The organism is Sphingomonas sp. ATCC 31555 (assembly GCF_000282895.1).
Lineage (GTDB): Bacteria > Pseudomonadota > Alphaproteobacteria > Sphingomonadales > Sphingomonadaceae > Sphingomonas.
Genome location: NZ_ALBQ01000007.1, coordinates 1 through 53,767, shown reverse-complemented (window position 1 = coordinate 53,767; position 53,767 = coordinate 1). Strand labels below are relative to the sequence as shown.

The window sequence follows — 53,767 nt, the reverse complement described above, 5'->3', positions numbered from 1 at the left end:
GCCGACGACCATGCCCCCCGCCCCAGCGGGCGACGTACAGCGCCGCCCATTCAAAGAACCCGGCTTCATCCAGCAACAGGCTGATGACGATGATCGCAACGAACGCGGCCGTCGCGTTCCAGACGATGCCCCATACTACCGGCACGTCGGACAAGGTGACGACGCCTGCGAGCAGCGCCACGACGGCCCCGCCTATCGCGCTCCACCCGATGCCGAGGCCTTTGGGTTGCCAGATGACGAGCGCGATCGTCGCGACGAAGATCAGGACGGCAAGAAGCATCAGGCGACGCGCTGGCCCGAAGCATCAACCACCTGTTCGCCGTCTTCCTTGGCAAACGCGGCAAGCTGGCCACTCGGCAACAGATCGAGGACGGCTTCGGAAGGGCGGCACAGCTTCACGCCGAGCGGCGAGACGACCAGCGGCCGGTTGATGAGGATCGGATGCGCCATCATCGCGTCCACCAGCGCGTCGTCGGACAGGAACGTGTCGCCTAGGCCCAGCTCCGCATAGGGGGTTCCCTTCTCGCGCAGCAGCTCGCGAGGCGTCATGCCGGCGCGGTCGATCAGCTCGACCAGCAGCGCGCGTGCGGGCGGGGTTTTCAGATACTCGACCACATGCGGTTCGATGCCGGCATTGCGGATCATGGCGAGGGCGTTGCGTGACGTGCCGCACGCAGGGTTGTGATAGATGACGATATCAATGGCCAAGGGGCGTCCTTTCAGCAGCAAGGGGCGAGTTCGGCGAGGAGCGGCACACATAGTTCGGGCGAGCCGGCGCAGCAGTCCTTGACGAGAAACAGGGTCAGCGCGCGCAGGCCGCCCAGATCGGCGCGGTAGATGATCGACCGGCTATGCCGTTCGGATCGGACCAAGCCGGCGCGGGCGAGGATACCGAGGTGCGCCGACATAGTGTTTTGCGGCACGTCAAGCTGACGGGCGATTTCACCGGCCGCCAGTCCGGTCGGTTCATGGCGAACCAGCAAGCGAAACACATCGAGCCGTGTTCCCTGTGCGAGCGCACCAAGAGCAGCGATTGCCGAATCGATTTCCATATATCCAGCATAGCAGATATATCGGTTAACGCTATTGTCTCGCGCCTGTTGGTAGATCACGTGTCTCGCCACTCACCCGCAACGGGTTTCGGGAGGACTAAGGGCGTCCCAAAACTCGATCCCAGTTGGGAAGGGCTGCATGACCTTGCCGGCCCTTCGGCTGAAAGGTTGCGCGGAAGAATGCGAGAAGATGGTCGCGTAAGTGGCGTCGGGCGACCTTGATCGGTCGCCCTACTCTTCACATCGCCGACATGGGTGGTTCGAGCGTTCCCAGCCATGCGACGAGCGCGAGGATCGTAATGGCACTGACCGCCTCGATCCCGAGGCTGCGCCGTAAAGCGCTGAGTGCGCCGCGTTGATCGCTACCCGGCAGCGCTTGCTCCAATGCGGGCGTCAGCCGGAAGCGATTGAGCGATGCCAGCACCAGCATCGCGCCGAACAAGACGAGCTTGGCGAGCAGGAGCTGGCCGTAAAGGGATGTGGCGAGCTTTGGAAGGTTGCCTACACCGACTAGCAGCCATGTATTGACGAGGCCGGTAACGATAATGGTGCCGACCACGATCGTACCGACCAGGCCGAACCCGTGCAGTACACGATGCGTAAGCGTCAGATGAGCCGCGTCGGCCCGGCGGGTAGGGCGAGCCACAAGCAGGACAAGGCCAAACAGCGCCCCGACCCAAGCACCGGCTGCGAGCAGGTGGAGAATATCGGCAAGGAGGTGAGCCCAGCCTTTTGCGCCCTCATCCATCGCACCGTGCCCGGTCCAGGCGAGTGTCGCCAGCGCCACAGCGCTGGCGATCACCACGACGCCGAGGAGAGGCGCACGTCCGGCCGCCGCCAAGGCGGCGACCGACGCCACGACCAGCGCGGTCATGCGTGCTTCCCATGCCGTGCCTATGGTCGACCCGGAAAGCAGCATTCCGATCGCCTCGCGATCGATTGGCCAGGGCGGTGTGCCCGCCATCGCCGCAGCGAGTAGCGCGAGTGCGATGGCGGAGAGCAGAAGGCCCAGCAAACCGAGACCGACGAGCCAGAGGCGCAACGCGAGCGCGCTGGCGCGCTCGCGTCCCTTGAGGCCGTAGAGGCCGAATGCCGACAGGCCGAACAGCCCGCCCAGCGCCAGAAAGAGCGCGAAGCGTACAGCGATCAGCGGCCAGTCGGTTTCCACGTCACTTGACCGCGAAGGTGTAGTTGCCGGCGACGCGGTGGGTGTCGCTCGACACGACATGCCATGCAACGGTGTAGCGGCCCGGAGCGAGCGGCGCCTTGGGCGTAAGGACAAGCGTGCTGCCGTCACCGGCGACGGCTGCCGTCGTCGTGATCTTCATCGGCGCGTGCGTTGCCCCGCCATGTCCGGTCATCATGAGATCGGCGCCGGAGAACTTCGGCATCAGCTTTTCGCTGAAACGCAGCTCGATACGGGCAGGCTTGTCGACGGTCGCATTCGCGGTCGGCGAGGCTGTCACGAGTTTCGGATGAGCCTGCGCTGCGCTGGCGATGCCGAGAAGGGCGAGGGCGGTAGGGAGGAAGATGCTACGCATGAGATTACTCCGTGGGTTCGTGCCCTATCTACGCGCCCCGGTCGCGCACCCCTTAGCCGCCCGATGAGGGATGTCGGGCAATCCTGCGTATGAAATGCTAGTGGGGTGGAGTGGAAAGCATGGACGAACTGGACAGAGCATTGGCGAGGCTGGCGGGCGCACCCGCCCCTGCCGCGCTGGACGGCATCGAGACGCGGGTACTTGCACGGATCGGCTCGCGGCCCGTCGTGCGGCAGGCCGGCATCGGTCTTGGCGTAGTGACGGCAGCGGCGCTTGCGATCGGCATCGTCGGAGCCGAGCTGCCCGTCGCTGCCCGCCCGACCGTTTCCCTGGCCCCGCTTGGCGGAGCGTCGCCGCTTGCGCCTTCCTCCTTGCTCCTGGGTGAGCAATGACCTCGACGACGCGCATCGTTCTCGGTGTCGTGCTCGCCTTTCTGGCCGCGATCGGAGGCGTGTTCGTCGGGCGGGCGCTGTTGCCGCAGCCCAAGCAGCCAGGTGCCGCGCTGCATGACGTATTGCACCACAAGCTGACGCTCGACGACGGCCAGCAGGCACGGTTGAAGGTGCTGGAAGATCGCTTCGCGATGCAGCGGCGTGCGCTCGAGCTCGAAATGCGCGCTGCCAACACCCGGCTCGCCGAGGCGATCCAAACCGAACATGGCAATGGCCTCAAGGTCGCAGCCGCGGTGGACCAGAGCCATGCGGCGATGGGCGAGCTGCAAAAGGCGACGCTCGCGCATATCTTCGCCATGCGGCAGTTGCTGCGACCCGATCAGACCTCCCAATTTGATGCCGCGGTGGTGAAGGCACTCACCGACGGTCAGGGGTGAGCATCGACTGGACCGCATTGTCTGACGGCGAACTGGCGACGCTCAGTATCGCCGGCCGTCAGGCGGCCTTTGCGGAAATCATGCGCCGTTACCGTCAGCCGGTTTTTCGGCTCGCGCGTGCCTCTGTAGGCGAAACCGATGAAGCGCTTGATCTGGTTCAGGAAACCTTTGTTGCCGCGCATCAGGCGTTGCCGCGCTACGACACGCAGCGCGCGATGAAGGCATGGCTGTCGACGATCGCGATCAACAAATGCCGGGATTGGGCGAGGAAGCGCGCCGTTCGCCGTTTTCTGTCCTTCGGCTTCGCGGCGGAGGATCAGGCTGACACCCTTCCCGACAACGCCGTGCCGATCGATGACAGTGCAGCCGATCGCCAGGAGCTTGATCGGGTGACGCGCGCTATCTCGACGTTGCCGGTCAATCTGAAGGAGCCGCTGGTGCTGCGGACGATCGAGGGCTTGAGCCAGGCGGAGACGGCCGAGGTGTTGGGTATCAGCCAGAAGGCGGTCGAAACCCGCCTTTATCGCGCGCGGGCGCAGCTCATGGAAAAGTTGAACGCGGCTAAGGGATGATCGGGCGAGACGCGTAGAAGGGGTGAGGGCCGATCGCGGCCCGACCCTTGAGGAGCTTCGATGTCGCGCGTTCTCGATCGCCGCCAAGTGCTGCGCGGTGCCACCATGGCGGGAGGCGGCCTTGCCCTGTCGGCCTATATGCCGGCGTGGGCGCAATCCGTTTCCGCTGGTATCGCCAAACCGTTGCCGACCGTCTCGGGCGAGGACATTACGCTGAGGGTCGCGCATCAGAAGATGATGATCGACGGGCGGGAAAGCCACGCGATTGGCATCAACGGCACCGTGCCGGCACCGCTGATCCGCCTGCGCGAAGGCCAGAATGTGCGCCTTCATGTCGTCAACGACCTGGACGAAGAAACCTCGATCCACTGGCACGGCCTGCTGGTGCCGTTTCAGATGGACGGTGTTCCTGGCATCAGCTTTCCCGGCATTCCAGCGCGCTCGACCTTCACCTACGAATTTCCGATCATCCAGAGCGGCACTTACTGGTATCACAGCCATTCGGGGCTTCAGGAACAGGACGGTCACTACGGGCCGATCCTGATCGATCCCAAGGACCCGGACCCGGTGCAGTTCGATCGCGAGCACGTCATCGTGCTATCCGATCACAGCTTCCAGCATTCGCATTACCTGTTCGACCGGCTCAAGAAGGAGTCGGGCTATTTCAACCGCCAGCGCCAGACCTTGGCCGGCTTGCTCGCGGGCAAGGATCAGCCGCTCAAAGAGCGGTTGATGTGGGGCAAGATGCGGATGGACCCAGCTGACGTCGCCGACGTGACCGGATCGACCTACACCTATCTGGTCAACGGTCATGGGCCGCGCGACAACTGGACCGCGCTGTTCAAGCCCGGCGAGCGGGTCCGGCTCCGCTTCATCAACGCATCGTCCATGACGACCTTCAACGTCCGCATTCCGGGCCTGCCGATGACGATCGTCGCAGCGGACGGCCTGAACGTGCGGCCGGTCCAGATCGATGAGTTCCAGTTCGGTCCCGCCGAAACCTATGATGCGATCGTTACGCCTCCCGACATGCGCGCGTACACGCTCGTCGGCGAAAGTGTTGACCGCTCTGGCCAAGCCCGGGCCACGCTCGCGCCGCGTGAGGGCATGGCTGCCGAGGTTCCTCCCCTCCGCAAGCGTCCGCTCGCGACCATGAAGGACATGGGCATGGGCGGCCACGACATGGGCACCATGGATCACGGCGCCATGCAAGGCATGGGGAACGGTGCGGCGGGCGCGCAGGCCGGTTCGATGGCGGGCATGGACCATAGCGCGATGAACCATGGTGCCGGTGCCGGCTCGATGCAGGGGATGAATCATTCCCAGATGAACCACGGCACGGCCGCTGCCGCTGCCGGAGGGATGGCCGGAATGGCGATGCCGCAGGGTCAAAGCGGCACGATGGCCGGGATGGATCATGGCTCGGGCGCAATGCCCGGCATGGCAGGCGATCAGTCGATGGCCGGCATGGACATGGGTGGCATGGACATGGGCAACATGAACATGCGCGACTTCTCGAAGGCACCGGAGGTGAAGAAGGGGCCGGGCGTTCAGACCATCTCGGCTATGCCGGTGGACCGCACCGGCGATCCGGGTCAGGGGCTGGAGAATGTCGGCCACCGCGTGCTGACCTATCGCGATCTGATGGCGCTCGACCGCAACCCCGATACGCGGGCACCAGAGCGCGAGATCAAGCTTCACCTCACCGGCAACATGGAACGCTACATGTGGGGCTTCGACGGCGAAAAGCTGTCAGAGAACCCCGATCCGATCACGCTGCTGCATGGCGAGCGGGTGCGCGTCACCCTCATCAACGACACGATGATGGGCCACCCGATCCACATTCACGGTCACTTCTTCGAGCTGGTGACGGGGAAAGGCGCCTATGCGCCCCGAAAGCATACTGTGCTGGTCCAACCGGGCGGAACTGTCAGTTGGGACGTGACGGGAGAGGAAGGCGACTGGGCGTTCCACTGCCACATGCTCTACCACATGCACGCGGGCATGATGCGTGTCGTCCAGGTCCGCAAGGCCGGGGAGGCCGCAGCATGAGCCGGTCGATCCTCCTTGCCGGTTTGGCATCAGCGATCATCGCTGTTCCTGCCTTCGCACAGAGCATGGACCATTCCATGCACGACATGCCGGGCATGACCATGCCGGCCAAGCCTGCCGCCAAGGCCGCCCCGAAACCCGCGCGGAAAGCCGCCGCGAAGCCGGCATCCAAGCGCAAGGCACCTGCCAGAAAGACGGCGTCCCGACGTGCGCAGGCCCAAGCTCCGGCGACTGACCCGCACGCCGGTCACGATATGAGCGGGATGCAGGGGATGGACATGGGCGGCCAGCAGTCGGCCCCCGCCTCGAACCCGCACGCGGGCCACGATATGTCGGCCATGCCCGGCATGGGTGCCCCGGCAGGAACGGCGCAGGACCAACACGCCGGCCACGACATGAACGCGATGCCGGGCATGGCGATGAACGGCGATCAGGGCGGCGCTAAAGTCGGGACCGACCTGCCCCCCGGCAATAAGCCCGCACCCGCTCCCTCCGGCGATCATCTTGCCGATCGTTTCTGGGGTGCGAAGGCGATGGCGACCTCCCGCGAGGACGATCTGCGTCGCGAGCATGGCGGGATGACCTACTATCAGGTGCTCTTCAATCTGGCCGAGTACCAGGCTCGCAAGGGTAGCGACGGGTATCGTTGGGATGGCGAGGCGTGGGTCGGAGGCGACATTGATCGCCTGTGGCTGAAGTCGGAGGGCGAAGGCAGTTTCGGCAAGTCGCTCGACAGCGCCGAGGTTCAGGCGCTCTACAGCCATGCACTCGACCCCTATTGGAACCTCCAGGCGGGCGTCCGCTACGACATCAAACCCAACCCTTCCCGGACCTATGCGACCGTGGGTATCGAGGGGCTGGCACCTTACTGGTTCGAGGTAGAAGGTGCGCTGTTCCTGTCGAACAAGGGCGAGGTGCTGGGTCGTGCTGAGGGCTATTACGATCAGCGCATCACCAATTATTTCACGCTTCAGCCAAGGGTCGAAGCCAACTTCTCTGCGCAGGACGTGCCGGAGACAGGCACCGGGTCGGGGCTTACCGATCTGGAGGCAGGCCTGAGGCTTCGGTATGAAGGCCGGCGCGAGCTGGCGCCGTATATCGGCGTGTCGTGGGAACGGCAGTTCGGCGACACCGCGCGCTTCACGCGGGCACGCGGCGGTGACACCGGCGGGTTCAGCTTCGTCGCTGGCGTGAGGACCTGGTTCTGAGCCCGCGGTTGCGCCTCCACATCGGGGCGAGCAAGGTCCATCGCTGGCTTGCTCTCCTGATCGGGGCGCAGGTGATCGTATGGTTCACCAGCGGACTCATTATGAGCCTGCTGCCGATCGACACGGTTCACGGCGATCACCGGATCGATCGCAATGCCGAGCCGGCGCTGTCGATCGACCAAACCTTTGCACCCGTTCCTGCCCTGCTCGCGAATGCCGGCGTGCCTGTCCGTCAGCTTCAACACCGGATGCTGCTCGGCCGACCCGTCGTTGAGGCGCAGCTTGCCGATGGCAAAATCCGGTTGCTCGACGCCCGGACGGCTGCGCCGCTCCCACCGATCGACATGAGGGCCGCGGCGGCCATCGCCGGCAGGGCCTATCGAGGCGGACCCGCAGTTCCGACGATGGAGCGGGTGGAGCGCCCGAGCACCGAATATCGCGGCAGCCTTCCCGCATGGCGCGCATCGTTCCCTGACAAAGATGCGACGCGCATCTACGTGTCGGCGGAAACCGGCCGGCTGACCTCGGTGCGTACCGGAACGTGGCGGCTCTACGACTTCTTCTGGGGCCTCCATATCATGGACTGGACCGAGCACGAACGCTTCAACACGCCGTGGCTGATGGCCTTTGCGGCGGGGGGCCTCGTGTTCGGCGTCGCGGGTGCGATCCTCCTGTTCATGCGCTGGCCGCGACGCAGGCGGAGAAAAGTGCAAGGGACAGCCCGAACCGCCGCGTAGTTTCTTTGGGGGGTGCCAAAGGAGAACGAGCGATGGACCACGACCAGCACCGATCCGGCCAGGGTGGCGGGATGGGCATGAGCTACGGGCGGTTCGCCGCCATGATAGCGACATCGACCGTCGTGATGTTCGGGTTGATGTACCTGAACACCTATGCCCTGAGCCACGTCGAGTACAGTCAGACCCGGACGTGGATGGCGATCGTCATGGGTGCCGTGATGGCGATCATCATGCTCGGTTTCATGTGGGGCATGTACCCGAACCGCCGCGCCAATCTCGGCATCGTGGCAGGCGCCGTCATCGTGTTCACCGGCGCGCTGTGGCTTGTCCGCAGCCAGGACACAGTCGGTGACGTTGCCTACATGAAGGCGATGATCCCGCACCACTCGATCGCGATCATGACGAGCGAACGGGCACACATCAAAGACCCGGAAGTGCGTAAGCTCGCTGACGGCATCATCGACGCCCAGGTTCGCGAAATTACGCAGATGAAGCGGATGATCGCCCGACTGGAAGCGAACCCCACGCCCCCGAACGCGCCGGACCTGCCTTCCTATCGCGACCGGCAGGTGCCGCCCCCGCCCCCCGAGACGGATCAGAGCACCGGCATCAACACCTTGCAGCCGGTCCGATAGATTTACCGTTGGTTGAGGGGTGGCGTGCTGGTGCACGTACCTTTTCGCATGGGCGGGGGTAACGTGGAGAAATCAGACATGAAGACAATCGCGATCATGACCGCCGCCCTGTTCGCCGCCGCCCCGGCATTGGCGCAGCAGACCGGGCATCAGGGGATGGATCATCAGGGAATGAACCATGCAGGCATGATGCAGCCGAGCGCGGCCAATCCCTACGGCCCCGACATGATGAAGATGCACGAGCGGATGATGGCGGCAAAGGGTGCCGACGCCGGCGAGACGTGGATTCGTCAGATGATCGAGCATCACCGCGGCGCGATCACGATGTCGCAGACGGCACTTCGCAGTACCCGGAATGCGGAAATCCGTCGTGAGGCGCAGAAGACGATCGACAGCCAGAACCGTGAGATCGCGACGTTGAACGCCATGCTTCGCAAAATGGGCAAGAACCCGCAGTAACCGACCCGCCCTCGCCTTTGGGCGACACAAGTCAGCTATTGGAGAGCCGATGATGAGCCGACCTTTTCGTGCTGCGATAGCCGCCTTGTTGATGGGGCTTCCCGCGACCGCGATGGCCGCAGCCGACATTGCCATGCACCGCGATCCGGGGTGTGGTTGCTGCGAGAAGTGGGCTGAGCAGGTCCGCCAGCAGTTCGGCCGCAAGGTGCGGATCATCGACGATGCCAATCGCGGCGCTTTGCAGCGTCGCGTCGGCGTCCCGGCGGATCAGCTATCCTGTCATACCGCCATCGTCGACGGCATGGCCTTCGAGGGCCATGTTCCGATCGCTGACATGAAGCGCGTTCTGGCGCAGCGTCCCAAAGGCGTCAGTGGGCTGGCAGTCGGCGGGATGCCGCTCGGGTCGCCCGGCATGGAGGTAGCGGGCATGAAGGCCCAGCCCTTCTCCGTCATCGCGTTCGGCCCGGGCGGTCGCCGCGTCTATGCCCGGCATGGTTAGGTAGCTGGCGGGAGCGATGAACCGCTCCCGCCCGCCGTCAGATCAGTGCTTCATGCCCGACATGTCGTGGCCAGCGTGATCGCCGCCCTTCTTCATGTCCGCGCAGCAATCCTTCTTGCAGCAGTCGCTGCCGTCCTTGCAGCAGGTCTTGTCCGCGCCGCAGCAGCCGGCATCGGCCGCGAATGCAACGCCGGGGATCGCCAGCGCCAGGGCAGCGCCGATCAACTTGAACTTGGTCATTGGTAACTCCGTCGATTGAATGTGTGGGTAGTTCGGATCGTCACACAGCTCGCGGAGGGGGTGTTGCAGGCGGAACGGGCATTCCCATCAATCCCGCAACAGGTAGTGGTTTGAGCGCGATGCGGATCGGAGCGTTAGGTCCGGTCTGCGCCAACGCTTCACTCTGAACTGCCATGCAGGGCGTCGAGCAGGCTGCTTGTTGCGGGGCCTTCGTGGGTTTGTGACTTCCCTCGCAATCGGCCATCTCGGATGCGACCGGCGCGGCGTTCGCCACGGCCTCGCAGATCGGGCCGAGGTGCAGGACAAGCATCACCGCCAGCATGGTCAGCACCGCCAGGCGAAGCGGGCGGGCAAGGCGGTTCAATCGACGCTCCACAGGCTTATCGATCCCGATCACCGTTCGATGTCAATGCGCCATCGAGAGCGCTGCTGGCGCGGCAATCATCCAGATCGCCATCGCGACCATCATCACGTTCTCGGTGAGCGACAGGAAGCCGAGCGGCACGTTGCTGTCTCCGCCGACACAGGCGCACTTCAGCTCGCGCTTGTCGATATAGACGGCCTTGATGACCGACACCGCACCGATCGTGCCGATGACGAGCGCGACCGGCACCGAGAGCCAGGTCAATGCACCCGCCGCCATCAGAACGCCCGCCAGACCCTCCGCGTAGGGGTAGATATAGGAATAGGGCACCCATCGCTTGGCAAGTAGGTCGTAGTTGAGGAACATGCTCGAAAAGCTCTCGACGTTCTGGAGCTTGAGCATCGCGAGCACGCACATCGAGAAGGCGATGAACCACTCTCCCGCGCGCACCGTGACGGGCGTACCGAACGCGGCGTAGCTAGCGGCCAGCGCCATCAGTGCCGTCATAGCGAACACCGCGATCACCGGGCGGTAGGTGACGGCCTTGGGATCGCGCACTGCCTTGCCGAAGAAACGGCGCAGGTCGTCATAGCCTCCTACCCGCTCGCCCCCGATGAAGGTTTGCGGCGTCGTCTTGACCCCGTGCTTCGCCTTGAAGGCGTCAGTTTCCTCCCGCGTGCGCAGCCAGTGGTCCTCGACCTCATAACCCTGTCGCCGAAGCAGATCCTTCGCCTTCAGACCATAGGGGCAGGTGTGCTCCGGCATCACCATCCGGTAGATTATCGCGCTTTTGGGGGCCGCGGTCGCCATCGTCTTCTCCGTGTTCTCGCGACCCCTATATGGGGTCTGTAGTATAGTACGGAGTCAAGCATGGTATCCCTCACGATTGCCGGTTTAGCGCGTGAGGGTGGCGTCGGCGTCGAGACGGTTCGCTATTATCAGCGACGCGGACTCCTCGACACGCCCCAACGTCCTCAGGGAGCCGGATCGAGCGGCGGGGTCAGGCGCTATGGGCCCGAAGATGTGCGCCGGCTTCGCTTCATCCGCTCGGCTCAGGCCGCGGGATTCAGACTTGAACAGATAGGTGACCTGCTCGTGCTGAACGCGACCGATGATCGTGCGCAGGCGCGCCAGCTTGCCCGCGAGCAGATTGCTGCCTTGGACATAAAAATCAAGGAACTCAATCGCGCGCGCGCGTCTCTTCAACATTTAGCCGACGAATGCGGTAATGGCTTCGACGGCCCGTGTCCGATCCTGACGACCTTCGATCGATCCTAAGCGTCGGTTAACCTTCGTTGTCCCATAAATGGGGAGGTTGCGCTTTCTGAGACGCGTCAAACCTTCCCAAATCTTGATCGAAAGCGGGAAAGGGGCGCGATCAGGATTGCGGCGCGGCGGCGATGCTCGCCAAGTCCGTGGCCGCATCGATCGACGTGCCGGCTTCCCCATCGCTCATGACGATCTCCGCTTCCGGATGATCCTTCGTGATCGCGACAATGCTTCGACTAGCGAGGCCAGTCTCATCGTTCACTTCATAGGCTTGCTGGGCGACGCGCCTGCCGCGCCATCCCGTTCCATTTCTTCCGCGCTTATCGCCTCTTGTTCGGGGGCAGGCAGATGGCGGTACAACGTCGCCACCGACACACCGATCGTTGGTGCGATCTCACGGGCGGACATGCCCGATGCCAAGAGCTTTCGCGCGGCCTCGATCCGCTTGGGCGTCATGACCTTCTTGCGCCCGCCTACCCGGCCCTCGCTACGCGCGACGATGAGCGCGGCCGTCGTTCGCTCGCGCACGAGGTCGCGTTCCATCTCGGCCATCGCAGCCATGATGTGAAAGACGAGCTTCCCCGCCGTCCCTGCTGTGTCGATGCCATCGGTGATGGATCGGAGGCCGATGCCGCGATCTGCCAGCTCGACCGCAAGATCGACCAGTCCCTTCATCGTCCTGCCAAGGCGATCGAGCTTCCATACGACCAGCACGTCCCCCTCGCGAGCGTGCGACAATGCTTCGGCCAGGCCAGTGCGGTTCGCCTTGGCGCCAGATGCCTTGTCCGAGAAAGTGCGATCGCAGCCAGCTTCCTTCAGCGCCACCAGCTGGGGCGTCAGATCCTGCTCCGCTGTCGATACGCGCGCATACCCGATTAGCATTGATCAGTCTCAAAACTCATCCGCGACCCCTATCATGCCGCGAGCATTTTGCGAAAGCGTTTTGAGACAAGGCCGATTGCTGCTATCGGTGTCTCACATGAAGTCGCTTCAAAAACGATCGTTTAAGAGACACGCCGGCAGCTTCGGTCGCCAAAAGCACGAAGGCACACGGCGCGCGCTGCAAACGGTCATCGAAAGCATGAACTTTGCGGCCTGTGGCGAGGCGATTGGAGGGATGCGGACGATTCCGCACCCCATCTTCGTGCTTTCACCGACCGATCGCCTTCGGACGGGGGCCGCCCTACCATGAATGACGCCGGTTCGATCCAGGGCGATCTTTTCGCGCTCGACAGTCCGTTGCTGACCGAGGTGCGCGGCGAGCGTTCGCTGATGGCTTTCCCGTTCTTCGCACTGAGCAAAGGGAAATGGACAAAACCGCTCGCCTATAAGACCGATACGGTTTCAATCGAAATCGTTGCCACTTCCAAAGGCGTCGCGACGATCTATGACAAGGAAGTGCTGCTCTATATCGCCAGCCTGATGGTGGCGAAACTGGAAGCCGGTGTCGGCGTGTCGCAAGACTTCTACTTCACGGCTCATGATCTATTCCGCGTCACTGGCGTCAATGGATCGGCGCGATCCTACGCTCGCCTGTCGGACGCATTGGAGCGGCTGCAGGGCACGCAGATCAAGACCAACATCGAGGCTGGTGGCGAGGGCCAGGCCGGCTTTTTCTCGTGGCTGTCCGAGGCCCAGCTTCATTACACCAAGACCAAAACTGGCGATAAGCGGCTGAAAGCCGTCAAGGTACGGCTGTGCGATTGGCTATACCGTGCCATTTTGCGAGACCGGCGTGTGCTCGACTATGCTCCCAGCTATTTCCAGCTCGGTCCCATCGAGCGGCGGCTTTACGAGGTTGCGCGCTCTGCCTGTGTGCATGGTGCTGTCGATGTCGATCTTGACGAGCTGCGCTTACAACTCGGCTATCAAAGCTCGCTCAAGCATTTCCGCTACGAGCTTAAACGAATAGCCGACGAAAACAGCATTCCCGGCTTCACCTTCGATTTGCTCGAACATGCCGCGACATCTGAAAAAGGGCGATCGCGACGCAACGCCGGAGCTGGACGGGTCAAGATTACTCCCCGCCCCCTCTTGGCAAGTGCCTGACCTCTTCATCAGTTCGACTTCGCGAATCAACTAAGCGGCGTTGCCGCCCTTCGGTCAGCGATAGCACGAAGTAGGGTCGGCCAAAGCACGAAGCGCGGTCGCCAATAGCACGAACGCGATCGGCAACGGTCAGCGAAAGCACGAACTTTTGTTGGAGTCGGTCGTCGAAAGCACGAACTTCAACTGTTTCGCCCCTCCGCGTAATTCGCCAAAAATATCGGAGTGCCGGGAGCATTCTGCGATCGGCCATCAGGGAGCGGCCGTGACCACATAAACGAATGCCCGGCACGAAGGCCGGGCACCCTGGAACGTGATGAGCGATGCCTGCAAGCATCGATCGGGACGTAAGACACCCCCCTCATACTCGTTCCCGAGCCTTGGTTCAAGGGAGCGCGCTTCGCGCCACGCTCTAGTTTTGCCTGGTCCCGGCCCCACGAAGGGGACGGAAGATGGGAGCTGTTTCACTCGCGAAGGCGAGCTTCATGGCGCTCGACCGCATCGAGCGGGCGCGCCCACGATCGCGATCGGGGTCTGCAAATCCGACACGGGCGCATGTCCACCCGAACAGCCGCAAGGCGGGCACGTTCGAGGACGACTTCTTCTATAGCTATGCCAAAGGCGAGACCGACCGGCTCTACAAGAAGGCCGTCGAGCTGCTGAAGCGCAAGAATGCCGTGCGCAGGCTGGCGCGCGCCGAGGGGCGACAACTCACCGAAGACGAGCGGCTTGTGACGCTGATAACGCCGGCAGCCGTGCGCGTGTTCGAGCAGCTTACCACCTTGGCCCGGACGTGCGCTGGCAAGGTGTTTCCGACCTGGGAGTGGATCGAGGCTGCAAGCGGCCTGTCTCGTGCGAGCGTCGGGCGGGGCCTTTCGATCCTCGCCACGATGGGCTTGATCGAGAAGCAGCGCCGCTGCGTGCCGATCGATCCGCCCGCTGATCGTCCCAAGGCCCGCAATGCGCAGACGTCGAACGTCTATCGCATGAGCTTTCCCAATCGGCTTGCTCGATTTCTTCCGCGCTTCCTGCGTCCCGTTCCGCTCCCCGACGATGTTGTGCAACGCGAGATCGACCGCATCGAAGAAATCGAGACGATGCGCCTTTGGCGGACGCCGCGACAGGTGGTGGCTGAGGAGATCGAGGACGACGGTCTGCGCCGGGTGTTGGACAGCCTTGCCATTGCGCTCGAGAAGCAAGAGTCTCAAAAAAATGGTCAACCGCTCCTAGATTCATATAATCTAAGGGCAGATGGAGTTGGCCTAGTCGGCCAACGCTCTAACGCCTGACGGCGCAGAACGGCCTAGACGAACCCACAGGACAAAATCCCACCCCGAGGCACTTAGCCGCTCCGTCGGACGCGGCGCTACGCGTCGCGATGCTCCCGAGAGGAGCAAGCGGTTTCCGTCGCGCTCAAATGGCCACGTTCGTGCTTGCTGATAGCGATTTTCATCGACGAACGCGGCCGTAGCGTCCAGCCCAAAGGGCCGCAGAGGCGTGATCGGCACCGTCATCTCATTTCCAAAGCTGCCTGCCATCTCAATTCGGCTCGGTGGTTGCGGCTTGAACGACCTTCCTCTTGTCGCGTCGGCATTCCTGTTGGGCGCGAAATCGATGCCGCGCGATTGTGATTGCCGTCCTTCGATTGGCTATTCCTGTATTGATGGGAAAATGGGCGCTGGCCGCCTTGCACGATCAAGCAAAAAACCGGCTGCGCCTACGGTTTCCGCCACGCGGACCCTCCGTTTTTTAGCTGGATCGCGGCGTCTGCACTCCCCTTCAATTCCCATCAGGAATGAGCCTGATCGATGGAAAGGACAGGACCATGCAGAATATCGCGGAGTTTCGGATCATCGGCCGGGTGGGCAAGATCTCTGAGCACGACAAGGTGACGAAGGTGAACGTCGCCGCCAACTACAACCGCCAGGAGAATGGCGAGTGGGTGACGGACACCCATTGGAACGAGGTGACGCTGTTCGGCAAGCTGATCGAGCGCGGCGGCAAAGCCCAGAAGGGCGACCTGGTGCATATCACGGGCCGCGTGCGCCAAAACTCCTACGACACGGCTGAGGGCCGGCGCTACACGGTGGAGCTGATCGCCGACGGCTTTGCGGTACTCGCCAAGGGATCGGAGGATCGCGACTAAGAGCGGTCGGGGCCGCCTACTGGCGGCCCTTCTCGCCGGCGAAGTTCCAGCTCGACCGCTTCGCGCATGAAGTCGGACTGGTTCTCACCATCCCGCAGCACGGCCTTGATCCGGCCGAGCGTCCCTTCCGGAAATCGCGCCATCGTCTTTTCCGCGTTAATCCGCGGGCGACCTGCCGTTCCTGATTTGCTAGTGGTCATCCCGAAGTACGCATATTGTTGATACCACCTATTGACGTGATTTCAGATACCACTTATTACAGGATGCGCCTTTCATCAAGGCGACGGAGGCACTGCCATGTGGGATAATCTGCTGACGATCGGACTATTCGTCCTGATTGGTTGGGCCGTCCTTCGGGGCGGTGGCGGCCGTAATCCGCGCATTTGGAGCGGCGACACGCCTGATGAGGAGGCGCGTCGCAACACGCGAACCGATTCCAACTATCGCGGCTATGACCATTGGAACAACAATTCGGATCGGGGTTGGTAGGGCGTGAAGACCATTGCCATTAATGTGGAGAAGGGCGGCGCCGGCAAGACGATGATCGCTTGTCACTTGGCGTGGGTGCTGGCTGATGCCGGGCATCGTGTGCTGTTCCTCGACCTTGACCGGCAGTGCAATGCAACCGATGCCCTCGCCGACTTCGAGAGCCTTGGCACGTGTAAGCCGCTGTTCGAGCCGAACTATGTTCCGCCGACCAGCCTTCCCCGCCTCTCTATCTATTCGAACCGCATGGGCGGCGAATACGATGCCGACTATCCTCGCGCGCTGACTAACATTAATGCCAATTTTCCCGCGCTCGATTCTCATTTCGACTTTTGCGTCATTGATACGCCGCCCTCTTGGTCGTGGATCAACTATGCGGCGCTGCTGGTATGCAATCACTTGATTGTTCCCGTCGAGCTAGGACCGTTCGGGCCGGCAGCGACGAAGCAGGTTTCGGACTCGATTGCGACGGTGAACCAGCGCCGGAAGACGCCAATCCACGTCGTGGGGCTAGTTCCGAACCGAGTGCGTGCAAACGACACCCATCAAATGAAGATGCTTGCTGCGATCAAGGAGAAGATCGGGCGCAATCTGTTCACGAACTTTCTTCCCGAGCGTGCGCACTACAGCCAGGCGATGCAGGAGCATGTCCCGGTCTGGCGGTTCGACAAAGACGTTCGGACCTCTTTGCCGCCCATGCGCGCCTTCCTTGAGGAAGCCATGACCCGGATCGGGAGCCACAAATGACAGATTTCTCCGGCTTTGATGTTTTCAGCGAGAAAGCGGCTGTTGCTGACGCCGATCGCGTCCAGCTCCTCGATCCCGAGCTGCTCTACCCCGATCCCGAGAACGTGCGGAGTGCGATCGACGAAGCGACGATCGATGAGATGGCCGAGACGATCAAGGAGCGGGGCCAGCTTCAACCGATCACCGTCGCGCCCAAGGATGAAGATGGGCGCTATCGGATCATGTTCGGCGAGCGGCGCTGGCGTGCGTGCCGGAAGCTGGGAATGCAGGTCCGCGCGATCGTCAGCAAGGCCGACGACATCGAACAGGTGCGCATCGATCAATTCATCGAGAACGATCAGCGCGAGGACTTGTCGACCGCCGACATGATCCGTTTCGTCACCGGCCAGGTAGCGAAGGGACGTTCGCTCGCCGAGCTGGCACGCGCGACAGGCCGCAACCGCACGTTGCTGACCCGCTATCAGGGGCTGGCAAAGGCTCCCGATTATGTCGCGGCGCTATTTGCGGACATCTCGATGCGAAGTGCTGTCGCTTTGACCCAGGCTGCGAAGGCCGATGATGCGGCGACACGTGCGTTTGTTGCGAATACCGCCGCTGAGGACATGACCGTGCTGGCGTGTGAGCGGTTCGCGCGCGAGATTGGCGGGAAGAAGTCCACATCAAAGCCCGAGGCGGCTCCAGTGGAGGGTGTCGCGCCCCCTACCCCTGCCCCCACGCCGGAACCGTCGACTGATAGCGAGCCGGATGCAACTTCTCTGGCACCGACGACGGACGAGATCAGGGACGACGAAGCCGAACGCGCGCTGGATGAGACACCGGTTCCTGTTCTTTCCGCGCCGTCTCAAACGCCACCCCCCCGAGCAACGTCGAAACCGAAGGGTGGCAAGCCGCGCATCGAGCGCCCTACGATCGAGCTTGAAGGCAAGCGCGCAATGGTGGTCGAGGCGCTGCTACATTTCGACGGTGAAGCAGAGCCCCGGATCGTTAGCTGGCGCTAATCTCGCCGAGTGAACGGAGAGCGCCGGCAGTTGCCGCCCCTCGCTTCCAGGCTCAATCCTTCTTTCCGCGATTTCTCACTTGCAAGATGGATTGCTGTGCCACGTGGCACACGTGAAGGCAGATTTTAGTGGGGGATGTTTGATGGCAGGATAGGTGTTGCGGCGTCTTGTGTATTACATTAGCCTTCGGGCTATGTCGATTGCGCCGCAGCCTGCATCCCCCACAAAGGACACAGCGATGCTGACGGCGCGCGTCGATCGCGAGTTGCTGGCGGCGTTCGATGCAGTCGCCGAGGGGAGGGGAGGGCGGAGCGCTCTCCTCCGCACCGTCCTCCAGCAGTCATTGAAGCATGTCGCTGACGCGCCCCGGATCGCACCCAGGGCGGACAGCCCCAGCAATCGGGTCAACCTTCGTTTCACCGACGTCGAAACCGCAGTCCTCGATCATCGGGCGGCGCAACGCGGTGTCGATCGGGCAGGGTGGATCAAGGCGCTTGTCCGTCGCCATCTTGCGCTCAAGGCAGGTGTCGACGACGGGCTGCGCGACGCGGTGGCGCCGATCCGGATGCAGCTCACGCGGATCGGGCGAAATCTAAATCAGGCCATGAAGGCCGGGAACGCTGCGATGATGGCCGATAGCGGCCTGCAAATCGATCGTGAGCTGCGCAGGATCGCCGACATGCGCGAAGAGATCAACGAGCAGATCGAGGCGCTGGCGGCTGCGCTGCGCGGCGAAACCGCCTTTTGGGAGGTGGCTGACTAATGTCGTTCGGGGATCGCGAGGACGAGCTGTGGGAGGCAATGAAGCCCAGCTTCAAGCCACGCCTCGTCAGCGATCCGAACATCAAATACGCCAAGCATCTGGTCAATCAGACCGGGCCTTTCGCTACAAGAGGGGCGCTAACGTCACTTGGCCGCACTGATGTTCGGGCGACGCTTGCGCGCGTCGTGCGCCGAGCCCCGGAGGTGCTGGTCAAGGTTACGGGGCGGAAGAAGGGCGCGAAGCACCTTGCCGCGCATCTCGATTATATCGGCCGTCATGGCGACATTCCTCTTGAGACGCGCGACGGGGAACAGCTCGCGACGAAGGAGGATGCGCAGCGGATCGCGGATGAGTGGTCCGATTCCCTCTACTGGCGGCAAGGGACGTCCGTTTCAGCCGTCGCGATGGTGTTTTCGATGCCGGCAGGCACGGACCCTGAAACTGTGAAGCAGGCCGTGCGCGAAACCGCCGAGCGCATGATCGGCGATAATCACGATTATCTCATGGCGCTCCATACGGACACGCCGCGACCTCACGTGCATTTGACCGTCCAGGCCGAGGGATTGAACCGCAAGCGGTTCGACCCACGCCGCGAGGATCTGTTTCGATTTCGCGAGGCGTTTGCCGAGGCGCTGCGCAGCCGGGGCGTCGAGGCCGAGGCAACGCCTCGTTACAGCCGAGGCCAGGGGAGGGCGGGGACCAGCATGGCGCTGACACAGCTTCGCTCCCGCATACGCAGCGGCGCATCCCGTCAGCCGACCGAAACAGATCTTCGTCAGGCCCGTGAGGCGATGCAGATCGCACTTGGCAATGCCGAGCAGCCCGCATTCGTGTCGAAGACCCGCGCGCGCTGGCAGGACACGAGGCGCCGCTATGAGGCTGCGGCCGATCGGCTCGACCGCAGCGCCGATCACGAGGATCGCAAGCTCGCCGGCGATGTCCGAACATTCCTCCAAGAGCGGGCCAACATCGAGACGGTCCCCGATCGGATGCTACGGGATGCCGAAGCGCGGGTCATAGCGGCGCGACAGCCAGCGCGGACCGATCCTTCGCTTGAACCGGGTGTGCCACGTGGCACACCTCCACCTCCGGCAAGACGTCGCTGACAATGCGCCATCAACTCACAGGAAATGTCGGCCTCTACCATGTCGCGCGCGAGCTATCCCGGCGGGGTTGGCATGTGATGCCGACGGTCAGAAATGCGCGTGGAGCCGATCTCTACGCCGCAAGCGATGACGAGGCGCGCGTACTGCCGATCCAGTCGAAAGCGCTGTCGAAGCGGGCGCCGGTGCCCCTTGGCGGATCGCTCGACCGACTTTGCTCGCACTGGTGGGTCGTCACCATCAATGCAAACACTGCCTCGCCTACATGCTTCGTGCTGACGTTGGATGAAGTGAAGGCCGCAGCCCATCGTGGCGTCAACCAGGCCGGCACTGCCTCATACTGGCTCCAGCCCAAGTCCTACGCGCTTGAAGAATATCGCGAGGCGTGGGATCGGCTTGGATCACCAGACGCACTGAGCGAACCCGCTAGTTCTTATTGAGGCCCATTTCCCTGCTCTGAAGCTTTGCTTTCCAAAGGGCCTCCACGCGGATGATCTCGTCAACCGTTAAGCCCGACCCGCAGACCTCCAGAATGGATACTTGGTAGTCCGAGAGCTCGCGACTTTTCAGCCCGATGTTGCCACCGTGGCCATCGCGCGCGTAGCCTGTCCAGCGGCCGAGAAAGCCATCCTCACCATAGGCGGAGCCTACATATTGCTCTTTGGTGCGGGGGCAGGTCAGAAGGTAGATCCCGCGCGCGGCCCTGAGCGCGGCGAGCCAGTTCGACGGCAGTGCCGGCCTGTCGGTATAGATCGAGTTCGCGGGCGCCTCCCTGTGTCACCGGCACGCCCCGCAGGGGATCAATGATGGTGGGATCGCACGGTCCTATCTTCTCGATCTCGTAGAGTCCTACGAACAGCGTCGAGGCTGCTGGGGTGACGACGAAGCTGGCCCAATATCTCCCTGTCAGCTTCGGTCCATTCTGAACGCTTTGGATGGACTGATAGAGCAGGAACCCGTCATGGTCGTCTCGCCACAAAGTGTATGGCGTCCGACCTGCATATTTGATTGTTTGGTGACGCAGCAGGCGCACGTCACGCGGATCGATGCCGTAGTCGTCCAGCAGTGAATTGAAGGTCAGCCCCATACCGCGATGGTAGCTCCGCGCCGAGGGAATGCGATGCGAAAATGTTCAGGCTCGATGGTGCGCTTCATCGGCTCCGGGATTTCTGAAGGATCTGATCCTGCGCCATCTCACGCACCCGCTGTTCCTGGCGCGCTTTGACCTCAATGCCGGCAATCGTCTCGCCACGGCCGATCCGAGCTGCCACTTCCTCCTTGCGCTCCGCCACGAACTCGCGCCGTTTATCGTAATCGCTGGGGAAGCGTTCGGCCGCGACCGCCATTGCAAGTGCGACATGGCTTTGAGCCTTGCGCAACTCGGGGTCTTTCGCGTTCTGGACATCTGACTGCCGGCGGAATCGTTCGGCCAGATCGGCACGCGGTTCGGCCTGTTCTCTCGTGTCGCGGGCCTGGTTGGCGGTCCGCGTCGATCGCGCTTGATTGTCGGGCACGCCGCCTTGCCGCAACGCCTCACGCTCGGCCGCGGCCTTCGTCTTCTCGTCAGGTTTGTAGCCGTCAACCTTTATGCCCTGCGCCGAGGCGGCGAGATAGGCAGCCCGCTGGAACTCGGCATCGCCGCTGACCTTGATCGCAGTCCACCCGTTTTCCTTCGCGAGCCGGATCAGATCGGGAAGGGAGTTTGGGTCTTTCGCCTTGATGCGATCAGGCGTGATGGTCGCGACCGGCTGTTTGTCGTGCGCGCTTCGATAGAGCTTGTCGCCAACCCGGAGGAACCGAGAGTCCAGCTCGGCGGGCACTTCCATCGGACGCCTGCGGCGTGCCTCGCCTTCCTTGCCTGTGCCGGCAGCTTCGACATTCTCAACCATGTCAGCGCTCCTGTTCGATTACACCAATGACCTCATTGCCACTTTGCTCGGCCGACACGTCGATGAGCATGTCGGGATGATCCTGGGTGACGACGCAATCCATCGCGAAGGTGAATGGATCGGGGTCCGTGAGCTGATCGAATGTCGGCAGCACACAGTCGGGAAGATCCTCGTCATCACGCACTACGCGCGGGATCGGAGCCACTTGCGGCGCTGCCTCCACGCGCGCGCGAAAGAGGCCATCCGCGTAGTAGCGAATTTTGTCCCCGTGGATGGGTGGTATGCCGCCCCGCAAAAGGAGTAATTCGGTGTCGGGGAATTGCATCAACTCCTGCGGAAGCAGGAGGGCGCGGCGCTGATCCGACATGGATTTGGAGCGGTTCGCCAGAACGCCGTGGATCGTGAGCGACTTGGTGATCGATTCCTGCCCGATATAGCCGATCCGTTCGGAAAGCTCGTTCGCCACGCGCAGCTCTTTCGGCGTGAAGGCGACCTCGACGCCGCAGTTGGCGACGATCTCATTCGCCACGTGCTCACCATAGACAGCGCGAAGTTGAGAGCGGGACTGGATGACGGGCAAGAGCCGAATGCCGTAGCCCGCCACATAGGAAAAGGCGCTCGCAATCACCTGCGCCCGCCCTATCCGCGCAAATTCGTCCAGGATGACGAGGATCTTTAGCGGCGTCTTCTCGTCAGGGAGGTCACGCACGTTCAGGTCGACGAGTTGCTGAAACAGGAGGTTGTAGAGCGGCGCCACCCGATCCAGTTCGTCAGGGGAGACGCCCAGATAGATCGACATGCGCTTGGTGCGCAGCTCGCGCAAATCGAAGTCGCATTCTTCCGTCGCCGCATCAACGCGGGGATTGAGCCACAGACTGAGCTTGGACGTGACGGTCTGGACGATGCCGGCAAAGGTGTTGTCTGCCCCCGATGTGAAGTCAGCGAGCGCATTCCGGCACCCTTGCGATAGATCGAGCGAGCGATCTTCGAGAACGCGGCGGAAAAACCCGCGCGTGTCGCCCGTCGTCATCAACCGGTAGATGGCGCCGATGGTGAAAGGCTGATCGGCGACCGCAAGATAGGCCCCGACGCCGACAAAGGCGGTTCGCGCCGAATCCGTCCAGAATGGCTCTCCGCGCTCGGGGGGCACGAACAGCATCGTGGCGATCTTCTGCAGCTCGATCACCACTTGGTCAGGATCGGTGCGGTCGATGTAGCCGAGCGGATTATAACGGGCGGTTCGGCCTTCCGGATCGGTCGGATTGAACAGGTAAACGGCCTGGCCGTATTTCTGGCGAAAACCCGCCGTGGCTTCCCAATTCTCACGCTTCACATCGAGGACGACGACCGACTCCTGCCATGACAACAGGTTCGGGATGACGATGCCGACCCCTTTGCCCGAGCGGGTAGGGGCCTCAACGATACAGTGCTCATTGCCGCCGAAGGTCAGGAACTTCCCGCCCTTCTTTCCCAGGACAATCCCGTCATTTGCGCGGAAACCGGCGCGACGGATCTCGCTATCTTTGGCGAAGCGGGCAGCCCCGTGGAGAGGTGGCTTCCGCTTTGCGACCCACCACAGCATGAGGCCGGCGATGATGAAGCCGACCAATGCACCTCCGGCGAGCGCTTTCAGCACCACGGGATCGTGCCGATAATACCAGAAGAACCCCGGCATCTTGAAAATGTCGAACTTGGCGCTGGGGAGGCCCAGGTAGATCCAGGCGATGACCGACGTGATGAGGAAGGCCACGACGATCCCGACCGGAATGCCGAGGGCGAGAATGGCGCCCCTTTTAGGCTGCATGACGCCCTGCCGGATCGTAGTAGATCTCGGTCATCCGGAACTTCCCATCGACCTTCTTCATCTGCACCACGACGTCGACGAGGATCTTGAGCAGCGAGCGTATGTCCTCACGCGCCAGGTCTGCGCCGCCTTCGCTTTCCTTCACCAACAGCGTCAGTTGCTCGAAGGCCAGTTCGGCCGAATCCGCGTGGATCGTCGTAATCGAGCCGGGATGACCGCTATTGACGTTGCGCAGGTAGAAAAATGCGGTCCCATCGCGCAGCTCTTGAAGAAGAATGCGGTCGGGTCGCATCCGTAGGGCGCTTTCCAGCAGCTCCTTGGCCGAGACCTTGGCGGTGCCGGTGCCGTCCTTGCTGTAGATCATGTGGACGACGTTCTGGTGAGGCACCACCAGCTCGCGCGTATCCTCGATCGTCAGCAGTCTTTCATTCTCCGGGATTAGCTTGATGAGCCCCTTGGAGAACGTCGTCTTGCCCGAGCCTGTGGCACCGGAGATCAGGATGTTGAGCCGGCTTTGCACCGCCAACTCGAAAAATTCGATGTGCCGTCCCGCATGAAGCAGGCCGAGCAATTTTTCCTCGACGGGGCTGACCCGCTTTGTGGCGACCTTCGTTTCCGAGAACAGGCCGCTGGCCTCGAAATCGGCCATCGTCATTGTCTTGGTCGACGGCTTGCGCACGGTGATCGACACGGTGCCATCGGGCACGACGGGTGGAAGGACGAGCTGGACCCGCTCGCCGGTTGGAAAGATCGTCGAGCAGATAGGATTTTCGCGCGTCACATCCTGTGAAGTGAAAGCCGCGGCTGCCCGGGCTAGTTCGTTGAGGGCGTCGAGGGTCAATCCCGCTTCCCGCTCCCAGGTCCAGCCACCATGCCGCTCGACACCGACGATAGTCGGCTCATTGATGACGACTTCGGTCACGCCATCGTCATCGAGATATTGCCGCAGCGGCCGAACAGCATGATCGAGGATCGCCGTATTGCGGAACGGCGCGTTCATTTGAGCCCCAGTCCATAAACTTGCGAGAAATCGAAATCCTTGGCGACGGTGATTGCCAGCTCGGTCCCTTGGTTGACGCGCACGATCGGGCGGATGTTCTGCGTGTCCTGAAGGATTTGCGACGTTGAATCACCGGGAGTGCGGAAAACCGTCGAGCCCTGTGGGCTGACGGCCTGGCCTGCGATCTGGCCGCCCGCGTCGAGGACGCTGAACAGCATCGCGGCACCAAACCGCTGCCAGAAGAACCGATCAATCTTGCCAGTGACGCCGGCACGACCCAGCGGGTCAGAGGCCGGCGAGCCTATGTCGATCGCTACGCCGCGTGGCGTGACGGCGCGCGTCCACATCGCGAACAGGCGATTTTGGCCGCGCTGAAGGCCGCCCTGATACTCGCCGAAAACGCGGGTGCCCTTCTCAAGCAGCACGACGCGGCCATTATCGGAGTAGACATCGCGAGGGATGATGCAGGTCGCATAGCCCGGTACGGTGCTGTCCATAGCCGTTTGCAGCGTGCAAGGGAGGATGGCTCCCGCAGTGACCAGATAGTTGCGGTCGCCGATCATGCGCGCTGTAGCGGTGCCGATAGCCGAGGTTTGCTTGAGATTGTCCAGGTTGGTCCGCGAAGGAGCGGTCCCAGCGTCACCTTGCGCGTTCCCGGCACCAGCGCTGGCGACGTCGCCGATCGCGCGTCTGACCCCCTGGTCCCCGTTGTACGCGATCAGCGTCGATCGCCGGGCATTGTCGCGCAGCTCACGCGCTTCGTTCGCACGCCGCTCCGCCTCGCTGACACCACGGCCCTGCTGCCCTCCCGCCGATCCGTAGGGTGTGATTGGCTGACCATCGGGCCCGATCGCCGGCACCTGCTCGCCTGTGAGCTGGACGGGCGCATTCGGATCGCGAGGCGCAGTGGCGAGTGTCGGCGCAATGACAGAATTTGGGTCGTAGGGCGCCTCCGCTGCCGGGGGAGGGGCCTTCCTCGCTTCAAGCGCCTTGTTGTCGCTGCCAGACCCGGAAACGAGCGACAGCACGCCAAACACGATCGCGCCGGCTAGGGCCGCGCCGACGACCATCTTCTTGTTGTCCCACTGGACGGTGTTGAGCGAAGGGATGCGGTTCGGGCGATCGGCGGCAGGGGTGCGGTCAATCTCGTTCACGTCAGGCGTCGCATCGACGTCGAATCTCTTATCGGACACGTCAGTTCTCCGTCGTGCGCTCGACAGCTTCCGACGCCGTATCCGTCTTGGGATCGCGACCGTAGAAGCTCGGGCTTTCGTTGTAGATGCACAGCACCACCTTCCCCCGGCGCAGGCGCAGCTCCTTGTAGACGCCATGAATGACGACGAACTCGTCGCGCACGTCGAAGGAGGCTGTGGCTTCACTGCCGTCGGGATTGACGGTGAAGATGGCAGGAATTTCGCGCTGGTTGGGGAAGCGCATCACGGTGAATTGCCCGTTGTCGCTGACTTCCGATGGTTGCAGCGCTGATGCGCCCTGCACCTTGTAATTGAGGTTCCGTGTCCCTTCGAGAACACCCATATCGAGCGCGATCCTCGTGGCCTTATTCTGCGCATCCAAGACCGTCGCGAGTTGCGCGCGCTGTTGTGCCAAACGGGCCTGCGCCGCCTCATATTCAGGGTAACGGAGCCGCACCTTGAAGAATGTGCCTGGAGAGCGCGCCGCAGCGACGGTCGACAGCTCAAAGGTGTAGTTGCGCTTGGTGCCTTGGAAGTCCGTCACAACGATGAGGTTGGTAGCACCAGCGCGCTCGCGAGGCTTCACGAACAGCGAATTGTCAGCCGGGGCGACCTCCCACGACACGGTGTCACCCATCGCCACGAACTTGATGACCTCGCCGGGTGCGAACTCAATCTGTGTCGCTGTGCGGAACGCGCTCCGGATCTGGATCACGTTTCCATCGGTGTAATTGACCTCGCGGATACGAGCATCAGGACCGCGCTGCGTAGGCGTCTGCGCCATCGCCGGCGCTGCCGACATGGCGCCGATCGCCGCGGCCAGAAGCAGGATGGTCTTCATCGTGTCGGAACCTCCACGTCGGCCCGGTATGTCTTGACCTGAAACCCGAGCGGATTGGCGTATCGACCGGATTCTGTTTCCGGCTTCGACAGCACGTCAAAAGTGATGGTTGCGATGGCAGGCGTCTCAATCACCTGCTGGTCGCGCTGGAGGCGCTTGATGAAGCGGACTTGCGCGACGTTGGGCGAGATGAACGCAACCGAGCGGATCGCCACGAAAACCGCGTCACTGGCGGTAAACTGGTTTTGCGGGGAGTCCGGATTGTCTTTCTTGTAGAAGGCGGTCCAGCGGGTTTGTTCCTCCCGTGTCGACAGCGCCAGCACCTTGCGGAAGAACTCTTCCCTGGCCTGCGGAATCCACCCTTCGCGAGCGCGAACATAATCGGCGAGGAAATACTTCCGGATCGCCTCGTCATAAGTGATCGTCTTGTCGCCGCGCAGCTCCTGCGTGACTTCGGTTGCACCCGTCGAGCGATCGACGGTGACAACATAGGGCACCACCGTTTTGAGCGGCGAGAGCGCCAGCACGGCAGCCGCGCAGATCGCGGCGAACACGATGGCGACGATGGCGACGATCCACGCGACACGGCGCGAGCGAACCGCTGCCACGAACCTGTCGCGGTCCCAGCTTTCCGCTTCCGCGAAATATGCCTTCAGATCCTCGTCTTTGTCTTTGACGCCAATAGCCATGTCAGCAGCTCGCATATGAGATTGAGAGCGCGGCGGTCGGACTACCATTTGGTGTGAGAGCGCCGATTGCCGGCACCTTGCCTGTTCGCGAAGCGTCCGCTCCCTCTGGAGCGGACGCCGCGCCGTCGGCCGGGAAGAGGTTGGTAGCCGGAGCCGATTGCGATGGGGGTGTGCCACGTGGCACACCATCAGCGGGAGCAGCCGAGGTAGCGTTTCGCGGCGGGATCGACGGGAGAACGGTCCCATAGAGGTTGGCAGGTCGCTTTTGCCGACCGCTGCACCGAGGTAGCTTCTCGTCTTTCGCAGCGCTCGCCGGAGCCGAGGGAGTGAGAGCCGCGAGGGCAAGGATGGCTAGTGCTGCACCGAGCTTCATGTCGGATCTCCGATTAGCTGTTGTTGTAGAGGGTGCCGCCTGCGGCTCGCGCCTCAGCGCGACGGGCACGATTGGCTTGCCAGCGGTTCACCGCTCGCTGCGGAGCGTTGGACCAGGCACGGCCAATCATCGGCGCTATTCCCCCGGTTGCGGCGTTGGCAAACTGTGAAGCGAGTGATGCGCCGCCGCCGCCCAAACCTGCAGCCATTCCTGGTATTTGGAGGAAGAAGAAGAAGCCCAGCGCGTAGAACCCAAGGGCTTTAACCGCCGCGAGGATCAGCGAGTCATCCTGCGTGATAGCGTCGATAAACGCGTCTGCTGCGTTCGCTATGAATACCGTTACGAGCAGCGCGAACGCTACGAGAATGACATAATTCACAATGCTCCCGAGCCACTGGAAGAAGAATGGTCGGGTCGAATCGAAAAGAAGGGCGGCTACAAAAAGAGGCCCAACGGCAGCAAGCAAAGATAGCGCGAAGAGCGCAAAGGCGCAGATGGCAAACCCAAGTGCAGACGCCAGCAAAGCCGCCAACATAATGACGACATTGATAATTTCGCTAACGATGATCTCATCCCAATTATTCGGGATGCCTACAAGGTTCTCGCCTTCCTCGGCTGTATGCGCTGCAACGATCTCTTTGATGTTGGCTATAGCGCGGACTGCGCCCTTCAAAATGCCATCAAAAAAGCCGCCTAGACCGTTTACGTCTTGGGCGCCGACAGCATTCGCGACTTCTCTTGGTAGCCCGTTCATTGCGAGCAAGCCAACCGAAGCGCCATAAAGCGTCGTTACGGCAAAAACGAGCGCAGCTAGTTTCATTCCGCGATAGACGAACTCGCGGAAGGGGTATTCCACAGCGCCCCGTAGGATAGCGAAGCCCAAAAGGATGATGTAGATCGTAACTCCCACCCGTAACGGGCCGGAGATCCAACCTATAACGCCGGCATAGGTGGCAATGACGCCTGCCAGAGCAGCGCTGAGCTGATCGAACATCTCGGTATAGATATTGAAGCCCATTACACGACCCCGGAAATTGTTACGTCAATTAGATGCCAGCCTCTCGACGAAGCTTGTCAGTCTCATTCTTGTTAAGAAGTAGTGTCTTGGCAGTATCGACGTTGTTGCAGTTGTTAACGACAACGGCGGGCCATGACAGCGGTGGACGTTGTGAAGCCTTCCACGCAGTGCATATGGTATCTACTTCGGTTAGCTCGTCTTTGTTCTGCATGAAGTACTTGGCACTGCGCAGCGGCATGTCGGACCGAAGGTTGCTTTCATCCGACTTGGATTCCTTCGTTCCACATGCCGCCAGCGTCAGCAGCAGCCCGGCCAGGCAGAGGCCCTTGGTCACGGATTGACCCCAGCCTCAGTCCGAAGCTTGTCGATCTCCGCTCTGTTTGATGCCAGGCTGCGCTGGTAATTTGCCTCTGCTTTTGCCCGGCGCTGCAACTCGATCGCCTGAAGGCCCATCTGATCGTTCATCATCTGCGCCTGCTCCAATTGGAGCCGCGCCGACATGTCGGCGCGTTCGGCCGCCGAGGTTGAGCTGTTGAGCCGACCCCGCAGCTCTTCGAGGCCCTGACGCCGGCTTGTCACGGCATCGCCGACATTACCCGCAAGGCCAGTTGTCACCGCAGCTTCCCGCGAGCCTTGTTCATAGGCGGCGCGCTGCTCGGGCGTCATCGTGGGCGATCCGCGCCCGAGAAGATCCTGATAAACGTCGTTCGCCTTGCCCCGCAGGCCGCCGACGACGTTCAGATCGCCACTGGTGTAGCCATCAAGGCTGCTGGATGACACGTTACTGGTGCGCAGCACGTCGTTCTTGAGCTGGTTCGCGACGTTGCCGATGTCCGTCATTTTATTGAGGTCGCGGTACAGCGCCCGTGCTTCATCGAGCTGTTGCGCGCTTTGCTGGACGACTTTCCGGGCCTCGTTCAACTCCTGAAGCTGCCTGGCGAAGGCCGTTGGGTCATGAACAATGCCACCGAATTGCGCATGTGCCGCACCAGCAGACAGGAGCGCTGATCCCGACAGTGCGAGGGTGACGAACTTCAATCTACGCATGTCCCTTCTCCTTCAGCTTGGACGACGACGTTGGTGGAATACGGGGAGCCAATTGGCGGGATCGGGGCCAAATTCGGCTGCGGCCTGCACGGCGATCGGTGTTGTTTCGGCGCGTCCCGACAGCACCGACAGCTCGTCATCGAGGCCCGTCAGATCCAGCTCGACCACAACGCTGTCATGACCCTGCTTCACGAGGAATTTGCGCGATTCCGGCGACAACTCCTCGCGGATGAGCTGATATTCCGCGTCGGTGAGGGAGAACCCGTCAACATAGTCGCGACGCGCACCCTTTGGATTGGGAAGCATCACCTGGGTCGCGACCTGTTCGAGGATCGAGTGGGCAATATCGCTCTTGAGCGCGTCCGCCGGCGACTGCGTGGCAAACACCATCATCGCGTTGCGCTTCCGGTATGTCTTCAAGCCATCCTGCGCGAAGCTCCGGAACGCATCGTCGCCAAGTGCCTTCCAGAACTCGTCGACGGCGATGATCGTGCGCTCGCCGGTCAGCAGCTTGTCGATGCGGTGGAACAGGTAGAGCATCAGCGGCGTGCGGACGTCGGCGTTGTCGAGGAAGTCCGTCATGTCGAACCCGATGAATCGGGCATCGAGCGTCATTTCGTCCGCCGCGTTATCGAACACCCACCCCATCGACCCGCGCGAGGTCCACTTCTCGAGCCGAGCGCCAATACCGCCTGCGTCCGCCATGCCGAGCATCGTGCGCAGCGCATCGAGCGAACGATCCTCTCGCGGAAGCCGCATCACTGCGGCGATCCCTTCATCGATCATCCGCTCTTCCTGAACAGTGATCGGGCGACTTTCGGCGCGAACGAGCTGGCGCACCCACAGCGACAGCCAGGCGCGATCCTCCGGCTTGTTCTCGAGCGCCTTGAGCGGCGCGAAGCCGGTGGGCTTGCCGTTCTCGAGCGTCAGATAGGTGCCACCCGAAGCCAGCACGAAAATCTGCGCACCGCGGTCCTTGTCGACGAAAATCTGACGCGCGCCCGTTTTCTCGGCCTGCGCCATCAGGAAATTGACGATGACCGTCTTGCCGCCCCCGGTCGGGCCAACGATCAGCGTGTGGCCAATGTCGCGCTTGTGAAAGCTGAAGAAGTAGGGGCTGCGTGCGCTCGTCTTCATCAGCGCGATCGCGTCCCCCCAATGGTTCCCCGTGGCGAGGCCAGCGGGATAGGTATGGAAGGGCGAGAACGCCGCGAAGTTCAGCGACGTGATCGGCGCCGGCCTCGCGCGCCATGCGAAATTTCCGACGAGCTGGCTCCAGTAAGCGGCTTCCAGCGCCGCCCCTTCCCGTGCCGCGACCATGCCGGTATCGGCCAGCGCTGCACGGGCGATCGACATGTTGTCGCGCAGGCTCTTGAGGCTGTCGGAATAGACCGCGAGCGTGAAGTGGTGATCGCCCAGGACAAAGCGGTTGGACATGAGATCGTCCGCCGCGTCGACAAGATCGAGCATCTGGCTGACGGCCCGATCATCGGCGTTCTCCATCTGCTTTTGCCGCAGCCGAAAACGCTCTGATGCCGCTGCACGGCCGAGGAATGTGAAGGATTGCGTCAGCACGAACGCGAAATCGACCGCCAGCAGAGATTGAAATTGCGTGGGGGTGGTGGACGCCGGGTATTCCCTGATGCCGAAGATGCCGCCAAAAGCGCTGCGATCGGCATCGCGCACCTCCACCGTCTCGCCGCCGAAGACGACGCGTTGACGATAGAGCGCGCTGCCGAGGTGCCCCCGGATGATCGGAACCCGGCGATGCCGTCCCGTCATCACCATTTCCGCGACTTCCATCGTCTCAGAAAACTTGAGGCCATTATGTCCGTAGATCGAGAGCCGGCGCGGCGAGCAGCGATCCATCAGCTTCTCGAAATCGCGCGCCTTGTCCTCCAGCGCCTCCAGTAGGTCGGCGTCGATCGCATCGGTTTCGGCTTCGGCCCTCGCCTTGTTCTTGAAGAGCTGCACCAGCTTGTCGGCACCGTGGACCGATGGGCGCAACGCCAGCGTTACGAAGAAGCGGTTGATGAACAACCGCTCCTTGTTCATCCGCGCGAAGTAAGCGGCATCGAGATCCCGCGCGAAGCGGGACCGGAAATTGCCGCCGGGATATTGCTCAACCCGAGCGCGGACGAGGTGCGTCCAGATCGACAAGCGATCGTCATGCAGGTTGCGCAGCATCCCATTGAGCTTCGCGTGCCAGTCATTCAGATCGCGCACGTCAGCCGTCTCGAACGCTCGGCCCTGGAGCTCGAACGTCAGCATGATCGCCCCGGAATCGAGCACCACCACCTCATCGGTGACGTGCCGCGCATAGGGCAGGAACTTGGTCGGCATCACTTCCTTGAGCGCGACCTTCATCGGCACCTGTTCCGACAGACGATTGGCCCTAGCCATTGCGGCCAAACCCCTTTCGCTTGATGCCTTTCAGGGGAAGCGGCGTGTAACTCGACCCGCCCCAGAAGACGCGGTTACGATTGGCCGCTTTGGTGCGGCCCCAGAGAAAGATGAGGCGGAAGGCGTTGACGTCGTGGCGCACCACGAGGCGCGAAATGCCGAACATCACCGCTGCGACGACAAGGCCGTAAACGGGGTTTGTCGTCCCGATCAGCGTAATGACCGAGGTCAGCAGGATCACCACGGCCGCCTCGATCGGGATGCCCGCAAACAACGCAGGGCGCGTCACCGCCAGGAACAGCGTGTTGCGCGCCATTACTTCCCGTTCTTCCTCCACGCTACGCACTCCACACGAAACGGGTGTGGACGAGGCGCTGTTCGCACCCCGCCCACATACGGATCAGCCCTGAAGCTGATCGACGATCCACGGCGCCGAGAAGATGATCGCGATACCGATGATGACCGTGACGAGCGCGCCTGTGTTGACGCGACCTGTCAGCCACCCGAAGCCCGCCGCAATCAGCGCAAGGATCGCAACGATGCGCAGGAGCCCGTTGCTCAGCAGACCGAGGACCGCATTGCCGAAGCTCTCCAAATTGGTCTGTGCGAACGCTGGTTCGGCTGTGACGAGCGATGTCAGCGCCACCAGGCTTGCCATTGAGAGCGCCCGCGACGCTTTTCGCTGGCGCGGGGTCATCGCCTCAACCCGCTTGGTGACGTGGGTTCGAAGGGCAAGCGCCGGCCCACCGAAAGATGCGAGATTCATCGGTTTTCTCCTTCTTCGGCGAGCCGTGCTCGCTCATATTCCGCCCTCGCGAACACGTCCCACGATGGCGGCGGTGGTGCGGGCATTGCCTTTGGCGGCCCTGCTGGGGACGTGTTTTCCTCGACCAGCGCGGCGAGCTGCGCAGCCGCGCTCGACCCTGCGCTAGTATCGGTGGCGGGCATCGGTTCACCGATGCGAACGGCGGCGGGCTGGATGCCGTCCGAGACGCCGGCATTGCCGACTACCCGCCCGACATAGCCGTTCGAAAAGCCACGCGACTGCGATCCCGTATTGTACATCGATAAAGCGATGCGGAGCGCGCGCTGCGGGTGAAGTCCGGCGCGCACGCTGTGATAGTTGCCCGAGAGAACCGCTCCGGCAGCGGCGATGTTCGTGCAAGGATCGAACACATTGTCCCAGGTCAGACCCAGGGCCTTCATGTTGCGGGAGTTGATCTGGCCAAGGCCGAGATCAACCGAGTGACCCTTGCCGATATAGTGACGAGCGAGCGCCACCGCCTGCTCACGGCTTGTCGGGACGATCTTGCGACCGAGACCGTTGACGTTGATCGCCCATTCGAAGCCTTGGCTTTCCGTTTGAACGATCGCCGCGATCGTTGCTGGAGCCACACTCGGCGCGCATTGCGCTGCCAGACCCATGATGACCGCGGCGGGGAGCGTCATTACCGCTCCAATGTCTTTGACCCAAGGGGACTGCCCGGCTGCGCCGTACTTTCCAAATGGGATTTGGGTGCCGCTCCCCGCCCCCCATAGGCGGCATGAAGAGCGAAGTTGAGCCGACCCGGTTGGCTGCCGCGCGGGAGGTTCCTGCAGTTCGGCGTGCTGGTGACGCGAACCGGACCGGAGGCGAACGAAGCCGTCATGAGGCGGCAGCCGCGAGCGATGTAAACAAGCGATAAGCCATGTTTTCACTCCACTGGTGAACAAGGCTAAATCGCTATTGGAGCGGGGGCTAGTCCGAAAATGCCCCGGTTGCTCGCTTCATCCCTCTTTGAGAACGGTTCGCAGATTGGTCCGATTTGGCTCAGAATGTAGTTGCGTCCTGTAATCCCGCGAACGGGTGGACGTGAATCACGCCTTCATAGCCATACCCCAACACTATATGTCGGATGGCCGAAGAAGCCTTTTTATACAATCGGATACGTTTCTTATCATAGAGGCCGACGTGATAGAGTGCGGTGCCGCGCCAGCTCACGCGGACATTGATATGCCACTTGCCAGACTCGTGCTGACAGACGTGAACGTCAGTCATCGTCCCGCCTGGAGGGCGTTGCGTCGTCAGCTCGCGTTCCAGTATGAGTTCTAATTCCATTGCCACCCTGCTAAAGCGATTTGACTGGTTTTCGCTGGCGCGCATTGCCCCCGCGCTCTACCAACTATGCGTCCTGTAACGGAGGTGTCCATAGATGGCGCGACGTGAGTCAGCTTCGATCGAGGAGCAGGCGGACCGCATCGTCCGTCAACTCGGCGGAAAGTGGCAAGGTGATTTCGCCATGTGCCGGTGCCCGGCGCACGCAGATGGGAAGGCCAGCCTGTCGATACGTGTTGGCGAGCGTGCCGTTCTCTTCCATTGTTTTGCCGGTTGCACGGCCGACGCGATCATGTCGGCGTTACGGACAGGCAAGATCCTCGCGCCCGCCAATCACGACCCAGGGCAGCGTCAGGACAGCAAGACGGACCTCAACAAGCTCGCGCTCGCGGTCTGGCGTCACGCCGAACCCTTCGCTGGCACACTGGCCGATCGCTACCTGCGCGAGGGGCGGTCGATCGTTCCTGATGGGATCAACGCTCGTTTCGACCCTCGCTGCCAATGCGGTGCTGGTGCCGCCAAGGCTTTTGCGCCTGCCCTTATTGTCCCTATCGAGGAGGACGCCGGCGTCGTCGCGATCCATCGCACATTCCTGCGCCCTGATGGCCGCTGGAAAGCCGATATGGACGAACCCAAGCGAATGCTTGGTAATCCCGGCGTCGGCGCGGTGCGTTGGGGTGGCGTACCGCTCGACGGCATCTTGCGGCTCGCCGAAGGCGTCGAGGACGCCGCCAGCGTGATGAACCTGCTGGAGCCAGGCCGCTTTGTATGGCCCGTTCTCGGGATCGAACGGTATCAGGCTGTTGCGATCCCGGAGAGCGTGCACACCGTCGTCATCTATAGCCAGCATGGGGCCGAGGCAGCGCGCGCGATCGAGCGCGCCACTCCGCATCTGGCGGCCAACGGCCGCCAGCTCGTCGTCAAGCCACCGCCCCATGCTGGCGACTGGAACGATCTGCTGCGCGAGATCCGTTCGCTATGAAATTGTTTCCTGGAGCGACGCGGTTCCAACGATGGACGATGGGGGCGACGTTCCTGATCGTGGCAACCTATGCAATCTCGCAGAACAAGCAGTCGCTCGTCGAAGTCTCGAAAACAAGATTGTCTTCGCCAAGTCCCGGGATCATCGATGGGGATACGATTGATTTTCCCAATGGACGGGTTCGCGTCGTCGGCATCGATGCGCCCGATGATGATCTGCCACAGCTAAAGGCCATCTCCAGCGAGGCGTTGCGCGGGCTGGCGCTCCGGGACGGCGGAATGGACTGCTCGGTGTCTATGTTTGACTATGCGCTGCGGCGGGAGAAGCAGTGCCGCACCGATCCGAAAAGCTACGGGCGGTTGAATCTGGCGTGTCGTTTTCCCGCCAATAAGGCGAGCGTGGGGGCAACGATGGTCGCCCAAGGCTATGCCGTCGACTACCGCATTTTCTCCGGTGGAGCCTATGTCGAGCTGATGCAGAAGGCGGCAGCGCAGCGGGCAGGATTATGGGGCGTGGACTATGAGGGAATGCGTCAGCTTGCTGTTCGCAGGGCGCAGGTGCCGCAGGGATGTAGCACAGGGACGATCAAGAAATAGGCTGCACAATGCTTGAACGCGGATCGCCAAGAGCGGCATTGATCGGCCGCTGGGGGATGGCCCTCACACTTGTTACCGGCGCGGTCCTGATCGGCCGCCTGATCCGTAATTTCCCCTATCTCCTGCCCAATCGGCTTCCTGGCCTTGTCCTATACGAGCTGGGTCCGGCGCTGATCTTGGTTGCTGCGGTCGGCAGCGCCGTGGTCTTCACCAAGGAAGACGGACCGCGCCTTGGCATCCCTGCGCGGCTCGTGCTGTTTGCACTCGTCGCGACGATCGCCGGGACCGCTACCCTTGCTGCCGAATATGCTGCCGCTCTCGACGGGCAATGGCTATGAACACGAGGTGTGCCACGTGGCACACCCCTATCGCGAGACCTACATGGCGTCGCGATGACTTTTGCGAGGGTGTGATGCCGATAGAGCCTTTCGTTCTTATTGTTGCCGATCACGACAGGCGCGTCTTTTCGGTCGAGGGGCCGATGGTGGACGACAACCCGTGGTCAAAGCCGGTCGTCGATGCTCAAGATGGCGGCAAGCGCCACATCAACTGCTTCGTTCCCGGTGGCCCCTCGCGCACCGACGTAGAGACCGCCGCGCGCGAATATCAGCGTGAATATGGGTATGCGCGTGTTGAGGCGGGATCGATCGTCAGCCGCAAACCCTGCTAAGGTCACAGCAACCGGCATCAATCAACCTGGTTCGTTCATGCTATCTATCTGGCGCATTTGACCCGCCAAGCCGCTCAGACGGCCCTTCAGGCGTTGATCGCCGCTGCCGGGCTGCTGGAGGGCCAACCTCGTCTTACGGTGCTTCAGGCGCTGGCGATTGGGCACGACGACCTTCCCGTCGCGAACGACGACACCCGTGATCTCCGCTGGCCGATCCACATAGTGCTTGAGCTTGTGATAGCGCAGCCCTGTCCGGTGGATCATGCGCCGCACATGCCAAACATCTGCTACGGGCACTTTCGCGCCGGAAATTGTCACGTCATCGACATAGACCGTCAGCGTGTAGCCCTTGGCCGTGCAGAACGCCGCGATCTCGGCCCACATATCGTGATAGCTATAATATGCCAGGATCGGGCTGAGGGGACTGCCCGTCGGCAAATGACCCTCGAACGTGCAAAGATCACCAAGAATGCCGGCAACGTCGGCGCGGCATCCCATGATGCTTTGGAAGAACGCGATCACCCGCACACGGGGCGTGTTGGGGAAGAACTTCTTGATGTCGAGGCAGTGAACGACGCGGTTGCCGCGATGGCGCGCGGCATTGCTGACGTAGCATCGTCCCTTCACCGGGCAGAACAGAAAAGATGGCGGCTCGATCCGCGCCAGCATCTTGGCGATACGGCCCTGTACACGCTTGAGCGGCGCGACCGGATCTTCAACCGGACGTTTTCCGCCACTCTTCTTCTCAATCTCAAACTGCCGATACCGATCCGGCCCGGTCGCCATTGCCCGCAGCTCAGCTTCTGCAAGGCCGAGCACGTCAGCGAGGCGGCGCGGACTCGTGAGCTTATAGAGCTGCGACTGATTGAGCGGGATGACCGTCTTATTCGGCATGGGTCCGACCGGACCGAGCCTCGAGGAATTGAAGCAGGCTCACCACCTTGCCAGCGACAAAGGTCCGTGCCTGGTCGAGCGTGCTCTTCTGATCGAGGTTCTCCGAAAAGAACATGATCGACGAGACAGGCATGTCGAAGACAGTGGCATAGCGCTGGATGATGTCCAGCGTGGGCGTCTTCAGGCCGCGTTCGATTTCCGACAGATACGACGTCGAAACCTCCAACCGCTCAGCCGCCTGCTTCTGCTTGAGGTCGTGATAGACTCGGATCAAGCGAAGAGCTTCACCCAACATTGCATCTCCTTTCAGGAGGCTATTCAGGGTGCGAATTACTGGCGGAAAACCTTGATGATGGAGAGGGCGATGTGGAGCAGTTGCACCACCACTCGCCCCAAGGCCACCACCGTCTTCAAAGTGGACGGACGGATCAGGCGCTTTGCCCAATGCTGCCGTCGCACCGTCTTCGTTCGCGCACGCTTCTCGTTCAGACCAAGCTTTCGCATGGCGTCCTCCTCTGCCAACCCCCACACCATGCAGGGGCGCCGCCGAGGCTTTGGAGGGTGGGGTAGAAGCACGTTAACCCTGAACACCAAGGCGGACACCGGGCCGTCCGGTGGCCGCCCGCGGCGCCGCTCGCTCGCACGCACGGAGCCACAAAGCAGAGAAGGTTTCTTCTCCAGGAGGGGTTTCCCCCTCGGTTGATGGCGACACATCCCCTTTCAAACTGAACGAGAGTGTGATGCCCTAGCGCACTTCGCTAGTCAACGAATAAAATCCGCTCACAGCGAATTTATTGCTCTGCCTAAGCGGCGGCCGACGACGTTCCGCCCTTCCCTGCCATGCGACTGGACGACTCGATGCCAATCTACCGGCGAGCAGGTCATTATGTCTGAAGCTTGCGGGCTGCGTGCCAGTGCCGCAGATAAGCCAAGGGCCGCCCTTTTGAGGCGGCCCCGACCATTTAGTTCCCTCGCGGGAAACGGACACTCCCCAGGGGGAGGCCGCGCGTGCTCCCCATGTAGAAACCCATCCCTTACGATTCAACTAAAATCTGAAAGGACATCAACCGGCCTTACGCGCCGGAACCGGTGGGCGTAGGCGGCACCCCCTGAGGCGGCGACGGGGGCGTCGAGGGCACCGGCAGCCAGGCCAACACAAGGCGCAGCATGTCGTCGAACTCCCCGACCGGCATTCGCATGATGCCGCCTTTGTCAGGGATTAGCCGGCTCACCGCCACGGTCGTCAGCTTGTCGCAGATCGCGAACGCCGCCCGACCGTCAATCGTGGTCTGCAGCGGAAAGGCCCACTTGTTTCCTGGCTGCGCTGCCGTCGAGCAGGGCACCACCGTGACCGCGCCATGCAGCGTGTTCTTGAACGACACGATGATGACGGGGCGCCGCTTCCAGAACTCCGGGAGCTGGGCGTCTTGCGGAAAGTCACACCAGTAGAGCTGACGGATGCTTGGCGCGGCCGTAACCCTCGGTTCCACTTTCGGGGGTGGATCTTGGATATGCGCGTTCACTCGTCGTCATCCTGTACCAGACGCAGCTTAGGCGCCCCGGCCCGGTTCTGACGGCGCTTCGCCAACTCGGCCTTGTCCTTGATCTCAGCCAGCTTCTCGACCGCGAACGGCGCTACTGCCTTAATCAGCCCATCGAGATGGTAGATGTTGGTGCGGCTGCCGGTTTCGGTCCGCCGCTCCTCGCGACGGATATACCCTGCCCCCTCCAGCGCAGCGATGTGCTTCTGGATCGTGCGCGGATGAACGTCCATCGCCTTCGCCATCGTGGTCTTGGACGGAAAGGGCTTGCCCTCCGCCGTCCACCATTTGCTCGCCAGATACACGATGATGTTGAGATCGAGCGGCGACAGCATGAGCTGGCGCTGATTTTCGATGATGACGCTCGGCAATGCAGTCCAGCCCGCATCCATCAGCGGCTTGGTCCACTTCTTCTCATTCGTTCGCAGATCGGCGCTGCTGTCCTTTTGCTTTTTCGCAGCCATGTGATTATCCTTTCTGGCTGCAAATATGCCCCTCGCGCGAAGGGGATTCAAGTTTGAGGGGGCGGCACTAGGGGCGCCCCACAGGGCGCGCAGGCCGCCCCCTCCCCGGCCCTTTGGACCGCCCACCCGGGAGCCGCACGGGGCCTACAAAGCATAGGACATCCCCATATAGGAACCGCTCAGGGTACACTCCTGGCGTATCAACCGAGGATAAACCCAGCGGGAGCCCCCACGGCCTCCCCCTCTCCCCGTGTTTTCCTATTCGCGCTGCCGCAAGGCAGGTGTGCCACGTGGCACACCCCCCATGACACGCCTGGAGCGTGGCACAGCTTGTTGGGCACGCTGCCCTCCCCCGGAGGCCAGACCGGTGCCGGGGAACACCAAGGGCGGCTGCCCTTTCGTTCCCGAACGACAATCAGGCCCCCCGTGTAATCCGCCAAACGCGGCACCCGACGCCCTGCGGAGCGTCGGCCGCGCTAGGCGGCTCGCCCGCGCCAGAGGCCAGATTCTCGCCCTCCCTCCCCATCCCGTTCCTCGCCGGAAAGGCAGAGCCGGTTGCTGTTGCGACCGGCTTTCAGCCTCAAAGGAAAGGAAGACATCATGGGACGGATCACCGACAATCGAGCCGACATCTATCAGGAAATCACCGATCAGATGATCGCGATGATCGAGGCCGGCACCCGGCCGTGGTCGAAATCGTGGAATGGCAGCACCGCACCGAATATCCCGCTCCGCTCGACCGGCGTTCCCTATCGGGGCATCAACGTCCTGACCCTTTGGGTTGCCGCCATGACCAAGGGCTATGCCTCTCCGCATTGGCTGACCTTCAAGCAAGCGCTTGCGCTTGGTGGATGCGTCCGCAAGGGCGAGAAGGGTTCGACCGTCGTCTATGCCAACAAGATCGAGGTTGACGCCGACAAGGGTGGAGAGAGCAGCGAGGACGGCAAGCGTCAGGTGGCGTTTCTTAAGCGCTATACCGTTTTCAATGCCGAGCAGATCGATGGCATCGAGGCGAAATATCCAACCCCCGCGCCGATCATCACCGCAACCAATCCCGATGAGCGGGATGCCGAGCTGGACGCGCTTTTCGCTCGCATCTCCGTCACCCTTAAACACTTCGGATCGCAGCCCTATTATCAGCCGAGCGGCGATCATGTGGTCATGCCCGAGTTTGCCGATTTCCACACCAGCGATGACTATTATTCGACCCTAGCGCACGAACTTTGCCACGCGACGGGACATGTTGACCGACTTGCCCGTCCCTCTCTCATTTCCACGAAGCGCGAGGACTACGCCCGAGAGGAATTGGTTGCCGAGCTAGGGGCGGCGTTCGTCAGCGCGACCATCGGCATCAAGCTTCACGACCGTGAAGACCACGCCGCCTATCTGGCGAGTTGGCTACAGGCCCTGCGCAACGACAAGCGGTGCATCTTCACCGCCGCCCGCCTAGCCCAGGACGCGTCCGACTGGCTCTTGAGCCGCATGGCCGTTGAGACGGCCCCTGAACTGGACGAGCCGGCATGAGCGCCCCCACGTCCCGGCCCCGACGAGGGCCGGGACGTGGCGGCGCGACTGGCCTATGATCCCAAAATCACGACCGTCGCCATCATTGACGGCGGTGAGCGCCACCTTTTCAATCAGCCGCTACTTTCGGGGTTGCCGACGTGCAAGCCAGGTGCGCATTTCGGCGATCTCGCGCCTTTGGGTTGCCACCACTGCGGCCGCGAGGCGGCGCACGGCGGGATCTCGGCCATACTTCAATTCGATTTCAGCCATCGCGATAGCGCCTTCATGATGGGGAATCATCGCGCGCATAAAATCGGCGTCGGCATCACCCGTGAAGGCTACGTCCATATCGCCATGCATCTTGGCATTTGCGGCCCGGTAGGCCCGCGTAGCGGGCGGCTCGTTTAGCGAGCCTGACACGGCACCAGTTGACCCATGCTGGGTATGCTGTGCCTTCGCGGAAAGGGGGTTAAGACGGCGGTCATTGCCAGCATCAGCGCGAACGGCCTGTTGCTTCCGATCATTACGATTCTTCTCCAGTGATAGTGATTTGGTTCATGGGGCGGGCGAAGGTGGCTCGCTTCAGCGTCCAGACTGCCGCCCCGCCGCCGCGTCGAGCTCGGCCACGGCTTGCGCCGCGGCCTCGCAGTCGCTGCCGGTCTCTTGGCCCCGCTCGCAGCGTGTGACGACCAGTCTCGCCTCTTCCGCGTGGAAGCGGAAATAGCCGGCGTCGCGTGGTTTAATCAGCCCGCATCCGGACAGAACGATTGTTGCGGCAACGGCGATGATCGCCTGCTGCTTGCTGTTCCCCATTATGTCGATCCTCTCCATATTCCGGCCCAACGCCACTTCCCTCCGTTGCGACGCCATGCGTGAAATCCGCTGCGGTGAAGCCTTCCAACCAATCTGATGAGGATGATCGCGCTGGCTGGTGAGATCAGGCTAAAGGCACGTGCAAAGCGTGTGATGCGGACAAGCATCGAAGCTGCCATGAGCCAAAGGCCGGCAGGAAACGCGGGCAGCAGGTCAGCCATCAATGGCCACCCCTTGATCGCCCGAAAGTCGCGACCCGCCAAAGATACCAGATGACGGCCAGCGCGAGCACGGCGTTGCTGACCGGTTCGATGACGCTCGCCACCTGGCTATAGCGTTCGCCCAGCTCATAGCCCGCCAGCACGAGGATAACGGTCCATATGGCCGAGCCGGTGAGCGTCGAGACCAAGAATGGACCAAGGGGCATCCCGCTGACCCCTGCGGGCACCGAAATCAGGGTCCGGACTCCCGGGACCATGCGCCCGAACAGAACCGCCCAACGACCGTAGCGGTCGAACCAGCGGTCGACATGATCGACCTCACCGGGCGTCAACGTCAGCCATCGGCCGTGGCGGGAAGCAAAGCGCTTCAATCGTTCGATGCCGATCCAGCGGCCGACATAGTACCACAGCACCGCCCCTGCAGCCGATCCGAGGGTGCCGGCGATTGCCACCACCCACAGCGAGCCGCGCCCCTGCGCAGCGGTGTAGCCGGCAAGTGGCAAAATCACTTCCGACGGAATTGGCGGAAAGACATTTTCGGCCAGCATCAGCAGGAAGACGCCAAAGCCGCCGAGTGACGCGAGGATCGATGTTATGATGTCGAACACAAACCAGCCTCGTCAGAAGATCCAATAGGAGATCGCGCAAATCACGAGCAGGAGGGCGACGACGGACCCAACGATCCGATTTTCCAGGCGCGGACATTCGACGTTCCTGATCCGCACGGCGACCTGCCAAGCGGGTCGAACCGGACACCGCCACGAACCTGCGGCAATCCGATCCAGCTCGGCATCCGACAACCCGAAGAACGATTTTGCTTCACCGCGCGATCGTCCCGCCAACCCCATCACCCGCAGCACCACGTCGCTCCATGCGACATCGATCGCGCTCGGCCGATCGACCATCGTGCCGCGCGCGTCGCCGCCCGCCCACGAAGGGGACAGCAGGCCGATGATCTGGTGGGGATTGCGCTCCAGCAGCGTCGCCCAGCGCAGCAAGCGATGTTGGCGGTCACGCGCCGCGATGGTCCTCGCCGGTGCCCAGCGCCGGGTAAGGGATCGCACAGGCCGCATCCATCGGCTCGCCCAAGGGCTCGTCATCGGCTCGCCGAGCTGCCGACGTCGCCATTGGTGGCGCGCTTGAGCGGACGAGAGCAGCGCAGGGTGAGGAAGGTGGTAGCGCTCAGGATGAAGGCGATGTCGTATAGGCCGTAGCCCACGGCCGCGCCGAGCGCGCCAGTCGCCCACAGACTGGCCGCCGTCGCTGTGCCTGACGCCTTGTCGCCCTTCTTCAGAATCGCGCCGCCCCCGATGAAGCCGACACCCGTAATCAGACCTTCGAGCAACCTGGCTTGCGCTGGAGACGTGCGGCCGAGGATCGCAATGCCCACCAGCACGAAGCCGCAACTGGCGATGGCAACCAACGGGAATGTACGGATGCCTGCGCTGCGGGCGTCGTTCTCGCGATCCCAGCCAACAGGAAGGGCGAGCGCGTAGGCGATGGCGAGACTGATGATATGGGTGGTTATCTCCCACCACGAGCTTTGAAACATGCCGGCCTGCCTGTTCTACGCGATTGCTCCAGATCGGAGGTAAAGGGGTAAGGTCGGGCCGAGAGTCCCACAGACGTTCAGGCCCAAGGCGGGGATCGCGAACATCGGCGATCCCTACCGGTGCAGACATGCGATGATGGCAGTCACGACGGCGGTGGTTTCCGCAACGTCGCGCACTCTCACCGTATCGAGGCCAATTTCAGCGGCGGGATAGTCATTCCCACCGGGGAAGATCGCATCGCCGATGAACAGCATCCCGTCGAGCGGGACGCCGCTTTCAGCACTCAAGCGCTTCAGGCCATAGCCCTTGTCCACCCCTGCCCTGGTCACGTCGATCGATGTCGTGCCACCTAGATTGATCGAGAGGTCCGGCAGCGTCGCGCGCAACGTGGCCTGCAACGCGGTCCTCTTCTTTCGGTCAGGATCCCACGCTTCCTTTTCCTTTAGCGGCGCTGCCTGCCCCAGCCCCGAAAAGGTAATCTGGCTGCCCCGGTCCTCAATCCGTTCGCCCCAGATACGTTCGTCGGCGAGGCCGGCATCGGTCAGGGCCTGATCGAAGGCCGCGCGGATCGTCGCCTTCTCTGCATCGTCGAACAGCTCGGCATAGACTGCGCGCCAAGCGCCATTGATGAACCGATAGAGTTTTGTGCCTGTGGTCGGCATCAACCAGAGACGGTCAAGCGCGGCGCCGGCAGGAAGACGCGAGGCGACCTGCTTTTCGAACTGCGGCCAGTCCCCGCCCGAGATCACCGCCACATCCGTGACGGCGAGCAATCGGGCGAGGGTTGCGGCCATATCTTCCGATAGCGGCCGCTTGCTCTCGGCAAGCGTGCCGTCGAGGTCGAAGGCGATCATCCACTTCATGCCGCCTTCCCCGCCGGATCGCGGTAGGCGAGCAGCCTGAGCGCATTGATGACAACAAGCAGCGTTGATCCTTCATGAACCGCCACCGCTGGCCCAATACCGAGGCCAAGGATGGTGGCAGGAACGAGGAAGGCGACGACACCCAGGCTGACGAAGACGTTCTGCCGGATAATTCCACGCGTATGCCGGCTTAGGCCCACCGCGAATGGCAAGTGCGCCAGATCGTCAGCCATCAGGGCGACGTCGGCTGTCTCCAGCGCAACGTCCGACCCCGCCGCGCCCATCGCGATGCCGACCGTGGCGCTTGCCATCGCCGGGGCATCGTTCACGCCGTCACCCACCATTGCGACCTTGTCTTCGCCGGCGAGTTTCTTGATCGCCGCAACCTTGTCTTCGGGCATGAGGTCGCCCCACGCCTCGTCGATCCCGACATCGTTGGCGATCGCTTCGGCGACTTTCTGGTGGTCGCCGGAGATCATAATCATCCGCGATACGCCCATCTCGTGCAGCCGGCGCAGCGCGGTTTTTGCCGCTTCGCGAGGCGTATCCATCAGGCCGATCGCGCCCAGGTCGCGATCCCCCTTGCGGACCACCATCGTCGTGCGCCCGTTCTCGCGCAGTTTCGCTATCGCGTCCTGCGCTCCCTGCCCCAGCGCCGGAATGCCCTCACTTCCGAACATCTCGGCCTTGCCGATCCACACCGTCTCGCCATCGACGCTTGCGGTGACGCCGCGACCGGTCAGGCTCTTGAGATCGCCGGCAGTGGGCAAGGCGCGCCCATCCAGACGTTCGCGACCGTCCTTGACGATCGCTTGGGCCAGCGGATGATCGCTCAGCGCCTCGACAGCCACGGCCAGCGCCAGCAGCTCGCCTTCATCGGCGCCATCGACCGGCACGACATCAGTGATGCGCGGCCGACCTTCGGTCAGCGTGCCCGTCTTGTCGAAGGCGATCGCCTTCAGCGACCCTAGATTTTCGAGCGGCGCACCGCCCTTCACCAGCACGCCGCCGCGCGCTGCGCGGGCGACGCCCGATAGCACCGCGCTCGGCGTGGCGATCGCAAGCGCGCAGGGGCTTGCCGCCACCAGCACCGCCATCGCGCGGTAGAAGCTGTCGCGGAACGGCTCGTCGACGACGACCCAAGCGAACAGGAGAAGCACCGACAGGATCAGGACGGCGGGCACGAAGATCCGCTCGAACCGGTCGGTGAAGCGCTGCGTCGGCGACTTTTGCGTCTCCGCTTCGCTCACCATCTTGACGACCTTGGCAAGCGCGCTTTCATTGGAACGGCGCGTCACCTCGATCTCGATCGCACCGCCGCCGTTGATCGTACCGGCAAAGACCCGGCTTTCCGCGTCCACCGCGTCGGGCTTGGCGCGTGCCGCCGCAGCGTCCGCGACCGGCACCTTGTCGACCGGAATGCTTTCACCCGTCACCGGGGCCTGATTGATCGCGCTTGCGCCCTTGATGATGAAGCCGTCGGCAGGCAGGCGCTCATTCGGGCGCACGATGGCGATATCGCCGACGACCATCTGTTCGACCGGGATTTCGCTGGTCTCCCCGTTGCGGCGCACGGTCGCGGTTTCCGGGGCGAGCTTCGCCAGTGCCTCGATCGCCTTCTTGGCGCGTCCCATCGCGTAATGCTCAAGCGCATGGCCAAGGCTGAACAGGAACAGCAGCAGCGCGCCTTCGGCCCATGCGCCCAGCGCAGCGGCGCCGGCGGCAGCAACCAACATCAGCGTGTCGATCTCGAACTTCTTCATCCGAAGGTTGTCGATCGCCTCGCGCAGCGTGAAGAACCCGCCGAAGAAATAGGCTGCGACATAGCAGGCCGTGGGCAGCCACTCCGGTGCGCCGGCAACCAGCCTTTCGATCGCATAGCCGATCCCCAGCAGCGCGCCGCAGGCAAGCGCGAAGATCAGCTCGGTATTGGGGCCGAGAAATTCGGCGTGGCTATGGTCGTGACCATCGCCGGGGCCGTGCTTCTCTTCGCCCGCGTCGTGGCCCCCGGGGCCGTGGTCGTGGCCGGCATGGTCATCGGCGGCGACCCGCTTGCCAACCCTCACCTTCAGCTTGCGAAGAGCAGCGCGCACTTCCTCTTCTGTGGTCTCTCGGCGATCATATTCGACCCGGACCGACCCGCTGGTGCTGGCGCTTGCCTGTACCACCCCGGGCAACGCGCATAGCGCATCGCTGACCGTGCGCGCCCGCCGTTCGTGACTGATCCCTGTCACCTGCCAGATCGCATGACCGTAGCGTTCAGTGATTTCGGCACCTGCGGCCCGCACCATTTCACGCAATCGCGGCAGCGGTAGCTTGGCGGCGTCGAAATGGATGCACAGGGCCGCCGGCGTGTCGCCATCGAGGCAGATCACATGCGCCCGCTCGACGCCTTCGCGCTTTGACAGGGTTGATACGAGACGGTCCAGGCAAGCGTCGGCCGCGTCAGGAAGGTCCGGCAACAATACTGGAATATCGAGTTCGAGCTTGTCGTTCATGACGACCTCCTTTCGCTTTTCTTGGTTTCGGCGCGCGCGTCGCGCAGGATTTCGACACCGCCCTTGATGGCGATGATGGCGGTAGCGAAGCCGACCAGAAGGTCCGGCCAGTTGGTGCCCAGCCACAGCACCAGCACGCCCGCGATCAGGATGCCGCCATTGGAAATGAAGTCATTGAAGCTGAAGGTGGTGGCGGCCCGTAGGTTAACGTCCGGATCCTTGAGCCGCTGGAGCAGCCGCAGGCAGAGGTAGTTTACGACGCCGGCGATCGCCGACATGACCATCATGGTCGGTCCGATCGGCTCGCTGCCCTGAAGGTAGCGCCGGCCAACGTCGATCAGGATACCGCCCGCGAAGATCAGCAGCATGACGCCCGAAGCGACCGCAGCGCGTGTCTTCCACGTCTGGCCCCGGGTTAGCGCCACAAGGCTCAGCGCATACACAGCCGTATCGGACAGATTGTCGACACCGTTGGCGATCAGGGCGCTCGAATCCGCGAAAAATCCTGAGACGAAGAAGCCCGCCGCGATTGCCGCGTTCAGCAGCAGGACGATCCAGAGGGTGCGACGCTCTTCGCCGCCATTGTTGTCGTTGCTCGGGATCATCCCATGATCTCCTCGAGCGTTAGCAGGGCAAGGAACCCTACGAAGAACATCGAGCTGATGAGCGGGGTGTCAGGCTTCTCGTGCGCCTCAACCAGCAGCTCTTCCGTGACGAGGTAGAGCAGCGCCATCAGCCCAAAGCTCAGGAAGCCAGCGACCATTACCGGCGAGAGCGTGGCGACAGGAACGGCAGCGAGCGCGCCGATCGGCAGCAGCAGCGCCAAGGCCGAGACGATCACGATGATGCGCAGGCGCGAGCGATAGGTTTCCGCCAGCTCGTTGGTCAGTGTCAGACCCAGGAAGAGCACTTCGAGTGTCAGCGCGATCGTCAGCAGAAATCCCGCCTTCTCGCCCGCGACGAACGCAAGGCCGAGCACCAGGCCATCGACCAGGATGTCGATGCCGATCGCGGCGAGCAGCGCCATCGGCCCCTTGAAGCGGGCCTCGAAAGCCTTGAGACCCAGCATCGTTACGACGCCCGCCGCCCCGCCGATCAACGTCGCGCTGGGCGAAGCCTCATGCTTGACCTGCGGCAGGATTTCAGTCGCTGCCGCCGCGAACACGACGCCGGCAGCAAGATGCTGTAGCCCCGCCACGAGGCCAGGATTTAACTTGGTGCGGCTCGCGATGATCGCGCCGAGCACGACCGCCAACACAGGCGCAAGCGTGTAGAGCAATGCCTGCATATCCTATGATTCCTCCGGTGTTCGATGACAGACGCGGATCTTCCCGCGCTGCGTGAAGGCGATCGACCCGCCCGCCACGACTGCCCGCGACTGGTCGCCGCGAAATTCTTCGCCGGTCCGTTGCGCGTGCAGGATCTCGGTTCTGCCCTTGGGCAGCCAGGTGACAGCCATCTTCAGGCCGTCGTCGATGAAGTCGACATCGGCGCGCGATCCATCGTCGCAATACATGATGCGCTGCGCGATCAATCGAGGCGTCAGATGCTTTTCATGCGCCGGCTCGGCCGGTTGGCTTGGAGCGGGGGTGCACGCCCCTACGACCATACCCGCGAACAGAACGGCGCCGATGCGCGCGGCTGTCAGGCCAGGCAGGTGCCGCAAGGCGCGCACCGCCCTCACCACAGCACGCCGTGATCGGGCGTCAGCGGCTCAGGGGCCGGTAGTCCCGCCGTCTGAAGAAGGTCGATCTCGATCGTGCGGCACATGGCCGTGAGCGGGACATCGTGGACGCTATTGGCGAACGGATCGGTCAGATCCTCGCCGATGCTCAGCACCGCGAGGAAGACGAGTCCGATCAGCGTCGATCCGATCGGCGTGGCAAGGCCCAGGGATTCGACCAGCGCGATCGGAAGCAGCACGCAGAACACGCGCGTGAAGAGGTTCGGGAAGAACCGAAAGCCATTGGGCAGCGGCGTGTTCTTGATCCGCTCCATGCCACCCTGCGCATTGGCGATGTCGATCAGGACGCGCTCTACAGTTGCCTGCTGGATCTCGGTGATCCGACCTTCCGCGAGCGCGTCGGCGTAATTGCCCGATATGTCCTCCAAGAGCGCGTTGGCAGGGTTCAGGCGAGCGACCGCCATATCGGCGACGTCCGTTCCGGCGATCCGGGCAATGTCTTCATAGGGCGACTGTCGGCGAAGCTGGCAGCGCATCGAGTGCGCGAAGGCGATCTGCCGCAGGATGATGTTGTGCCGCGTCTCACTGCCCTCGGGTTCCCCCTTGGTCAGGCTGCGTGTGATCCTGGCCAGGCTGCGCGACGCATTGATGAGCGCGCCCCAAAGGGTTCGCGCTTCCCACCAGCGCGCATAAGCTGCGTTGGTCCGAAACCCCATGAAGAGCGCGATGGCAGTGCCGAACAGCGCCGTCGGCAAAGGCGGTTCCTTGATCGGGGTCATCATGTGGAATGCCGTCACCGCCACGTCCCACACGAACAGGATCGTGAGAGGCTTCCAAACCTCGATAATGATCTGCCTAAAACGTGGCCTCGCGCCGACAATCATATCAATTACGCCCTAAATCTCTTAGCGATCGTCATCCGATCGGCATGTTCATGATGTCCCGATAAGCGGACAGCAGCTTGTTCCGGACTTGCAGGGTCGCCTCGAAAGTAATGGATGCGCGACTCTGGATGAGCGCGACGGTTGCAATGTCGGTGGTTTCGCCACGCTCATATGCTTCGGTGACGACATCCTCCTGCTCCTGGGTCTCGTTGACCTTCGCGACCACGGCATTGAGGGTATCGGCGAAGTTCGACGCCGGAGCGGTCGGCGTCACGCCGGGCGGTGCCGTCGGCTGCGCCTCGCGCAAGGCGCGGCTTCGCGCGATCACTTCGGCCCGAATGGCCATCACATTCGAGATCGACGTGTCAGACATCGTTTCTCTCCCGTTCCAGTGCGACGTGTCGGAAGACAGGACGGTTCATCGGGTGCCCTCCCGTTCGCAGATTCGGGTGCGGCCCTCGCCTTCCACGACGGTGAGCTGCGACCCCTTGAAGGTCGCGGTGGCTGTCTCGCCGACATATTGGAGGCCCTGCGCTGGCGCGGTCAGCGTCATGGGCACGGCGCTGCTGGAGCGCCGCAAATCGATCTGCAGGCCGTTGTCCTTGTAGTCGACGAACAGCGGTTCCCCGTCGGAACAGCGATAGGGATGGCGCCCCATTTCCCCGGTCGCCACGGCGCTGTCGGACGAATGGATTTGCTGCTCCGTTGGCGGGGCTGGCGGCTTGCTTTCCGTGCAAGCCGCCAGCCCGACAACGAGGATGAGGGCGGGCAGTACCCGCTTCAACGGCATCATCGCGCCTTCCTCCTGTAGCGGGAGGGGACGCGCTGACGATTGATCCCACGGGCAGGCTGACCCACCCGCCAGCGCAGATAGGTTGCAAGGCGATCGTCAGCCTCGATCATCAGGGACCGCAGACGACGCAACATCATCGCCGCGAACGGCAGAGACAGCGCCCCGCGCAGCGTGCAGCTATGTGTTAGCCTGGTGCCACCATCGTCCCCTGCCAGCTCGTACCGCTCTTCGAGCGTGAACAGATAAGGGATGCCGCACGACCAAGCGAAGGCGCGCGGCTTGTCGAACTGATCGACCCGGGCCGGCGTCCGAATTGGCCGGGTGATGCCCTGGATCGCGAAGGTACATTCCGTCTCGCCAAGCTGGCACGGGTTGTCGAGGAATACGAGCGGACTCCAAGCCCGACGATGATCCGGATCGGTGATCGCCGACCAGATGCGCAGTGGCCAGCCGTGAAGCATCGAGCTGGTTATGGTGCGAGGCATATCCCCATCTCCCAGAGATGAGCGGGGCGATCGCGGATCGCCCCGCTCACCCATCAGGCCAAGTTGTTCACGAAGGTCTGACCGTGGTCGTCCCCTTCATGCTCCTCATTGTAGTGCTCGGGCTTCTCGATCACTTTCTGCCCGAACCGGGCGTAGAGCGTCGGCAGCACGAACAGCGTCAGCAGCGTCGCCGAGATCAGGCCGCCGATGACGACGGTCGCCAATGGCTTCTGCACCTCCGCGCCCGCCCCCTCGCCAAGCGCCATCGGCACGAAGCCGAGGCTTGCGACGAGCGCGGTCATGACGACGGGCCGCAGGCGCTGCATTGCGCCGACATGGGCCGCCTCTTCGCGCGATAGCCCCGACCGGATCAGATCCTGGATCGAGCTGACCATCACGAGGCCGTTGAGGACCGCGATGCCCGACAGGGCGATGAAGCCCACCGCCGCCGAGATCGAAAAGTCCATGCCTCGCAAGAAGAGCAGCAGGACGCCGCCCACCAGCGCGAATGGCACGCCGGTGAAGACGATCGCAGCATCGCGGACCGATCCCAACGCCCCGTAGAGGAGCAGCAGGATCAAGATGAAGCAAGCCGGAATGACCAGCTTCAGCCGCTCGCTCGCCGATTGCAGGTTTTCGAACTGGCCGCCCCATTCGAGATAGGTGCCGGCAGGCAGCCGGAGTTGGCTGCCGATCGCCGCCTGCGCATCCGCCACGACGGATCCGACGTCGCGGCCACGCACGTTGGCTTGCACCACCACGCGCCGCTTGCCGTTCTCGCGGCTGATCTGGTTCGGACCATCGACCACCTTGATCTCGGCGACGCTGGACAGCGGTACATAGCCGCCGCCTGCCACCGGCACCTGCACCTGTTGGAGCAGGCCGATGTCGGCACGCTGCGCCTCCGACAGGCGGATCACCACGGGGAAGCGACGGTCGCCCTCGAAGATCTGGCCCGATGTTCGCCCGCCGATCGTCGCAGTCACGGTGTCCTGCACATCCTGAGCCGTAACGCCCAACCGCGCCATCGCGTCGCGGTTGACGCGAATGTCGAGCATGGGAAGACCGGTCGTCTGCTCCACCTTCACGTCCGCTGCGCCTTGCGTTCTGCGCAGCACCGCCGCGATTTGCTCGGCCGTCCGGTTCATCTGGTTGAAGTCGTCCCCGAACACCTTCACCGCGATGTCGCCGCGCACGCCGGCGATCAGCTCGTTGAAGCGCATCTGGATGGGCTGGGTGATCTCGTAGGCATTTCCCGGAATCTTCGCGAGATTACCCTCGATCCGGCTGACCAGCTCCTCCTTGGGAAGCTCAGGATCCGGCCAATCCTTGCGCGGCTTCAGGATGACGAACATGTCGGTCGCGTTCGGCGGCATCGGGTCGGCCGCCAGCTCGGCGGTGCCCGTCTTGGAATAGACGAATTGCACCTCCGGCTGCTTCGACATCATCCGCTCGATCGGCACCTGCATCGCCTGGCTCTGCTGGACCGACGTTGCCGGAATGCGGAGCGACTGGATCAGCAAATCGCCTTCGTCGAGCTGCGGCAGGAACACCGAGCCGAGCGTAGTGAAAGCAAGCGCCGCCACCACAAGGCTTCCCACACCCGCACCGATCGTCAGCGTCGGGCGCTTCATGGCCCGGTCGAGACCGGGTTCGTAGCGCTTCTTCAGCCACGTGATGATGCGGCCGTCCTTCTCCTCGACCTTCTTCGACAGCCAGATCGCAATCATCGCCGGCACGAAGGTGAGAGAGAGGATGAAGGCGAAGGCGAGCGCGATGATGACGGTCAGCGCCATCGGTCCGAACGTTTTACCCTCCACGCCGGTCAGCGTGAGCAGCGGTACGTAGACGAGGATGATGATTGCCTGCCCGTAAACCGAGGGGCGGATCATCTCGCGAGCGGCGGCTGCCACGGTCGCAAGCCGTTCCTTGACGGTCAGCAAGCGACCTTCATGATGCTGTTGTTCGGCAAGCCGCCTCAGCGCGTTTTCAACGATGATGACGGCGCCGTCGACGATCAGACCGAAGTCCAAAGCCCCAAGGCTCATCAGATTGGCCGAGACCCCAGCGCGCAGCATCCCGAAGCCTGTCAGCATCATGGTGATCGGGATGACCAACGCCGCGATCAGGGCCGCACGGAAGTTGCCGAGCAGCAGGAAGAGCACGACGATGACCAGCACCGCGCCTTCGGACAGGTTTTTCGCGACCGTCTTGATCGTCGAATTGACCAGCTCGGTGCGGTTCAGCACCGGCTGAATTACGACGTCAGGAGGCAGCGAAGCGTTGATCGTCTTCAGTTTCTCAGCGACCGCGGTCGACACGATGCGGCTGTTCTCGCCGATCCGCATGATCGCCGTGCCGACGACGACTTCGGTACCGTTCTCCGATGCCGAACCCATGCGGATCGCCTGACCCGTCTTCACAGTCGCGACTTGTTCGACCGTGATCGGCACGCCGTTACGTGTCGCGATCACGGTCCTGGCCAACTCGCTGGCATTGCGAACGAGCGCATCCGAGCGAACAGCCAGACCTTCGCCATTGCGATTGACGAAGCCACCGCCGACGCTGGTGTTGTTGCGCTCCAGCGCGTTGCCCAGGTCGGTCAAGGTGATGCCGAGTGAAGCCAGCTTCTGCACATCGGGCACGACGAGGAACTGCTTGGCGTAACCGCCAATCGAGTCGACGCCGGCGAGGCCCGGAGTGTTCTTGAGAAGCGGCGTGACGATCCAGTCCTGCGCGGTGCGCAGGTAGGTCGCCTTGTCCTCTTCGGTCGTCAGTCGCTCGCCCTCTGGCGTGATGTAGCTGCCATCGGGCTGTTGGCCCGGTTCACCGGGCTTGTGCTTGTCGTCCTCGCGATGATCGAGACGAACGGTGTACATGTACACCTCGCCCAGGCCTGTCGCGATCGGACCCATTTCAGGGTTCACGCCGTCGGGCAGATTCTCTTGCACGCCCCGCAGACGCTCGCCCACCTGCTGGCGGGCGAAATAGATGTCCGTCGCGTCCGAAAAGACCGCCGTGATCTGCGCGAAGCCGTTGCGGCTCAACGAGCGCGTATATTCTAGGCCGGGGGTGCCGGCGAGCGCGGTTTCGATTGGAAACGACACCTGCTTCTCGACCAGCTCGGGCGAGAGGGCAGGCGCGCGGACGTTGATCTGGACCTGATTGTTGGTGATGTCCGGCACCGCGTCGATCGGTAGCCGGTAGAGGGAAAAGGCGCCG

70 protein-coding genes (1 of these 70 cut by a window edge) are annotated in these 53,767 nt (G+C 62.7%); 25 read left to right on the top strand and 45 right to left on the bottom strand.

Features of this window, described 5'->3' with window-relative positions; translation table 11 throughout:
* The 5 genes from B215_RS0103560 to copC all read right to left on the bottom strand — a co-directional run.
* Positions 1-280: the 5' portion of an arsenic transporter gene (locus tag B215_RS0103560; RefSeq protein WP_019368254.1), read on the bottom strand. Its footprint begins 1,007 nt before the window's first position; only the first 280 of its 1,287 coding nucleotides appear in the window; its start codon is at positions 278-280; its stop codon lies off the left edge, out of view.
* Complete coding sequence (gene arsC / locus B215_RS0103555; RefSeq protein ID WP_173644882.1) at positions 280-759, bottom strand: arsenate reductase (glutaredoxin); 480 nt, start codon at positions 757-759, stop codon at positions 280-282. Before arsC ends, B215_RS0103560 begins: the two co-directional genes overlap by 1 nt.
* Entirely contained in the window at positions 720-1,052 is a 333-nt protein-coding gene (locus B215_RS0103550) for an ArsR/SmtB family transcription factor (RefSeq protein ID WP_019368252.1), read from the bottom strand. The genes arsC and B215_RS0103550 overlap by 40 nt, the downstream gene beginning before the upstream one ends.
* Positions 1,053-1,290: 238 nt before the next feature.
* A complete protein-coding gene (copD, locus tag B215_RS0103545; RefSeq protein ID WP_019368251.1) occupies positions 1,291-2,220 on the bottom strand; it encodes a copper homeostasis membrane protein CopD in 930 nt (309 codons plus the stop codon).
* Between the two features lies 1 nt (position 2,221).
* Positions 2,222-2,593 (bottom strand): copper homeostasis periplasmic binding protein CopC, encoded by a 372-nt coding sequence (gene copC, locus B215_RS0103540; RefSeq protein ID WP_019368250.1) that lies wholly within the window; start codon positions 2,591-2,593, stop codon positions 2,222-2,224.
* Between the two features lie 119 nt (positions 2,594-2,712).
* Here copC and B215_RS0103535 point away from each other — a divergent pair, with 119 nt between their 5' ends.
* From B215_RS0103535 to B215_RS0103495, 9 genes are all read left to right on the top strand, one after another.
* A complete protein-coding gene (locus B215_RS0103535) occupies positions 2,713-2,985 on the top strand; it encodes a hypothetical protein (protein ID WP_019368249.1) in 273 nt (90 codons plus the stop codon).
* On the top strand, positions 2,982-3,422 hold the full coding sequence (locus tag B215_RS0103530; protein ID WP_019368248.1) for a periplasmic heavy metal sensor: 441 nt from the start codon (positions 2,982-2,984) through the stop codon (positions 3,420-3,422). The genes B215_RS0103535 and B215_RS0103530 overlap by 4 nt, the downstream gene beginning before the upstream one ends.
* On the top strand, positions 3,419-3,994 hold the full coding sequence (locus tag B215_RS0103525; protein ID WP_019368247.1) for an RNA polymerase sigma factor: 576 nt from the start codon (positions 3,419-3,421) through the stop codon (positions 3,992-3,994). Before B215_RS0103530 ends, B215_RS0103525 begins: the two co-directional genes overlap by 4 nt.
* Positions 3,995-4,054: 60 nt before the next feature.
* Positions 4,055-6,046, top strand: coding sequence for a copper resistance system multicopper oxidase (locus tag B215_RS0103520; protein WP_019368246.1), 1,992 nt, complete (start codon positions 4,055-4,057; stop codon positions 6,044-6,046).
* Complete coding sequence (locus tag B215_RS0103515) at positions 6,043-7,254, top strand: copper resistance protein B (protein ID WP_026008900.1); 1,212 nt, start codon at positions 6,043-6,045, stop codon at positions 7,252-7,254. The genes B215_RS0103520 and B215_RS0103515 overlap by 4 nt, the downstream gene beginning before the upstream one ends.
* Positions 7,255-7,262: 8 nt before the next feature.
* On the top strand, positions 7,263-7,991 hold the full coding sequence (locus tag B215_RS0103510) for a PepSY domain-containing protein (RefSeq protein ID WP_019368244.1): 729 nt from the start codon (positions 7,263-7,265) through the stop codon (positions 7,989-7,991).
* Positions 7,992-8,023: 32 nt separating this feature from the next.
* Complete coding sequence (locus B215_RS0103505; protein WP_019368243.1) at positions 8,024-8,626, top strand: DUF305 domain-containing protein; 603 nt, start codon at positions 8,024-8,026, stop codon at positions 8,624-8,626.
* Between the two features lie 96 nt (positions 8,627-8,722).
* On the top strand, positions 8,723-9,085 hold the full coding sequence (locus B215_RS0103500) for a DUF305 domain-containing protein (protein ID WP_037512961.1): 363 nt from the start codon (positions 8,723-8,725) through the stop codon (positions 9,083-9,085).
* A 91-nt stretch (positions 9,086-9,176) separates the two neighbouring features.
* Complete coding sequence (locus B215_RS0103495) at positions 9,177-9,584, top strand: DUF411 domain-containing protein (RefSeq protein WP_019368241.1); 408 nt, start codon at positions 9,177-9,179, stop codon at positions 9,582-9,584.
* A 42-nt stretch (positions 9,585-9,626) separates the two neighbouring features.
* Here B215_RS0103495 and B215_RS0103490 read toward each other — a convergent pair whose 3' ends face one another.
* The 3 genes from B215_RS0103490 to B215_RS0103485 are packed head-to-tail and all read right to left on the bottom strand — an operon-like array spanning position 9,627 to position 10,998.
* Positions 9,627-9,824 (bottom strand): hypothetical protein, encoded by a 198-nt coding sequence (locus tag B215_RS0103490; RefSeq protein WP_019368240.1) that lies wholly within the window; start codon positions 9,822-9,824, stop codon positions 9,627-9,629.
* 40 nt (positions 9,825-9,864) lie between these two features.
* The gene (locus B215_RS21190) at positions 9,865-10,221 is read right to left on the bottom strand and encodes a hypothetical protein (protein ID WP_095687571.1); all 357 of its coding nucleotides are present in this window, start codon (positions 10,219-10,221) and stop codon (positions 9,865-9,867) included.
* Between the two features lie 9 nt (positions 10,222-10,230).
* The gene (locus tag B215_RS0103485; RefSeq protein WP_019368239.1) at positions 10,231-10,998 is read right to left on the bottom strand and encodes a glutaredoxin family protein; all 768 of its coding nucleotides are present in this window, start codon (positions 10,996-10,998) and stop codon (positions 10,231-10,233) included.
* 60 nt (positions 10,999-11,058) lie between these two features.
* On the opposite strand from B215_RS0103485, the gene B215_RS20775 reads away from it, so the two are divergent.
* The gene (locus B215_RS20775) at positions 11,059-11,466 is read left to right on the top strand and encodes a MerR family transcriptional regulator (protein ID WP_082664401.1); all 408 of its coding nucleotides are present in this window, start codon (positions 11,059-11,061) and stop codon (positions 11,464-11,466) included.
* 100 nt (positions 11,467-11,566) lie between these two features.
* On the opposite strand, the gene B215_RS21185 is transcribed toward B215_RS20775, so the two are convergent.
* Together B215_RS21185 and B215_RS0103470 are read right to left on the bottom strand one after the other, a co-directional pair.
* Complete coding sequence (locus B215_RS21185; protein WP_019368237.1) at positions 11,567-11,719, bottom strand: hypothetical protein; 153 nt, start codon at positions 11,717-11,719, stop codon at positions 11,567-11,569.
* The gene (locus tag B215_RS0103470; protein WP_019368236.1) at positions 11,716-12,339 is read right to left on the bottom strand and encodes a recombinase family protein; all 624 of its coding nucleotides are present in this window, start codon (positions 12,337-12,339) and stop codon (positions 11,716-11,718) included. The genes B215_RS21185 and B215_RS0103470 overlap by 4 nt, the downstream gene beginning before the upstream one ends.
* A 97-nt stretch (positions 12,340-12,436) precedes the next feature.
* Between B215_RS0103470 and B215_RS21180 the strand changes: the two genes are divergently transcribed.
* The 4 genes from B215_RS21180 (at position 12,437) to B215_RS0103455 (ending at position 15,649) form a co-directional block, all read left to right on the top strand.
* On the top strand, positions 12,437-12,649 hold the full coding sequence (locus B215_RS21180; protein ID WP_156804353.1) for a hypothetical protein: 213 nt from the start codon (positions 12,437-12,439) through the stop codon (positions 12,647-12,649).
* Entirely contained in the window at positions 12,646-13,506 is an 861-nt protein-coding gene (locus tag B215_RS0103465; protein WP_019368235.1) for a replication initiator protein A, read from the top strand. Before B215_RS21180 ends, B215_RS0103465 begins: the two co-directional genes overlap by 4 nt.
* Positions 13,507-13,988: 482 nt before the next feature.
* Positions 13,989-14,792: an RNA replicase gene (locus B215_RS0103460; protein WP_236704404.1), complete on the top strand. Its 804-nt coding sequence runs from the start codon at positions 13,989-13,991 to the stop codon at positions 14,790-14,792.
* A gap of 536 nt (positions 14,793-15,328) precedes the next feature.
* Entirely contained in the window at positions 15,329-15,649 is a 321-nt protein-coding gene (locus B215_RS0103455; protein WP_026008897.1) for a single-stranded DNA-binding protein, read from the top strand.
* Here B215_RS0103455 and B215_RS21175 read toward each other — a convergent pair.
* Positions 15,646-15,792 (bottom strand): YlcI/YnfO family protein, encoded by a 147-nt coding sequence (locus B215_RS21175; RefSeq protein ID WP_019368232.1) that lies wholly within the window; start codon positions 15,790-15,792, stop codon positions 15,646-15,648. The genes B215_RS0103455 and B215_RS21175 overlap by 4 nt on opposite strands.
* A 154-nt stretch (positions 15,793-15,946) precedes the next feature.
* Here B215_RS21175 and B215_RS0103445 point away from each other — a divergent pair, with 154 nt between their 5' ends.
* The 6 genes from B215_RS0103445 to B215_RS19525 all read left to right on the top strand — a co-directional run bounded on the left by B215_RS0103445 (position 15,947) and on the right by B215_RS19525 (position 20,186).
* A complete protein-coding gene (locus B215_RS0103445; RefSeq protein ID WP_019368231.1) occupies positions 15,947-16,138 on the top strand; it encodes a hypothetical protein in 192 nt (63 codons plus the stop codon).
* Positions 16,139-16,141: 3 nt separating this feature from the next.
* Complete coding sequence (locus B215_RS0103440) at positions 16,142-16,882, top strand: ParA family protein (RefSeq protein ID WP_019368230.1); 741 nt, start codon at positions 16,142-16,144, stop codon at positions 16,880-16,882.
* Entirely contained in the window at positions 16,879-17,880 is a 1,002-nt protein-coding gene (locus B215_RS0103435; protein WP_019368229.1) for a ParB/RepB/Spo0J family partition protein, read from the top strand. Before B215_RS0103440 ends, B215_RS0103435 begins: the two co-directional genes overlap by 4 nt.
* A 238-nt stretch (positions 17,881-18,118) precedes the next feature.
* A complete protein-coding gene (locus tag B215_RS0103430; RefSeq protein ID WP_019368228.1) occupies positions 18,119-18,643 on the top strand; it encodes a hypothetical protein in 525 nt (174 codons plus the stop codon).
* Complete coding sequence (locus B215_RS0103425; protein ID WP_019368227.1) at positions 18,643-19,749, top strand: relaxase/mobilization nuclease domain-containing protein; 1,107 nt, start codon at positions 18,643-18,645, stop codon at positions 19,747-19,749. Before B215_RS0103430 ends, B215_RS0103425 begins: the two co-directional genes overlap by 1 nt.
* Before the next feature lie 2 nt (positions 19,750-19,751).
* Positions 19,752-20,186, top strand: coding sequence for a hypothetical protein (locus B215_RS19525; RefSeq protein WP_082664400.1), 435 nt, complete (start codon positions 19,752-19,754; stop codon positions 20,184-20,186).
* A 191-nt stretch (positions 20,187-20,377) separates the two neighbouring features.
* On the opposite strand, the gene B215_RS19520 is transcribed toward B215_RS19525, so the two are convergent.
* From B215_RS19520 to B215_RS0103350, 14 genes are all read right to left on the bottom strand, one after another.
* The gene (locus B215_RS19520; protein ID WP_236704403.1) at positions 20,378-20,833 is read right to left on the bottom strand and encodes a hypothetical protein; all 456 of its coding nucleotides are present in this window, start codon (positions 20,831-20,833) and stop codon (positions 20,378-20,380) included.
* Between the two features lie 64 nt (positions 20,834-20,897).
* Complete coding sequence (locus B215_RS0103410) at positions 20,898-21,635, bottom strand: LPD7 domain-containing protein (RefSeq protein ID WP_019368225.1); 738 nt, start codon at positions 21,633-21,635, stop codon at positions 20,898-20,900.
* Between the two features lies 1 nt (position 21,636).
* On the bottom strand, positions 21,637-23,439 hold the full coding sequence (locus tag B215_RS0103405; protein WP_019368224.1) for a type IV secretory system conjugative DNA transfer family protein: 1,803 nt from the start codon (positions 23,437-23,439) through the stop codon (positions 21,637-21,639).
* Complete coding sequence (gene virB11 / locus B215_RS0103400; RefSeq protein WP_019368223.1) at positions 23,429-24,439, bottom strand: P-type DNA transfer ATPase VirB11; 1,011 nt, start codon at positions 24,437-24,439, stop codon at positions 23,429-23,431. The genes B215_RS0103405 and virB11 overlap by 11 nt, the downstream gene beginning before the upstream one ends.
* The gene (gene virB10, locus B215_RS0103395) at positions 24,436-25,632 is read right to left on the bottom strand and encodes a type IV secretion system protein VirB10 (protein WP_026008896.1); all 1,197 of its coding nucleotides are present in this window, start codon (positions 25,630-25,632) and stop codon (positions 24,436-24,438) included. The genes virB11 and virB10 overlap by 4 nt, the downstream gene beginning before the upstream one ends.
* Position 25,633: 1 nt before the next feature.
* Complete coding sequence (locus tag B215_RS0103390; RefSeq protein ID WP_019368221.1) at positions 25,634-26,473, bottom strand: TrbG/VirB9 family P-type conjugative transfer protein; 840 nt, start codon at positions 26,471-26,473, stop codon at positions 25,634-25,636.
* Positions 26,470-27,162 carry a virB8 family protein gene (locus tag B215_RS0103385; protein WP_019368220.1) on the bottom strand — a complete coding sequence of 231 codons (693 nt, stop codon included), beginning with the start codon at positions 27,160-27,162 and terminating at the stop codon, positions 26,470-26,472. Before B215_RS0103385 ends, B215_RS0103390 begins: the two co-directional genes overlap by 4 nt.
* Before the next feature lie 386 nt (positions 27,163-27,548).
* Positions 27,549-28,553: a type IV secretion system protein gene (locus B215_RS0103380; RefSeq protein ID WP_019368219.1), complete on the bottom strand. Its 1,005-nt coding sequence runs from the start codon at positions 28,551-28,553 to the stop codon at positions 27,549-27,551.
* A 28-nt stretch (positions 28,554-28,581) separates the two neighbouring features.
* Positions 28,582-28,887 (bottom strand): hypothetical protein, encoded by a 306-nt coding sequence (locus B215_RS0103375; RefSeq protein ID WP_026008895.1) that lies wholly within the window; start codon positions 28,885-28,887, stop codon positions 28,582-28,584.
* Positions 28,884-29,600 (bottom strand): type IV secretion system protein, encoded by a 717-nt coding sequence (locus B215_RS0103370; RefSeq protein WP_026008894.1) that lies wholly within the window; start codon positions 29,598-29,600, stop codon positions 28,884-28,886. Before B215_RS0103370 ends, B215_RS0103375 begins: the two co-directional genes overlap by 4 nt.
* A 12-nt stretch (positions 29,601-29,612) precedes the next feature.
* Positions 29,613-32,003, bottom strand: a complete 2,391-nt coding sequence (locus tag B215_RS0103365; protein WP_019368217.1) for a VirB4 family type IV secretion/conjugal transfer ATPase — start codon at positions 32,001-32,003, stop codon at positions 29,613-29,615.
* Entirely contained in the window at positions 31,996-32,319 is a 324-nt protein-coding gene (locus B215_RS0103360) for a type IV secretion system protein VirB3 (RefSeq protein WP_017503481.1), read from the bottom strand. Before B215_RS0103360 ends, B215_RS0103365 begins: the two co-directional genes overlap by 8 nt.
* An 84-nt stretch (positions 32,320-32,403) precedes the next feature.
* Complete coding sequence (locus B215_RS0103355; protein ID WP_019368215.1) at positions 32,404-32,700, bottom strand: TrbC/VirB2 family protein; 297 nt, start codon at positions 32,698-32,700, stop codon at positions 32,404-32,406.
* 65 nt (positions 32,701-32,765) lie between these two features.
* Positions 32,766-33,452, bottom strand: coding sequence for a lytic transglycosylase domain-containing protein (locus B215_RS0103350; protein WP_019368214.1), 687 nt, complete (start codon positions 33,450-33,452; stop codon positions 32,766-32,768).
* Between the two features lie 743 nt (positions 33,453-34,195).
* On the opposite strand from B215_RS0103350, the gene B215_RS19515 reads away from it, so the two are divergent.
* From B215_RS19515 to B215_RS0103325, 4 genes are all read left to right on the top strand, one after another.
* Positions 34,196-35,080 (top strand): DUF7146 domain-containing protein, encoded by an 885-nt coding sequence (locus B215_RS19515; protein WP_026008893.1) that lies wholly within the window; start codon positions 34,196-34,198, stop codon positions 35,078-35,080.
* A gap of 38 nt (positions 35,081-35,118) precedes the next feature.
* Positions 35,119-35,676, top strand: coding sequence for a thermonuclease family protein (locus B215_RS0103335; RefSeq protein WP_019368210.1), 558 nt, complete (start codon positions 35,119-35,121; stop codon positions 35,674-35,676).
* A 38-nt stretch (positions 35,677-35,714) separates the two neighbouring features.
* Entirely contained in the window at positions 35,715-36,014 is a 300-nt protein-coding gene (locus B215_RS0103330; protein WP_236704402.1) for a hypothetical protein, read from the top strand.
* Between the two features lie 74 nt (positions 36,015-36,088).
* Entirely contained in the window at positions 36,089-36,346 is a 258-nt protein-coding gene (locus B215_RS0103325) for a hypothetical protein (RefSeq protein WP_019368209.1), read from the top strand.
* A gap of 21 nt (positions 36,347-36,367) precedes the next feature.
* Here B215_RS0103325 and B215_RS0103320 read toward each other — a convergent pair whose 3' ends face one another.
* The 5 genes from B215_RS0103320 to B215_RS0103300 form a co-directional block, all read right to left on the bottom strand.
* Positions 36,368-37,240 carry a reverse transcriptase family protein gene (locus B215_RS0103320; protein ID WP_019368208.1) on the bottom strand — a complete coding sequence of 291 codons (873 nt, stop codon included), beginning with the start codon at positions 37,238-37,240 and terminating at the stop codon, positions 36,368-36,370.
* Positions 37,230-37,535, bottom strand: a complete 306-nt coding sequence (locus tag B215_RS0103315) for a helix-turn-helix transcriptional regulator (RefSeq protein ID WP_019368207.1) — start codon at positions 37,533-37,535, stop codon at positions 37,230-37,232. Before B215_RS0103315 ends, B215_RS0103320 begins: the two co-directional genes overlap by 11 nt.
* Positions 37,536-37,570: 35 nt before the next feature.
* Positions 37,571-37,744, bottom strand: coding sequence for a hypothetical protein (locus B215_RS0103310; protein WP_236704401.1), 174 nt, complete (start codon positions 37,742-37,744; stop codon positions 37,571-37,573).
* 569 nt (positions 37,745-38,313) lie between these two features.
* A complete protein-coding gene (locus B215_RS19510; protein WP_119184528.1) occupies positions 38,314-38,763 on the bottom strand; it encodes a type II toxin-antitoxin system PemK/MazF family toxin in 450 nt (149 codons plus the stop codon).
* Positions 38,760-39,245 carry a helix-turn-helix domain-containing protein gene (locus tag B215_RS0103300; protein ID WP_017503469.1) on the bottom strand — a complete coding sequence of 162 codons (486 nt, stop codon included), beginning with the start codon at positions 39,243-39,245 and terminating at the stop codon, positions 38,760-38,762. Before B215_RS0103300 ends, B215_RS19510 begins: the two co-directional genes overlap by 4 nt.
* Before the next feature lie 600 nt (positions 39,246-39,845).
* Here B215_RS0103300 and B215_RS0103295 point away from each other — a divergent pair.
* Complete coding sequence (locus B215_RS0103295) at positions 39,846-40,769, top strand: ArdC family protein (RefSeq protein WP_019368205.1); 924 nt, start codon at positions 39,846-39,848, stop codon at positions 40,767-40,769.
* 120 nt (positions 40,770-40,889) lie between these two features.
* Here B215_RS0103295 and copM read toward each other — a convergent pair whose 3' ends face one another.
* The 15 genes from copM to B215_RS19500 all read right to left on the bottom strand — a co-directional run.
* Entirely contained in the window at positions 40,890-41,099 is a 210-nt protein-coding gene (gene copM, locus B215_RS19505; RefSeq protein ID WP_019368204.1) for a CopM family metallochaperone, read from the bottom strand.
* 234 nt (positions 41,100-41,333) lie between these two features.
* Positions 41,334-41,564 carry a hypothetical protein gene (locus B215_RS0103280; protein ID WP_231471584.1) on the bottom strand — a complete coding sequence of 77 codons (231 nt, stop codon included), beginning with the start codon at positions 41,562-41,564 and terminating at the stop codon, positions 41,334-41,336.
* Positions 41,565-41,784: 220 nt separating this feature from the next.
* Entirely contained in the window at positions 41,785-42,393 is a 609-nt protein-coding gene (locus tag B215_RS0103275) for a DedA family protein (RefSeq protein ID WP_019368201.1), read from the bottom strand.
* A 12-nt stretch (positions 42,394-42,405) separates the two neighbouring features.
* Positions 42,406-42,783 (bottom strand): hypothetical protein, encoded by a 378-nt coding sequence (locus B215_RS0103270; protein WP_019368200.1) that lies wholly within the window; start codon positions 42,781-42,783, stop codon positions 42,406-42,408.
* 98 nt (positions 42,784-42,881) lie between these two features.
* Entirely contained in the window at positions 42,882-43,337 is a 456-nt protein-coding gene (locus B215_RS0103265) for an MgtC/SapB family protein (protein WP_019368199.1), read from the bottom strand.
* Between the two features lie 114 nt (positions 43,338-43,451).
* A complete protein-coding gene (locus B215_RS0103260; protein ID WP_019368198.1) occupies positions 43,452-44,201 on the bottom strand; it encodes an HAD-IIB family hydrolase in 750 nt (249 codons plus the stop codon).
* Positions 44,198-46,699, bottom strand: coding sequence for a heavy metal translocating P-type ATPase (locus tag B215_RS0103255; RefSeq protein ID WP_019368197.1), 2,502 nt, complete (start codon positions 46,697-46,699; stop codon positions 44,198-44,200). The genes B215_RS0103260 and B215_RS0103255 overlap by 4 nt, the downstream gene beginning before the upstream one ends.
* Positions 46,696-47,304 carry a cation transporter gene (locus B215_RS0103250; protein ID WP_019368196.1) on the bottom strand — a complete coding sequence of 203 codons (609 nt, stop codon included), beginning with the start codon at positions 47,302-47,304 and terminating at the stop codon, positions 46,696-46,698. The genes B215_RS0103255 and B215_RS0103250 overlap by 4 nt, the downstream gene beginning before the upstream one ends.
* Complete coding sequence (locus B215_RS0103245; RefSeq protein WP_018251225.1) at positions 47,301-47,987, bottom strand: ZIP family metal transporter; 687 nt, start codon at positions 47,985-47,987, stop codon at positions 47,301-47,303. Before B215_RS0103245 ends, B215_RS0103250 begins: the two co-directional genes overlap by 4 nt.
* A gap of 3 nt (positions 47,988-47,990) precedes the next feature.
* Positions 47,991-48,383, bottom strand: coding sequence for a hypothetical protein (locus B215_RS0103240; RefSeq protein ID WP_037512946.1), 393 nt, complete (start codon positions 48,381-48,383; stop codon positions 47,991-47,993).
* Positions 48,380-49,267: a bestrophin family protein gene (locus B215_RS0103235; protein ID WP_019368194.1), complete on the bottom strand. Its 888-nt coding sequence runs from the start codon at positions 49,265-49,267 to the stop codon at positions 48,380-48,382. Before B215_RS0103235 ends, B215_RS0103240 begins: the two co-directional genes overlap by 4 nt.
* Positions 49,268-49,298: 31 nt before the next feature.
* On the bottom strand, positions 49,299-49,640 hold the full coding sequence (gene fliE, locus B215_RS0103230; RefSeq protein ID WP_019368193.1) for a flagellar hook-basal body complex protein FliE: 342 nt from the start codon (positions 49,638-49,640) through the stop codon (positions 49,299-49,301).
* Between the two features lie 45 nt (positions 49,641-49,685).
* The gene (locus tag B215_RS0103225) at positions 49,686-50,060 is read right to left on the bottom strand and encodes a hypothetical protein (protein WP_019368192.1); all 375 of its coding nucleotides are present in this window, start codon (positions 50,058-50,060) and stop codon (positions 49,686-49,688) included.
* The gene (locus tag B215_RS0103220; RefSeq protein ID WP_019368191.1) at positions 50,057-50,545 is read right to left on the bottom strand and encodes an SRPBCC family protein; all 489 of its coding nucleotides are present in this window, start codon (positions 50,543-50,545) and stop codon (positions 50,057-50,059) included. The genes B215_RS0103225 and B215_RS0103220 overlap by 4 nt, the downstream gene beginning before the upstream one ends.
* Positions 50,546-50,598: 53 nt before the next feature.
* Positions 50,599-53,767 (bottom strand): efflux RND transporter permease subunit (locus B215_RS19500; protein WP_019368190.1); only part of this gene is annotated, 3,169 nt, incomplete at its 5' end.

Coding starts and splice junctions, on each gene's coding strand:
- arsC (WP_173644882.1), bottom strand. CDS start 759: ATGTGTGCCGCTCCTCGCCGAACTCGCCCCTTGCTGCTGAAAGGACGC.
- B215_RS0103550 (WP_019368252.1), bottom strand. CDS start 1,052: ATGGAAATCGATTCGGCAATCGCTGCTCTTGGTGCGCTCGCACAGGGA.
- copC (WP_019368250.1), bottom strand. CDS start 2,593: ATGCGTAGCATCTTCCTCCCTACCGCCCTCGCCCTTCTCGGCATCGCC.
- B215_RS0103535 (WP_019368249.1), top strand. CDS start 2,713: ATGGACGAACTGGACAGAGCATTGGCGAGGCTGGCGGGCGCACCCGCC.
- B215_RS0103530 (WP_019368248.1), top strand. CDS start 2,982: ATGACCTCGACGACGCGCATCGTTCTCGGTGTCGTGCTCGCCTTTCTG.
- B215_RS0103520 (WP_019368246.1), top strand. CDS start 4,055: ATGTCGCGCGTTCTCGATCGCCGCCAAGTGCTGCGCGGTGCCACCATG.
- B215_RS0103515 (WP_026008900.1), top strand. CDS start 6,043: ATGAGCCGGTCGATCCTCCTTGCCGGTTTGGCATCAGCGATCATCGCT.
- B215_RS0103505 (WP_019368243.1), top strand. CDS start 8,024: ATGGACCACGACCAGCACCGATCCGGCCAGGGTGGCGGGATGGGCATG.
- B215_RS0103500 (WP_037512961.1), top strand. CDS start 8,723: ATGACCGCCGCCCTGTTCGCCGCCGCCCCGGCATTGGCGCAGCAGACC.
- B215_RS0103495 (WP_019368241.1), top strand. CDS start 9,177: ATGGGGCTTCCCGCGACCGCGATGGCCGCAGCCGACATTGCCATGCAC.
- B215_RS0103490 (WP_019368240.1), bottom strand. CDS start 9,824: ATGACCAAGTTCAAGTTGATCGGCGCTGCCCTGGCGCTGGCGATCCCC.
- B215_RS0103485 (WP_019368239.1), bottom strand. CDS start 10,998: ATGGCGACCGCGGCCCCCAAAAGCGCGATAATCTACCGGATGGTGATG.
- B215_RS20775 (WP_082664401.1), top strand. CDS start 11,059: ATGGTATCCCTCACGATTGCCGGTTTAGCGCGTGAGGGTGGCGTCGGC.
- B215_RS0103470 (WP_019368236.1), bottom strand. CDS start 12,339: ATGCTAATCGGGTATGCGCGCGTATCGACAGCGGAGCAGGATCTGACG.
- B215_RS21180 (WP_156804353.1), top strand. CDS start 12,437: ATGAAGTCGCTTCAAAAACGATCGTTTAAGAGACACGCCGGCAGCTTC.
- B215_RS0103465 (WP_019368235.1), top strand. CDS start 12,646: ATGAATGACGCCGGTTCGATCCAGGGCGATCTTTTCGCGCTCGACAGT.
- B215_RS0103460 (WP_236704404.1), top strand. CDS start 13,989: ATGGCGCTCGACCGCATCGAGCGGGCGCGCCCACGATCGCGATCGGGG.
- B215_RS0103455 (WP_026008897.1), top strand. CDS start 15,329: ATGCAGAATATCGCGGAGTTTCGGATCATCGGCCGGGTGGGCAAGATC.
- B215_RS21175 (WP_019368232.1), bottom strand. CDS start 15,792: ATGGCGCGATTTCCGGAAGGGACGCTCGGCCGGATCAAGGCCGTGCTG.
- B215_RS0103445 (WP_019368231.1), top strand. CDS start 15,947: ATGTGGGATAATCTGCTGACGATCGGACTATTCGTCCTGATTGGTTGG.
- B215_RS0103435 (WP_019368229.1), top strand. CDS start 16,879: ATGACAGATTTCTCCGGCTTTGATGTTTTCAGCGAGAAAGCGGCTGTT.
- B215_RS0103430 (WP_019368228.1), top strand. CDS start 18,119: ATGCTGACGGCGCGCGTCGATCGCGAGTTGCTGGCGGCGTTCGATGCA.
- B215_RS0103425 (WP_019368227.1), top strand. CDS start 18,643: ATGTCGTTCGGGGATCGCGAGGACGAGCTGTGGGAGGCAATGAAGCCC.
- B215_RS19525 (WP_082664400.1), top strand. CDS start 19,752: ATGCGCCATCAACTCACAGGAAATGTCGGCCTCTACCATGTCGCGCGC.
- B215_RS19520 (WP_236704403.1), bottom strand. CDS start 20,833: ATGGGGCTGACCTTCAATTCACTGCTGGACGACTACGGCATCGATCCG.
- B215_RS0103410 (WP_019368225.1), bottom strand. CDS start 21,635: ATGGTTGAGAATGTCGAAGCTGCCGGCACAGGCAAGGAAGGCGAGGCA.
- B215_RS0103405 (WP_019368224.1), bottom strand. CDS start 23,439: ATGCAGCCTAAAAGGGGCGCCATTCTCGCCCTCGGCATTCCGGTCGGG.
- virB11 (WP_019368223.1), bottom strand. CDS start 24,439: ATGAACGCGCCGTTCCGCAATACGGCGATCCTCGATCATGCTGTTCGG.
- B215_RS0103390 (WP_019368221.1), bottom strand. CDS start 26,473: ATGAAGACCATCCTGCTTCTGGCCGCGGCGATCGGCGCCATGTCGGCA.
- B215_RS0103385 (WP_019368220.1), bottom strand. CDS start 27,162: ATGGCTATTGGCGTCAAAGACAAAGACGAGGATCTGAAGGCATATTTC.
- B215_RS0103380 (WP_019368219.1), bottom strand. CDS start 28,553: ATGGGCTTCAATATCTATACCGAGATGTTCGATCAGCTCAGCGCTGCT.
- B215_RS0103370 (WP_026008894.1), bottom strand. CDS start 29,600: ATGCGTAGATTGAAGTTCGTCACCCTCGCACTGTCGGGATCAGCGCTC.
- B215_RS0103365 (WP_019368217.1), bottom strand. CDS start 32,003: ATGGCTAGGGCCAATCGTCTGTCGGAACAGGTGCCGATGAAGGTCGCG.
- B215_RS0103360 (WP_017503481.1), bottom strand. CDS start 32,319: ATGGCGCGCAACACGCTGTTCCTGGCGGTGACGCGCCCTGCGTTGTTT.
- B215_RS0103355 (WP_019368215.1), bottom strand. CDS start 32,700: ATGACCCCGCGCCAGCGAAAAGCGTCGCGGGCGCTCTCAATGGCAAGC.
- B215_RS0103350 (WP_019368214.1), bottom strand. CDS start 33,452: ATGACGCTCCCCGCCGCGGTCATCATGGGTCTGGCAGCGCAATGCGCG.
- B215_RS19515 (WP_026008893.1), top strand. CDS start 34,196: ATGGCGCGACGTGAGTCAGCTTCGATCGAGGAGCAGGCGGACCGCATC.
- B215_RS0103335 (WP_019368210.1), top strand. CDS start 35,119: ATGGGGGCGACGTTCCTGATCGTGGCAACCTATGCAATCTCGCAGAAC.
- B215_RS0103325 (WP_019368209.1), top strand. CDS start 36,089: ATGCCGATAGAGCCTTTCGTTCTTATTGTTGCCGATCACGACAGGCGC.
- B215_RS0103320 (WP_019368208.1), bottom strand. CDS start 37,240: ATGCCGAATAAGACGGTCATCCCGCTCAATCAGTCGCAGCTCTATAAG.
- B215_RS0103315 (WP_019368207.1), bottom strand. CDS start 37,535: ATGTTGGGTGAAGCTCTTCGCTTGATCCGAGTCTATCACGACCTCAAG.
- B215_RS0103310 (WP_236704401.1), bottom strand. CDS start 37,744: ATGCGAAAGCTTGGTCTGAACGAGAAGCGTGCGCGAACGAAGACGGTG.
- B215_RS0103300 (WP_017503469.1), bottom strand. CDS start 39,245: ATGGCTGCGAAAAAGCAAAAGGACAGCAGCGCCGATCTGCGAACGAAT.
- B215_RS0103295 (WP_019368205.1), top strand. CDS start 39,846: ATGGGACGGATCACCGACAATCGAGCCGACATCTATCAGGAAATCACC.
- copM (WP_019368204.1), bottom strand. CDS start 41,099: ATGGACGTAGCCTTCACGGGTGATGCCGACGCCGATTTTATGCGCGCG.
- B215_RS0103280 (WP_231471584.1), bottom strand. CDS start 41,564: ATGGGGAACAGCAAGCAGCAGGCGATCATCGCCGTTGCCGCAACAATC.
- B215_RS0103265 (WP_019368199.1), bottom strand. CDS start 43,337: ATGTTTCAAAGCTCGTGGTGGGAGATAACCACCCATATCATCAGTCTC.
- B215_RS0103260 (WP_019368198.1), bottom strand. CDS start 44,201: ATGAAGTGGATGATCGCCTTCGACCTCGACGGCACGCTTGCCGAGAGC.
- B215_RS0103255 (WP_019368197.1), bottom strand. CDS start 46,699: ATGAACGACAAGCTCGAACTCGATATTCCAGTATTGTTGCCGGACCTT.
- B215_RS0103250 (WP_019368196.1), bottom strand. CDS start 47,304: ATGATCCCGAGCAACGACAACAATGGCGGCGAAGAGCGTCGCACCCTC.
- B215_RS0103245 (WP_018251225.1), bottom strand. CDS start 47,987: ATGCAGGCATTGCTCTACACGCTTGCGCCTGTGTTGGCGGTCGTGCTC.
- B215_RS0103235 (WP_019368194.1), bottom strand. CDS start 49,267: ATGATTGTCGGCGCGAGGCCACGTTTTAGGCAGATCATTATCGAGGTT.
- fliE (WP_019368193.1), bottom strand. CDS start 49,640: ATGTCTGACACGTCGATCTCGAATGTGATGGCCATTCGGGCCGAAGTG.
- B215_RS0103225 (WP_019368192.1), bottom strand. CDS start 50,060: ATGATGCCGTTGAAGCGGGTACTGCCCGCCCTCATCCTCGTTGTCGGG.
- B215_RS0103220 (WP_019368191.1), bottom strand. CDS start 50,545: ATGCCTCGCACCATAACCAGCTCGATGCTTCACGGCTGGCCACTGCGC.